The following is a 57,671-nucleotide window of genomic DNA, read 5'->3' as shown; positions in this document are numbered from 1 at the left end:
CGACCTGATGTGGGACGTCATCGCGGCCAAGGGCTTCGAGACGGACACCTACTTCGACAAGGCCGCGCGCGACATCCGCGGCCTGCCGAAGCTGGAGGGCACGGTGCACGTCAATCTCGCCCTGATCCTCAAGTTCATGGCGAACTACCTCTTCGCCCCCGCCGAGTACCCCGCCGTGCCCACCCGCCTCGACCCGGCCGACGACACGTTCCTGTTCCAGCAGGGGCCGGCCCGGGGCCTGGGCGCGATCCGCTTCCACGACTGGCGCACCGCGTACGACGCGCACGCCCACCTGCCGAACGTGGCCCGGTTCCGCGAGCAGGCGGACGGCCTGTGCGCGCTGCTCAGCACCCACGCGCCCAGCGAGGCCCAGCAGCAGGACCTGGACTTCCTGCTGGAGATCGGCCAGCTCTTCGCCCTGGTGGTCTACGGCCAGCTCGTGCTGGAGCAGGCCGAGCTGACCGGCCTCGACGCCGACGTACTGGACGAGATCTTCGACGTCCTGGTCCGCGACTTCTCCGCGCACGCCACCGAGCTGCACGGCAAGAGCTCGACCACCGACGAGCAGGCCGCCTGGGCACTCGCCCACGTGCGCCGCCCCGTCGCGGACGCCGGGCGCGCGGCCCGCGTCTGGTCCCAGGTGGAGGCGCTGTCCGGCGCGTACGAGATGCGGCCGTAGGACCGTCGGCCGAGGGGGCGCCCCGGGCGGCGCCCCCTCGGAGCCGGCCGGCACCGGTGGTGCTTTTCCGCCAGTGCGGCAGACTGGCCGTCGTGACCTCGACACCTTCGCTCGGTAAGGGCGCCAACGTCCCCGTCGCCGCCGGCGCCGTCCGCGCGGTACTGACCTGGGACGCGGGCCCCGGCGTGCCGGACGTCGACGCCTCCGCGCTGCTGCTCACGGAGGCGGGGCGGGTGCGTTCCGACGCCGACTTCGTCTTCTACAACCAGCCGGAACACCCCACGGGCGCGGTGCGCCACGTGGGCTCGGCGGCGTCCGGCGAGGACGTGATCGAGGTGGACCTGGGCCGGATCGGGCCCGGCGTCGAGCGCGTCCTGCTGGGCGCGTCCGCCGACGGCGGCACCTTCGGCCAGGTCCCCGGGCTGCGACTGCGGCTCCTCGACCGGTCGACCGACGCCGAGCTGGCGCGGTTCGACATGACGGCCACCACCGAGACCGCCTTCCTGGGCGGCGAGCTGTACCGGCGCGGGGACGGCTGGAAGTTCCGCGCGGTGGGGCAGGGGTACGCGTCGGGCCTCGCGGGCCTGGCGCAGGACTTCGGGATCAGCGTGGACGAGGAGCCGCCGGCCGCGACACCGGCGCCCATGCCCGTGCCCCCGCCCATGCCGGTACAGCCCCCGCCGGCGGGACCGGTCGCCCCGTCCCGGCCCGCCCGGCTCACCAAGGGCGAGGAGAACCTCCCCGTCGACATGCGCAAGCGGCTCTCGCTGCGCAAGCAGCAGGTCGCCGTCAGCCTGCGCAAGCACGGTGCGGAGGGCGTGGTCGCGCGGGTCGTCCTGGTCCTCGACGCCTCGGGATCGATGGCCGGGCTCTACTCGCGCGGCACCGTCCACAGCGTCGTGGAGCGGATGGCGGCGGTCGCCGCTCAGGTCGACGACGACGGGGAGATGCAGGCCTGGACGTTCGCCTCGCACCCGGCCCGGCTGCCCGATCTGACCGTCGGCGGCCTGCCCGGCTGGCTCGAACTGCATGTGCGGGTGGGCCAGATCAGTCTCTTCGGCCGGAAGAAGCCGCCGAAGGGACAGCGGCCCGGACAGGTCGACATGCGCGTGGTCGGCATCCAGAACGAGGAACAGAAGGTCATCGCCGAAGTCCGCGACTTCGTGCGCGCCAACCCGGCGCAGGCGCCGACCCTGGTGCTGTTCTTCTCCGACGGCGGTGTCTACCGCAACGCCGAGATCGAGACGGAGTTGCGCGCGGCCGTCGAGGAGCCGGTGTTCTGGCAGTTCGTCGGGCTGGGCCGGGCCAACTTCGGGGTGCTGGAGAAGTTCGACACCATGCCGGGGCGGAGGGTCGACAACGTCGGTTTCTTCGCCGTGGACGACATCGACAAGGTCTCGGACGAGGAGCTGTACGACCGTCTCCTGCAGGAGTTCCCGTCCTGGCTGAAGGCGGCCCGCAGCGCCGGAATCCTGGGCTAGTCCGCGGACGCGCAACGCAAGACGTCCGGGCCGGCCCGCGGTGGGCCGGCCCGGACGTCGGGCGATCGGATCAGACGAGGTCGAACCGGTCGAGGTTCATGACCTTGACCCACGCTGCGACGAAGTCCTTCACGAACTTCTCCTTCGCGTCGTCGCTCGCGTAGACCTCCGCGAGCGCCCGCAGCTCCGAGTTGGACCCGAAGACGAGGTCGGCCCGGCTGCCGGTCCACCTGACCTCGCCCGTGGAGGCGTCGCGACCCTCGAACGTGTGCGCGTCCTCGGACATGGCCTGCCACGTCGTGCCGAGGTCGAGCAGGTTGACGAAGAAGTCGTTGGTCAGCGTCCCGGGGGTGGTGGTGAGGACGCCGAGCGACGACTGCTGGTGGTTCGCGCCCAGGACGCGGAGACCACCGACGAGGACTGTCAGTTCGGGGGCGCTGACGGTCAGCAGGTTCGCCCGGTCGATCAGCAGGAACTCGGCCGGCAGCCGGTTGCCCTTCCCGAGGTAGTTGCGGAACCCGTCGGCGGCCGGCTCGAGCGCGCTGAACGACTCCACGTCGGTCTGCTCCTGCGACGCGTCGACGCGGCCCGGCGTGAAGGGGACCTCGACGTCGAAGCCGCCGTCCTTGGCGGCCTTCTCGACGGCCACGCCGCCGGCGAGCACGATCAGGTCGGCGAGCGAGATCGCCCTGCCGTCGGTCCGGTCGGCGTTGAAGGCCTGCTGCACGCCCTCCAGAGTGCGCAGCACCTGCGCGAGCTGGTCGGGCTCGTTGACCTCCCACCCGCTCTGCGGCTGCAGACGGACGCGGGCGCCGTTGGCGCCGCCGCGCTTGTCGCTGCCGCGGAAGGAAGCGGCCGACGCCCAGGCGGCGGAGACGAGCTGGGACACCGACAGGCCCGAGGCGAGGATCCGGCCCTTGAGGTCGGCGATGCCGGCGGCGTCGACGGGCTCGTGCGCGGCCTCGGGGAGCGGGTCCTGCCACAGCAGCGTCTCGGTCGGGACCTCCGGGCCGAGGTAGCGCACGACGGGGCCCATGTCGCGGTGGGTCAGCTTGAACCAGGCGCGGGCGAACGCGTCCGCGAACTCGGCCGGGTTCTCCAGGAAGCGGCGCGAGATCGGCTCGTAGGCCGGGTCGATCCGGAGCGCGAGGTCGGTCGTCAGCATCGTCGGCGCGTGGCTCTTCGCCGGGTCGTGCGCGTCCGGGACGGTGCCCGCGCCGGCGCCGTTCTTCGGCTTCCACTGGTGCGCGCCCGCGGGGCTCTTCGACAGCTCCCACTCGTTGCCGAACAGGATCTCGAAGAAGCTGTTGTTCCAGGTCGTCGGGGTGTCCGTCCAGGCGCCCTCAAGGCCGCTGGTGATCGTGTCGCCACCCTTGCCGGTGCCGAACGAGCTCTTCCAGCCGAGGCCCTGCTGCTCGAGCGGGGCGGCCTCGGGGTCGTCGCCGACGTTGTCCGCGGGGCCGGCGCCGTGGGTCTTGCCGAAGGTGTGGCCGCCCGCGATCAGGGCGACGGTCTCCTCGTCGTTCATCGCCATCCGCAGGAACGTCTCACGGATGTCGCGGGCCGCGGCGAGCGGGTCCGGGTTGCCGTTGGGGCCCTCGGGGTTGACGTAGATGAGGCCCATCTGGACCGCGCCGAGGGGGCTCTCCAGCTCGCGGTCGCCGGTGTAGCGCTCGTCGTCGAGCCAGGTGGTCTCGGGACCCCAGTAGACGTCCTCGTCGGGCTCCCAGACGTCCGCACGGCCGCCGCCGAAGCCGAAGGTCTCGAAGCCCATCGTCTCCAGGGCGACGTTGCCGGTGAGGACGATCAGGTCGGCCCACGAGAGGTTGCGGCCGTACTTCTTCTTCACCGGCCACAGCAGGCGGCGGGCCTTGTCGAGGTTGGCGTTGTCCGGCCAGCTGTTGAGGGGGGCGAAGCGCTGCTGCCCGGCCCCGGCGCCGCCGCGGCCGTCGCTGATGCGGTAGGTGCCGGCGCTGTGCCAGGCCATCCGGATCATGAACGGCCCGTAGTTGCCGTAGTCGGCCGGCCACCAGTCCTGCGAGGTGGTGAGCACCTGCGCGATGTCCTGCTTGACGGCGGCGAGGTCGACGCTCCGGAACGCCGCGGCGTAGTCGAAGTCCTCACCCAGCGGGTTGGCCACGGCCGGGTTCTTGGCGAGGATCTTCAGGTTGAGCCGTTCCGGCCACCACTGGCGGTTGCCGCCGCCCTGCGTCGGGTGCGCGGCGCGCTCGTGCGCGACGGGGCAGCCACCCGCGCCGCCCTCCGCCTTCGCGTCTACGACGATTGCATCATGGTTCTCAGACATGGAATTCCTTCCGGACCGGACGGATCACGTGGCTCAGGAACTGGCTCAGGAACTGGCTCGGGAACGGTGGGCGGTGGAACAAGCCGGGCACGGGCGTCGCCGCCCCGGAAGCATTGAGGAGCGCGCCGCGGGGGGCCGTCACCCGCGGGCCGGGCACCGCGCGGTTCCACGGCGGTGGTCCCGTCACGTTTCTGTCTCCTGCCGTACTGGAGTCTTCCTGTCCCTTGGCTATTGCCGGAACCGATCCTACGATGGACAGATTCCAAGTCAAGAAGCACGCCAGACGCATATCCAATCGGAGCCCGGGCATCCATCGGTAAACTTCGGGTACCCCACCGAACCTGAATAGGTGAACCGTATGAGTGACCTGCTGGAACGACTGCGTGGCCGTGGCTGGCGGATGACGTCCCAGCGACGTGTCGTCGCGGAGGTCCTCGACGGTGATCACGTGCACCTCACGGCCGACGAGGTGCACGCCCGCGCGGCACAGCGGCTGCCCGAGATCTCTCGCGCGACCGTCTACAACACCCTCGGCGAGATGGTGACCCTCGGTGAGGTCATAGAGGTGGCCACCGACGGCCGCGCCAAGCGCTACGACCCCAACGCCCACCACCCGCACCAGCACCTGGTGTGCTCCGCCTGCGGCACCATCCGCGATGTTCACCCGACCGGGGACCCGCTGGCCGCCCTTCCCGTACCGGAACGCTTCGGCTTCGCGGTCTCGGCGGTCGAGGTCACCTACCGCGGTCTGTGTCCGTCCTGCGTCTGAGCGGATCGGCGGCCGGTCCGGTGGCCGCACGCCCGCACCGGGGTCGCACGGCCACCGGGCCGGAACGCAAGGACTAGCGGCGGGCGACGTTCGGCGCGATGTCCTCGTAGAACGGGGCCGACGGCGTGGCCGTCGGGGACCGCTGCGCGGACGGGGCCTGGGCGGCCGGCGTCTTCGGCGCGGGGGCCTTGCCGCAGAAGGCCGCTTCGAGGGTGTTGCCCAGGATGGTGTTCACGTTGCCGTTGTTGGACGTGTTGGCCATCGAGGTGACGCTGCGGAGGCCGTCGCGGGTGGTGAAGACGTACGAGTAGTACCCCTGCACGGTGCCGGTGTGCCCGTAGACCGAGATGCCGCAGGACAGGACCCGCTGGCGCAGGCCGAGCCCGTAGAAGCGGGTCCCGGTGCCATCGCTCGGGGTCATCGTCAGCATCTCGGTGAGCATGCCCGCGCTCAGCAGCCGCCCGCCCATCAGGGCGGAGAAGAAGCGGTTCAGGTCACGGGGGTTCGAGACCATCGCGCCCGCGGACTGGGCCCACGAGAGCGTCTGCTCGGTGGAGTCGACCAGCGGGGCGCCCGCCTCGTCGGGCGTCAGGTAGCCGTTGATGTGGCCGCCGGGGATCGTGGCGCTCGGGTGCACGTAGACGGTGCTGGTCAGGTTCAGCGGGTCGATGATGCGCTGCTCGTACTCGGTGCGCACCGGTTGACCGGTGATCTTCTCGATCAGGGCGCCGACGACCACGAAGTTGGTGTTCGAGTACTGGTAGGCGGCGCCCGGCTCGGCCGTCGCCGGGTGGGCGAGCGAGAGCTTGACCAGCTCCTGGTACGTGAAGACCTTGTTCCGGACCGCCTCGAACCCGGGGACGGTGTCGGCGAACATGTCGTTCGTGTAGTCCCACAGGCCGCTGCGGTGGGTCAGCAGGTGCCGTACCGTGATCGTCCTGTCGGACAGCAGTCCGGGCAGGTACGTGTCGACCGACGTGTCCAGGGCGACCTTGCCCTCCTGGACGAGCTGCAGCAGCACCACCGTCGAGAACGACTTGGTGATGCTGCCGATACGGAAACGCGCATCGGTGTTCATCGCCTGCCCGTCGGAGCGGTCGGCCACCCCGGCGGTCTCCCGGTGGACGGTCTCTCCGCTGTCGCCGTCGATCCGGGTCATCACGCCCGGCGCGCCGCCGGCCATCACCTGCGTGAAGACCTGGTGCAGGGCATCGAGATCCGGCTGCGGCAGCCCGTCGCCGGGCGTATGCCGGGTGGCGTTCCCCGCCACGGTCTCCGTCGCCTGGGCCTGGGCCGCGAGGGCCGGGACCGAAGCGACGACGAGAGCCAGCACCGAAGCACTCATCACCGCGCGCTTGCCGAACTTGCCTTGCACCATGACGCTCCTTGTTCTCGAGGACGAAGACGCGGCCGACGACGCACGCGGCGCCGGACCACCGCCGGGCAGCGTCGCACCCGGCACCCCGTGCCCGGCGGGGGTCCGGGCAGGGGGGTGCCGGGTGACCGGCTGATCCGGTGATCATGGCAGTCACGGGAACGCCTCCCGTGGATGCCGCGCACCTTCTCGCCGTCGAAGAGCGTCCGGTGCCGCGTTTGGTTCCATGGTCGGTGATCTTGTGCGGCCGTTCGGGGGGCCGGCCGCTCCGGGACGGCGCGCGGGGCGTCAGTCGTCGAGGACGGCGAACTCGACCTCGCGCAGGCCGTCCTGATCCGCAATCACTTCGATCTCGGTGATCAGGCCGTCGGTGATGGTGAAGCCGAGAACCAGGAACAGCCGTCCGAGCGGGGCCATCGCGAGCCCCACCGCTCCGTTGACGAGTGCCGGCACGGTGGACCGGGCACGTTCCATGGCGGCCATCGCACCCGTGGCCACGGTCCGCCGACCGCTGATGACGATGGGCTCCGGGCTGGGCACGACGGACGTGTCGGCCCGCAGCACGACATCCGGGTGGAGGAGGACGACCAGGGCGTCGAAGTCGCCGCCGCGGGTGGCGGCCAGGAAGGCCTCGACGACCCGGCGTTGGCGGCTCAGATCGGCGTCGGGCACCGGGCTGCCGCCCTTGACCCGGCGGCGGGCCCGACGGGCGAGCTGCCGCGTCGCGGCGGGGGAGCGTTCGATCATCGGGGCGATCTCGTCGAAGGGCACGGAGAACATGTCGTGCAGGACGAACGCGAGCCGCTCGGGCGGCGTGAGCGTGTCCAGCACCACCAGCAGGGCCAGGCCGACGGAGTCGGCCATCATCGCCTCCTGCTCGGGGTCGGCGCCGTCCGCGCGGCCGAGCGCCGGGCCGTCGGGCTCCTGGAGCTCCAGGGGTTCCTCACGGCGGTGGTCGCGCGAGCGCAGCATGTTCAGGCATATGCGGGACACGACGGTGGTCAGCCACGCGGCGAGGTTCTGCACCTCGTCGACGTCGGTGCGATCGAGGCGCAACCAGGTCTCCTGCACGGCGTCATCGGCCTCGCTCACCGAGCCGAGCATCCGGTAGGCCACCGCTTGCAGACGAGTCCGCTCCTCCTCGAAACGCGCGATCAGCACAGCGTTCTCGTCCATCGGTCACATTCCTCCGGCGCCAGGGGTCATAGGAGTAGATCCACAGAACAGAGCCGAAGGTACCGGGAGGCCGACTCCCGGATCGACCGAACTTGGAGCAGCCATGACGTCAACCATCCTGGTCACCGGTGGTACGGGCACCCTGGGTAGCCATGTCGTTCCGCTGCTGCGGGCGGCCGGGCGCGACGTGCGGGTCCTCAGCCGGCAGGGCCGCGAGTCCGCGGACGGCGTCGAGTACGTGAGCGGCGATCTGCTCAAGGGCGAGGGGATCGAGGCCGCGGTCGCCGGCGTCGACGTCGTCCTGCACCTCGCCGGCGGGCCCAAGGGCGATGACGAGGCGACCCGGAACCTGATGGACGCGGCCTCGCGGGCCGGAGTGCGACACGTGGTCCACATCTCGGTGATCGGCACGGACAAGATGCCCTTGGGCTACTTCCGGGCCAAGTTGGGCGCGGAGCGGGCCGTCGCCGAGTCGGGCATTCCGTGGACGACGCTGCGGGCCGCCCAGTTCCACGACCTGGTCCTGACGGTGGTGGAGAAGATGGGCAAGCTGCCGGTGATACCGGTCCCGGGCGGACTGCGGTTCCAGCCGGTCGACGCGCGCGAGGTCGCGGCCCGGCTGGTAGAACTGACCCTCGGGGAGCCGGCCGGCCTGGTGCCCGACCTGGCGGGACCGAAGGTCTACGGAATGGCGGATCTGAGCCGCGGCTACCTGCGGGCGCGCGGCAGGCACCGCCTGCTGATGCCGGTGCGGATGCCCGGAAAGGCAGGCCGCGCGTACCGGGCCGCCGAGAACCTGTCGATCGACGGCGCCGTCGTCGGCAAGCGGACCTGGGAGGACTTCCTGGCGGAGCGGGTCGGCCAGGACGAGGCCTGAAAGCTGGTTCCAGGGTCTTCCGGGGCCGGTCCACGCCGTTGTTCCCACCGGCCTGCCGAAGGCGCCGCCAGGGGGCTCCCGCTTGCGCCATACGGGTGTCCCGATGCGCGGGGCGGGCCGGGCCCGCCCGGGCCGGTGGGCCCGGCGCGTGCCGGAGCGGTTGTGGCGGCGGGGCCGCGGGCACACCATGAAGGTCAAGGCGGAACTGTGCGATGCGATGGACGGAGCTGACGGGGTGGACTCCCGTGGACCCCTCGACGTCACTCGAGCAGCCACGGCCGTGCTGGACGCCCGCGGCAAGGTCCTCGGGTGGAGCCCGGCCGCCCAGGAGCTGCTCGGCTACGAGCCGCGCGACGTCCTCGGGCGGCCCGCTGACGACCTGCTGGCACGCCGCGCGGGCACCGGCGGGTACCCCGGCCCGCTGGGGGACCCCCCGAGCACCCGCAGCGTGGTCCTGCACCTGCGCCACCGCGACGGCGACACGCTGCGGATCGCCACGACGATGGTTCCGGTGTCCAGCGACGGGTCGGGGCCCGCGTGGATGCTCGTGGCCGCCGAGTCGGAGGAGCTGTCCCGGTGGGAGGCCCAGCAGGCCATGCTGCAGGGACTCGTCACCCGCTCGTCCGTGGGCCTGGCGATCTACAACGAGGACATGCGCGTCGTGTGGATCAACGCCGAGCTGCACCGCGAGATGGGGACCACGCAGTACATCGGAGCCTCCCCGGACGAGATGCTCCTGGGCGGTGAGATCCTCTCCGCGGAGTACCCGCCCACGCTGGAACAGGTCATGCGCAAGGTGCTCGCGAGCGGCGAGCCCGTCATCGATCTGCACTACGGCGGGCGCGCGCCCGTCGAGCCGGAGGAGGACCGCGTCTGGTCGTGCTCCTACTACCGGCTGCAGGACGATCAGGGCACCCTGCTGGGCGTGTGCGAGGAGTCGGTGGACATCACCGACCGCTACCGGGCCCAGCAGCGGCTGGCGCTGCTCGTGCGCGCCGGAGGGCGCATCGGCACGACCCTGGACATGAGCCGCACCGCGCGGGAGCTCGCCGACGTCGCCGTCCCGCAGTTCGCGGACACGATCACCGTCGACCTGCTGGAGGCGGTGCTGGAGGGGGACCAGTCCACGCCGGGGACCACCCCCGGGCGGCGTCTGGTCCGTATGTGGGGAACCGCGGGCGCGGAGCAGGGCCCGTCGGCCGCGGGGAATCCGCCCGGCGTCTCGGCGGGACAGGTGGTCGGCTACCCGCCGTCATCGGCCCAGGCACGCAGCCTGGTCCTGGGCCGGAAGGTCCTGCACGGCCCCGAGGACACCGAGGACGGCCTCCAGGGTGCTGGGACGGGCGACCCGGCGCGCGACGCCGGGGAGCCGCGGTTCCGTTCGTGCCTCGCCGTGCCGCTGCGCGCCGGAGGCAGTCCGATCGGGCTCGTCACGTTCTTCCGGGAGCGCCCCACCGACCTCTTCGACGAGGGCGAGGTGGACCTCGCCGACGAACTCGTCGCCCGCACCGCGGTCTGCTTCGACAACGCCCGCCGGTTCACCCGTGAACACCACGCCGCCCTCCGGCTGCAGCGGAGCCTGCTGCCCAAGAGCCTGCCGCCGCAGACGGCCGTCGAGCTGGCGTACCGCTACCTGCCCGCCGACAGCGGGGCGGGGGTCGGCGGCGACTGGTTCGACGTCATTCCCCTGTCGGGCACCCGTGTCGGCCTGGTGGTCGGCGACGTGGTCGGGCACGGCCTGGGGGCCGCCGCCACCATGGGACGGTTGCGCACGAGCGTCCGGGTCCTCGCCCAGCTGGACCTCGCCCCGGACGAACTCCTGACGCGTCTCGACCACCTGGTCGGCCAGTCCGCCAAGGAGTGGGCCATGGTCCGCGGTGAGGAGGGCGGAGGCCCCGAGGAGGACGACGCCCTGGGCGCGACGTGCCTGTACGCGGTGTACGACCCGGTGACCGGGCAGTGCAGCATGGCGCGCGCCGGCCACCCGTTGCCGGCCGTGGTCGACGCGGAGAGCGGCATCGTCAGCTATCCGGACCTTCCCGCGGGCCCGCCGCTGGGGCTGGGCGGCCTGCCCTTCGAGAGCACGGACCTGCAGCTGCCCGCGGGCAGCCTCATCGCGCTGTTCACGAACGGCCTCGTCCAGTCCTCCGAGCGTGACATCGACGCCGGGCTCGACCGGCTCGACGAGATCCTCGCCGACCACCGGCGTCCCCTGGAGGAGCTCGCCGACCGGGCCGTCTCGACGCTGCTCCCCGGGCCGTCGAACGATGACGCGGCCCTGCTCCTCGTCCGGACCCGCAGGCTCGACAGGTACCGGGTGGCCATGTGGGAGCTGACCCCCGATCCGGTGATGGTCGGCCGCGCCCGCGCCGCTGCCACCGGGCAGCTCGGCGAATGGGGGCTGGACGACGTGTCGTTCACCACCGAGCTGATTGTCAGCGAGCTGGTCACCAACGCCATCCGCTACGCCGACGGCCCCATCCAGCTGCGGCTCATCCGTGATCAGAGCCTCATCTGCGAGGTCTCCGACTCGGGACACACCTCGCCCCACATGCGCCACGCGGCGAGCGACGACGAAGGCGGTCGCGGCCTCTTCCTCATCGCGCAGATGACCGAGCACTGGGGAACGCGCTACACGCCCACCGGCAAGACGATCTGGGCCGAACAGGACCTGCCTCCCGCGGACAGCGCGTCACAGGCGGACCCGTAGTCCGCAGCCGCCGTCCTTCCGGGCTGCCCGTGGCCTCGGGGTCAGCGGGGCAGCGACGTCAGATGCGGGGGTCGGCGCAGCAGCCACCGCAGGAAGCCACGGCGCGGCGGCCTGGGCGGTCGCACCGTGAGGCTGCCGCTGCGGACCTTGCCCGTCACGTGGATCCGCAGCCGGATCGGCGTCCCGGGGTCCACCCGGGCCCGATGACGCACGCTGCCGCTGCTCACCGCCACCTCGTCGACGTCCACGAAGACGTCCGGCGGCACGATCAGGGTCACCGAACCGCTGCGCACCGACGCCTCGATCTCCAGGGTGGGCGAGGCTATGACGGCACTGGTGAAGTCGAGGACGACGGAGCCGCTGTCGGACTCGATCTCCATCTGGCGGGGCACCGCCCACGTGCCCTCACGCTTCGTGCTCGCGCTGTCGACCGCGATCCGCGACCTGTCCTTCGGGGCGGGAACGGGGGCGCCGACCCATCCCGGGCCTGCCGCCGGCAGATCGGTGAGCAGCACTTCGAGTTCGCCGTAGGTGCGGGCGGTCAGCGCCACCTCGAGCCGTTCGTCCAGCTCTTCCGCGGTCAGCCTGCCGTCTCCCGCGGCGACCCGCAGTCGCTCCACGACCTGGTCCCGGTCTTCGTGGGACGCGCGCAGTTCGCCGTGCTCGGGCACCAGTTCACCGGACATGCCCTCACTGTAGTGCGAGTTCGCGGTGGTGCGGCAGTTCGACGACCTCGGCTCCGTGTCCGCGGAGGAACAGCGCGACGGAGTCGGCCGTGTGGTCATCCAGGGAGAGCACCCAGAGGCCGGGTATGAGGACGGTGCCGACGACGCCCATCGCGACCCGGGCGAGCAGCAGGGTCAGCTGCGGCCGGGCGGCCCGGTGCGAGACGCCGTTGTCGAGGAATATCTCCGGGGCGTGGTGGCCGAGCCGGCGGGCGTGCTCTTCCAGGGCGCGCAGGTGGACCGGCATCCGCCACTGGTCGTAGGGGTAACAGCGCAGGTAGACGGCGGTCCCCGCCCGACCCCGGTACGTGTCCGCGGCGGACATGATCGCCTCCTTGTCACCCGAGCGCTGCTTCTCCGGATTCGCCGGGTCCGGCGTGGGGATCGGTCCCACACCTACTGCATATCCCCCATAGTGGACCGAATCGGTGGTCGTTGTCTATACCAATGGCGGTAATTCCGACACGGGCGCCACGGTGTTTCCGGCCCGAGCGGCGGGCGGTGCCCCTGGCGGTGTCGGCGCACGGCGGAGGCCCGCAATTGCAGACCCGCCGGCACGTTCGAGGCGTTTCGGCGGAACGTCATACTTTCGTGTGAGCCGATGCCGACCTCCGAATGGCCGACGGCTCCATGGGCATGACTGGGCCTGGACCAACCGGCGCACGACGATCGGAGGGACGGCCCAGTGACGCAGCCGTTTGACCTGCCTGAGTTCTACATGCCGTACCCGGCCCGGCTCAACCCGCACCTGGAAGCGGCCCGTGAGCAGTCCAGGGTGTGGGCCCGGGGCATGGGCATGTTGGAGGGTTCGGGGATCTGGGAGCAGAAGGACCTCGACGCCCACGACTACGCCCTGCTGTGCTCGTACACCCACCCGGACTGCGACGCGGACGTCCTGGCACTGGTCACCGACTGGTACGTGTGGGTGTTCTTCTTCGACGACCACTTCCTGGAGCTGTTCAAACGGACGCCGGACCGGGAGGGCGGCAAGGAGTACCTCGACCGGCTGCCGGCGTTCATGCCGATGGATCTGGCCGACGGCTTCCCGGAGCCGCGGAACCCGGTGGAGGCCGGGCTCGCCGACCTGTGGGCGCGCACCGTGCCGAGCATGTCGTACGGCTGGCGCGAGCGCTTCGCGGAGTCGACGCGCAACCTGCTCAACGAGTCCCTGTGGGAACTCTCCAACATCGACACGGGGCGGGTCGCCAACCCCGTCGAATACATCGAGATGCGGCGGAAGGTCGGCGGGGCGCCCTGGTCGGCGGGGATCATCGAGTACGCCGCGGCCGCGGAGCTGCCGCCCCCGGTCGCGGGGACCCGTCCGCTGCGCGTCCTCACCGACGCCTTCTCGGACGGCGTCCACCTGCGCAACGACCTCTTCTCGTACCAGCGGGAGGTGGAGGACGAGGGTGAACTCAGCAACGGCGTGCTGGTGTTGGAGAGGTTCCTGAGCTGCACGACGCAGGAGGCGGCCGATTCCGTCAACGACCTGCTCACCTCCCGGCTGCAGCAGTTCGAGAACACCGCGCTGACCGAAGTCCCCGCACTCTGCGTCGAGAAGGGCCTCGATCCCGCCCAGTGCGCGGCGGTCGCCGCGTACGTCAAGGGCCTGCAGGACTGGCAGTCCGGCGGCCACGAGTGGCATCTGCGCTCCAGCCGCTACATGAACGAGGGCGCGGTCACCGCTCCCGGCGCGCTGTTCGGCGGAGCCGTCGGCGCGTCCGTCCTGGACATCAGGACGCTCTTCGGCCGACCCGCCCGGGCCCGGCTGCGCAGCCACAGCAACGTGCCGCGCCGCGAGGTCGGCCCCTCCCGCCTGCCGGACTTCGACCTGCCGTTCCCCCTGACGATCAGCCCCCACCTCGATCACGCGCGCAAGGAATCCATCGCGTGGGCCGGCCGGATGGGTCTGCTCGCCGATATCTGGGACGAGGCCAAGCTCGCCGGCTACGACTTCGCCCTCTGCTCGGCCGGCCTCGACCCGGACGCCACGCGTGAGGAGCTGGAGCTCAGCGCGGAGTGGCTGACCTGGGGGACCTACGGCGACGACCTGTACCCGCTCGCCTTCGGCCGTACCCACGACCTCGTCGGTGCGAAGGTCTGCACCGAGCGCCTCAAGGCGTGCCTCACCGTGGACGACCCGGCCGCCGGAGCCGCCCTGGCCGTCACCCCGATGGAGCGCGGTCTCGCGGACCTGTGGGGCCGCACCACCGAGCCCATGGACCTGGACCAGCGCCTGGCCTTCCGGCGCACCATCGACGTCATGCTGGACAGCTGGCTGTGGGAACTCCACAACCAGCACCAGAACCGCATCCCCGACCCCATCGACTACATGGAGATGCGCCGGCTGACGTTCGGCTCCGACCTCACCATGGCCCTGTGCCGGATGCGGCACGGCAAGAAGCTGCCGCCGGGCATCTACGAGAGCGGGACGCTGCGCGCGATCGAGAACGCGGTCTCCGACTACGGGTTCCTGATCAACGACGTCTTCTCGTACCAGAAGGAGATCCAGTACGAGGGGGAGATCCACAACCTCATCCTCGTCGTCGAGAACTTCTTCGACTGCGACTACCCGACCGCACTGAACATCGTCGCGGATCTGATGGCGTCCCGGCTCGACCAGTTCCAGCACGCCATGGAGCACGAACTCCCCGTGCTCTACGACGACTTCGCGCTGGACGCCGAGGGCCGGGCGACCATGGACGCGTACATGAAGGAGCTGCAGGACTGGCTCGCGGGCATCCTCAACTGGCACCGGGGCGTACGCCGTTACTACGACGCCGACCTGCCCGGCGCCCTGCCCTACAGCGGCGTTCCGCACGCGCCCGTGCCCCGGACCGGCCTGCCGTCCGGGCCGCAGGCGCCGCCGTCCGTGCCGTCACCCGGGGAGCACCACTGGGCCGCACCGGGAGGGCTGGGCACCTCGGCCGTTCGCCTCTTCATCCCCTCGCCCACGGAGCGGTCCCACGACCGGGGCGCCCGCAGGGGGGCTGTCTGAGGCGTTGCCGCTGCCCATCTCAACCCCGTTCCGCGGCTGATCGTTCCCGCTCCGGCTGTGATGATCACCCCATCGCTCCCGCCTTCCGGACGCCCCGATCGCGACCCCATAATCCGATCCCGAACATCCATGGAGAGGAACCGCCCTTGCCCGCACGGACGATCACCGCCGACGCCGCAGGCATCTGGAAGCTCGGTGACCTGACGGTCAACCGGATCGGCCTGGGCGCCATGCGCCTGACCGGCAGCGCCGCCTTCGACCTCGGCACCCCCAGCGACCGCGACCGGTCGCTCACGGTGCTGCGGCGCGCGCTGGAACTCGGCGTGAACCACATCGACACCGCCGCGTTCTACTTCTCGTCGCTGCGCTCCGCCAACGAGCTGATCAACCGGGCGCTGGCCCCGTACCCGGACGATCTGGTCATCGTCACCAAGGTGGGTCCGAGCCGGGACGCCTCGGGGGAGTGGCTGCCCTGGCCCGCGCCGGAGGGGTTGCGCGGCCAGGTGGAGGAGAACCTGCGGCAGCTGGGGCGCGACCACCTCGACGTGGTGAACCTGCGGATGAACGCGCCGGGCCCGGTCGCCGAGCACTTCGGGGCCCTCGCCGACCTGCGCGACGCCGGTCTCATCCGTCACCTGGGCCTGTCGAACGTCACCGCCGAACATCTCGCCGAGGCCCAGGCCATCGCGCCGGTGGTCTGCGTGCAGAACCGCTACGGCCTCGACGCGCGACGTCCGGGAGCCGACGGACTCCTGCGGCTGTGCGGCGAGCAGGGGATCGCGTTCGTGCCGTTCTTCGCGATCGCCGGGGACGGGCGCGAGGCGGGCGCGACCGGCGCGGAGGACGCCCGGGTACGCGCCATCGCGGACGCGCACGACGTGTCGCCCGCGCAGGTCCGGCTCGCCTGGACACTGCAGCAGGGGCCGCATGTGCTGGCCATCCCGGGCACCGGCAATCCGGACCACCTCACCGCCAACGTGGCCGCCGGCGCGCTGCGACTGACCGAGGAGGAGCTGGCGCTCCTCGACGGGCCCGTCGTCGAGGTGTAGCGCAGACTTCCCGTCGGCGCCGGACGGGCTCGACGCCGGCCCCGCCCGCGTGGGCGGGCGGGGCCGGGCCTTTCGGGCTACGGGCCCGTGGCCGGCCGGCTCATCCGGCGGCCACCGAGCTGGGGGCCGGGGCGTAGCCGGTGGGCCGGGTGGTGAACGTCCCCCGGCCCTGCGTCCGGCTGCGCAGCCGGGTCGCGTAGCCGAACAGCTCGGCCAGCGGCACGGCCGCGGTGATCACCGCCGTGCCCGACCGCGCCGTCGAGCCGGAGACCCGGCCACGCCGTGCGGCCAGATCGCCGAGCACCCCGCCCACGGCGTCGTCGGGCACCGTGACCGTGACCTCGACCACCGGCTCGAGCAGCACCATCGCACTGGCGCGCAGGGCCTCCCGGAGCGCCAGCCGACCGGCCGTCCGGAACGCCATCTCCGAGGAGTCCTTGGAGTGGGTGGCTCCGTCGGTCAGGGTGACCCGCACCCCGGTGACCGGATGGCCGCCGAGGGGCCCTCGATCAGGGCATCCCGGCAACCCGCCTCCACCGCACGGACGTACTCCTGCGGAACCCGTCCACCGACGACCGCCGACCGGAACGCGAACTCCACCGCGCCACCGCCGGTGTCGGCGAGGCCGTCGGGGGCCTCCAGCGGTTCCACGTCGAGGACGACGTGGGCGAACTGGCCGGCGCCCCCGTCCTGCTTGACGTGCCGGTACAGCAGCCCGGTCACGCCGCGGGAGACCGTCTCGCGGTAGGCGACCTGCGGACGTCCGACACCGACGTCCAGACCGTGGGCGCGGCGGATCTTCTCCACCGCGACCTCCAGATGCAGCTCGCCCATGCCCGACAGCACCGTCTGGCCCGTCTCGGTGTCCGTCCTGACCACCAGGGAGGGGTCCTCCTCGACCAGCCGGACCAGCGCCGACACCAACCGGTCCGTGTCGGTGCTCCTGCGGGCCTCGACCGCCACGGAGACGACCGGATCGGCCGTCGTCGGCGGTTCGAGGACCAGCGGGGCCTCGGGCACGCACAGGGTGGCCCCGGCACGGGCGGCCTTCGGCCCGATCACCGCGACGATGTCTCCGGCGACGGCCTGGTCCATCTCCGCGTGCCGGTCGGCCTGCACCCGGAGGATGCGGCTGATCCGCTCGGAGCGCCGTGCGCCCACGTCCATCACCGTCTCTCCCTTCCGGATCGTTCCCGAATACACCCGCAGATAGGTCAGTCGCCCGGTGGACGTCGACGTCACCTTGAACACCAGCGCCGCGAACGGCGCCGACGGATCGGCGGCCCGCTCCTCCTCCGTACCGCGCACGGTGCCGCGCACCGCCGGAACGTCCAGCGGCGAGGGCAGATAGGCCCCCACGGCGTCGAGCAGCGGCTCGATCCCGCGGTCGCGGTAGGCGGCGCCGCACAGCACGACGACGCCCTCACCGGTACGGGTCAGGTCGCGCAGTGCCGCGGTGAGTGTCGGCGCGGAGATCGTCGCCTCGGCGCAGAACTCCTCCAGCGCGAGCGGGTGGAGCTCCGCGACCGCCTCCTCCAGCAACCGGCGGCGCCGGTGCGCCTCTTCGAGCAGGGCGTCCGGAACCGGACCCTCCACGAACGTGTCACCGTCGCCGTCCCAGGCCAGCGCCCGCATGCGCAGCAGATCCACCACTCCGGTGAACCCGTCCTCCTTCCCGATCGGCAGCTGGACCACCAGCGGAGCCGGATGCAGCCGCTCCCGGATCGACTCGACGGCCGCGTCGAGGTCGGCGCCGGTACGGTCCAGCTTGTTGACGAACGCGATCCGCGGCACGCCGTGCCGGTCGGCCTGGCGCCACACCGACTCGCTCTGCGGCTCGACGCCCGCGACGGCGTCGAACACCGCGACCGCGCCGTCGAGCACGCGCAGCGAGCGCTCCACCTCGTCGGAGAAGTCCACGTGGCCGGGCGTGTCGATCAGGTTGATCCGGTGCCCGTCCCACGTACAACTCACCGCGGCGGCGAAGATTGTGATGCCCCGGTCGCGCTCCTGGGAGTCGAAGTCGGTGACGGTCGTCCCGTCATGCACCTCGCCCCGCTTGTGGGTGGCGCCGGTGAAGTACAGGATCCGTTCGGTGACGGTGGTCTTCCCGGCGTCGACGTGGGCGAGGATGCCCAGGTTGCGGACGGCGGTCAGCGGATTGACGGGTTGACGGTGACGGTCGGTACGCACGGCCCATGGCCTTTCGGGGTGATCCTTGAAACGGGTCGGCGCGATTCCGGACGAACGCGAACAGCCTCTTGCGACGCGACGCGACACACCGCACCCGTAGAGCGGGAGTCGGTGTGCGGATCAGTACAGAGGTCAGGCGTTCGTCACGGACGTCCAGTGGCAGCCGCGCAGCCGGCACTGGGGGCACGAAGACACCAGGATCACCTCGTACCGCGACGGGGGAACGACGACAGCGGTGCGGTAACGCACGACCGGTCTCCCCTCACTCGTCACGGAGCGCGCCGCGATGACGATGACGTGGCAGCGCGCGATGAATCGTGAGTGTAGTGAATCAACGTGCGCCTGGGGAACCGGATTTCCGATCCGTCGGACCGTCCGCGCGATGCCCTACGAGCGAGCCAGCTCCCGCAGCGCCATACGCGCCGCCGGCGCCCGTCCCGTATGCGCCTCCCAGTACGGATGCGTCGACACCTGAACGGACAGCCGGTGCAGCCGGCGGCGCAGCGCCGTCGTTTGCGCGGCGGTACTGCTGGTGGTGCGATCGGCGAGCTGTCCGTACACGGCGTACCACTCGCGCTGAGCCTGCAGGAGGTCGTGGGGGAAGGAGTAGATCACCCCGTAATTCAAGCACGTGTTCGAATTGCGGCGCAGCTGCGACGCGGGTGATTCTTTCGGGAGGTTGTGACTGTGCAGCGGCATGGGTTTTCTCGATCCTCCACGGCGCGGCCGATGAGTTTGTGGCTCCCGGCCGGTCCAAGCTCGTGACACCCCAGGAAAGGACACCGCCATGTCGGAGCTTCTCGTCGACTTCATCACCTCCCTCGACGGTCACGCATCAGGAGAGGGATGGCCCGGGTTCTGGGGCCTCGAGGGCCCGGAGTACCTCGCATGGCTCGGCGAGCAGCCCGAGGTTACTTACCTGATGGGAGCCAACACCTATCGCCTGATGTCGGGCTTCGCCGCAGGCGAGGTGCCGACCAGCCAGGACGAGTTCAGGCCCGAGGAAGAGGCGTCCGTCGACGAGCTCACGCAAGCGTCCAAGGTGGTGTTCTCCTCCTCCCTCGAGGAGCCACTGACATGGGCCAACTCCACGCTCGTCCGCGACGACGCCGTCGAGACGGTCCGCGCCATGAAGTCGAGTGGCTCGGGGCTCCTCAGCACGATCGGCAGCCTCCGCCTGTGCCGGTCCCTGCTACGAGCGGGACTCGTCGACCGCTTCCGGGTCGTGATGTTCCCGGTGATCACCGGGGCCACCGGCGAAGAACGCATCTACGACGGCTATCCGGACGTTGCCCTCGAGATGATCGAGCACCGCACCTTCGACGGCCGCATCCAGCTGGTCGAGTACAAGCCCCGCGTGCTCGAGCACCCGCCGCTCGGCGTCCCTGCGTGACGTCGCCGCGTCCGCCGGTCCGAACGGCCGCCAGGCCGGCGCCGGCGGGCGCCAGGGCTCCCGCGGCTCCGTTCCCTTGCCGCGAACTCCTCGCCCTGTGGGGCCAGCCCCCGATCATCCGGACCACCATCGAGGGCGACCTCGGTCCCACTGCCTAGGCGGAAGCCGCCCAGTGTCGCCTAAAGTGGCGGATCATGAAGATCCTGATCGTGGGCGGCAGCGGCTTCCTGGGCCGTGAGGTGGCTCAGCAGGCATGGGCAGCCGGGCACACCGTGACAGCGACGTTCGCGACGCGTGCCGGCGACATCCCAGGAGTCCGCTGGCTGCCCATGGACCTGCGTCGCAGCGAGGAGATCACCTCGGTGCTCGCGGAGACCCGGCCGGACGTGGTCATCAACGCGGCGTACAGACAGACCGACTGGGCCACCACGGCCGACGGTGCGATCTGCCTGGCGATGGCTGCCACGCGGCACGGATCCCAGCTGGTGCAGGTGTCCAGTGACGCCGTCTTCTCCGGCGCCCGCGTCCGCTACGACGAGTCCGCCACGCCGGATCCCATCACCCCCTACGGGGCCGCGAAGGCCGCGGCCGAAACGGCGATCCGCCTGTTCGCCCCGGCCGCCGTTATCGCTCGTACCTCGCTGATCGTCGGCGACGGCGGCTCCGCGCATGAGGCGTTCGTCCACGATCTGGCCGCCGGGCGACGAAGCGGCGTGCTGTTCACCGACGACATCCGGTGCCCCGTTCATGTCGCCGACCTCGCCCGGGCCCTTCTTGAGCTGGCCGTATCCGATCACGCGGGCGTGTGCCACGTCGCAGGACCGGATGCGGTCAGCCGCCATGAGCTCGGTGTCCTGATCGCCGACCGCGACCAACTGGACGCTGCCCTGCTGACCACCGGCCGCCGCGCCGACTCCGGTCCCCCCGGGCCGCTGGACGTCCGCCTGGACAGCACGCGCACGCAGCGCACCTTGCGCACGCACCTGCGCGGCGCCCGCGAGTTCCTCCGTCGCGAACGCTGACGCGGCGTACGCCCGGCCGGCGCCGCGCGCCGTCTGCCACCCGCGGCCACCCGCCCTCGCCTGACCGTGGATAGCGACGGCACCTACGCGCGTTCAGCGGGACGGAGTGAAGTCGCGCTCCACGTAACCTCTTTCCGTGCCAGTCAATCGCCTGTATCGCGTCGCCGTTCTCGTGCTCCAGGGTGCGAAGCCGTTGGATGTCGGGATCCCCGCGCAGGTGTTCACGACCCGGGGGAGCATGCCGTACGAGGTGCGGGTGTGCGGGGCGGCGCCGGGGCTCGTGGCCGGTGGTGACGGGCTGTCCTACCACGTCGCACACGGCCTCGAGGCGTTGGAGTGGGCCGACATCGTCTTCGTTCCCGGCTATCGGTTGCCGGACCGCGACGAGCCGCCGCCGGCCGTCGTCGAGGCGCTGATCGGCGCGCACGATCGGGGCGCGCGGCTCGCCGCCATCTCGACGGGTGCCTTCGCGCTCGCCGCCACGGGCCTGCTCGACGGAAAGCGCGCCACGACGCACTGGCACTACACGCGGGCGCTGGTGGCGAAGCATCCCCTGGTGCGGGTCGACGAGAACGTGCTGTTCGTCGACGAGGGGAGCGTACTGACGTCGGCCGGCGCGGCCTCCGGCATCGACCTGTGCCTGCACATCCTGCGCGCGGACCTCGGGGTGGCCGCGTCGAATCATGCGGCCCGGCGCCTGGTCGCGGCTCCCTACCGCAGCGGCGGTCAGGCGCAGTACGTGCCGCGCAGCGTGCCCGAGCCGCTCGGCGAGCGGTTCGCGGCCACCCGCGAGTGGGCGCTGATCCGGCTCGGCGAGCCCGTCACCCTGGAAACGCTCGCCCGGCACGCGGCGGTGTCGCCGCGCACGTTCTCGCGGCGCTTCGTCGAGGACACGGGATACACACCGATGCAGTGGGTCATGCGGGCCCGCATCGACGTGGCCCGCGAACTGCTCGAACGTTCGGAGCGGAGCGTCGAGCAGATCGCCGCCGACGTCGGCCTCGGCACCGGTGCCAATCTGCGGCGGCACTTCCAGCGCATCCTGGGGACGACGCCGAGTGAGTACCGGCACACCTTCACCCGGGGCGAGTAGCCCGCCGCCGTGTGGCGCGATCCTTGCGAACCGTGGCGATCACGTCGCTGCCACCGGCCGACGCCGCGCGAGAACCTGGGGGTGAACCGAAGGGACACCACTCATGACTCGCATCGCCATCAACGGATTCGGCCGCATCGGGCGCAACGCGCTGCGCGTGCTGCTCGAGCGCGACAGCACCCTCGAGGTCGTCGCCGTCAACGACCTCACGGAGCCCGCCACCCTCGCGCGGCTGCTCGCCTTCGACACGACGGCCGGCCGGCTCGGCCGCCCGGTGACCGTCGACGGGGACACCCTCGTCGTCGACGGCCGTCGCATCAAGGTGCTCGCCGAGCGCGAACCGGCGAAGCTGCCGTGGGCGGAACTCGGCGTGGACATCGTGCTCGAGGCGACCGGCCGCTTCACGTCGGCCAAGGCCGCCCGTGCCCACCTCGACGCGGGCGCGAACAAGGTGCTCGTCAGCGCGCCGTCGGACGGCGCCGACGTCACGCTCGCGTTCGGCGTCAACACCGACGCGTACGACCCGGCCCTGCACACGATCATCTCGAACGCCTCGTGCACGACCAACGCGCTCGCGCCGCTGGCCGCGGTGCTCGACGAGCTCGCCGGCATCGAGCACGGCTTCATGACGACGGTGCACGCCTACACGCAGGAGCAGAACCTGCAGGACGGCCCGCACCGCGACGCCCGCCGGGCCCGCGCCGCCGCCGTCAACATCGTGCCGACCACGACGGGCGCCGCCAAGGCGATCGGCCTCGTGCTGCCGAACCTCGAGGGCAAGCTGTCGGGCGACTCGATCCGGGTGCCCGTTCCGGTGGGCTCGATCGTCGAACTCAACACGACGGTCGCCCGTGACGTGACGCGCGACGAGGTGCTGTCGGCCTACCGTGCCGCGGCGCAGGGGCCGCTCGCCGGCATCCTCGAGTACTCGGAGGACCCGCTGGTGTCGTCCGACATCACCGGCAACCCGGCCTCGTCGATCTTCGACTCGGCCCTCACCCGCGTCGACGGCCGGCACATCAAGGTGGCCGCGTGGTACGACAACGAGTGGGGCTTCTCGAACCGCGTGATCGACACGCTCGAGCTGCTCGCCGCCCGCTGACCGCACGCCGGGGTGGCACCGCGCCTCCCAGTGCTTCCCGTGAGCGCTCCGGCCCCTGCACCCAGACGGTTCACGGTGCGTCGCGCAGCCGCAGGAGGTACGTGGCGGTCAGCGCGACGGCGCGGTCCTCGTCCTGCGACAGTTCCGCGAGGGCACGTGACGCCGTCGGCCCCGGGACGTCCGCCAGCGCCTGGGTCAGCCGTCCGCGGGCGGGCGCTCCCGTGCCGGCGCGGGCGAGGCGGTCGACGAGCCCGGTCGCGATCCGGTCCGACGACTCGGGGCCGCTCGCCAGCACGCTCAGCGCGTCGGCAGCGTCGGTGTCGTTCCTGCCCTCCACGATCATGTCGATGAGTGTCGGGACCGCCTCGGCCACTCCGCGTGACCCGAGCGCCAGGGCCGCGTGTCCGCGGACCACGACGTCGGGGTCGGCGAGAGCGTCCCGCAGGTGCCCGGCGGCCTCGCCGCCGGGCAGCTCGACGAGGGACTGGACGGCGCGTTCGCGCACCGCGGCGTCCGGTGAGCGCAGGCCCTGCGCCAGCAGGGCCGCACCGCCGTCGCCCGATCGCGCCAGCGCCCAGCGAAGGGCGCCCGCGACGTTGGGCTCCGTCTCGCTCAGTGCCGCCTCGACCAGGGCGTCCACCGGCACCGGGATCTCGTCGACCGAGGACAGGGCCGCGCGGTTGCGCGCGTCGGCGCTCTTCGACCCCAGTGCCTGGAGGAGCGCGACGACCTGGAGGACGTCCTCCCAGCCGGCGGGTTCCGCGGCGTCGATCCGGCGCAGCCGCGTGAGCAGGTCGGTCTCGGCCGCGATGCGTTCGCGTGTCTGACGGACGAGGTCGCCGACGAGCGCCGAGGGGGTGAAGCCCGGGTCGTCGAGGGCGCGCCCGATCTCCCGCAGCGACAGCCCCAGCGACCGCAGGCTCTCGATGTGGAAGATCCGCCGGATGTCCTCGCCGGAGTACTCCCGGTAGCCGGAGCCCGTACGGCCCGACGGCCGCACCAGGCCGAGCGACTCGTAGTGCCGGAGCATGCGGGCGCTGACCCCGGACCGTCGCGCCACCTCACCGATCAACACGCCCTATAGTCCCTCGCGGCCGGACCCGCCGAGGGCCACGACGCGCTTGGCCTCCTCGATCGCGAAGTCGAATCCGGTGTCCGGCTCGCGCAACAGCCCCTGGGTGGCGAGCGCGTGGGCGCGCAGGGACGGGTCGGGGGACATCGTCGCGGCGTGCAGAGCCGGCTCAGCCACGTCACCCAGCGCGACCAGCGCCCGGCTGAGACTCAGCTGCGTCTCCCGCTCACCGCGCCCGAGCTGCGTCGCCAGCACCTCGGCCAGGACGGGCTCCTCCCCTTCCGGTACGAGCACGACCGCGGTCCGCCAGGCGCTCCGCGCCACCTCGTCGTCGGCGTCGGACAACAGCGCCCGGGTGATCGCCGGCCACACCTGCCGGTCCCCGATCTTCGACAGTGTGTGCAGCGCCTGGCTGCGTGCCTGCGCACGCTCCGAGCGGAGTTCGCGGACCAGCGCGGGGAGCGTCAGGGACACCGGGTGGCGGGTGAGCGCCCAGGTCAGCATGTCGCGCACGAGGAACTCCGGCTCGATCGCGCACCGCTCGACGAGCGGTTCGACGCAACGCGGGTCGGGCGTCGTGCCGATCGCCAGAGCGGCCCGCAGCCTCATGGACGGCCGGCCGTCCTCCAACGCGCGGAGCGCTCGCAGCGCGTCCGTGCCCTGTTCCGTGCCCGTGGTCGCCGCAGGCTGTTTCGTGGTCGTCATCGAGACCACCTCCTCGGCGAGCAGTGAAGACCCTGCCACCGTGTCAAGGTCAAGCGCGCCCTGGCCCGGCGTGCACAATCGGAGTGTTCGGTACGTTCGATCACCGCCCGGGGCGGGCGGTGCGCGGCCACTCTCTGAGGAGTCACGGATGAACAGCGCGGAGCTACTGGCGGACGCCTTCGGCCGAGTCCGGGAAACCGTCCACGGCGCCGTCGAAGGGCTCACGGCGGACGAACTGACCGCACGCCTGGACGGCGAGGCCAACTCGATCGCCTGGCTGGTGTGGCACCTGACGCGCGTTCAGGACGACCACGTCGCCGACCTGGCGGGCACCGAGCAGATCTGGACCGCGCAGGGCTGGTTCGACCGCTTCCAACTGCCCTTCGCCACCGGCGCCACCGGCTACGGCCAGCACAGCGACGACGTGGCCGCCGTCCGCGTGGACACCCCGGCGCTGCTCCTGGGGTACTACGACGCCGTGCACGAGCGCACCGTCGGTCACGTGCGAGGACTCGCCGATGCCGACCTCGACCGCGTCGTCGACGAGAACTGGACCCCGGCGGTCACGCAGGGAGTGCGCCTCCTGAGCATCATCTCCGACGACCTCCAGCACGCCGGCCAGGCCGCCTACATCCGCGGGGTGCTGCGCCGCCGCTGAAGCCGGCGGCCGCCGGGCCGCCGGCGACGGCGTTCAGCAGCGGTAGGCGGGGCCGGTCTGCTTGCTGAGGTTGTCGTTGGACATCCAGCCGACGGTCTTGGTGCCGTCGATGCGTACGTACGTCCAGGTGTGGCCGTAGGCGTTGAGGATGTAACAGTGGTAGAAGACCTTCGCCCCCGACTTGGCCACGGCTATCTCCGGGCAGACCGCGTACGGGCCGCTGAAGACGTGGTAAGTGCCGCGCGAGGTGCCGTAGGTGCCCGGGTGCGGGTCCTTGTGGGCCCATCCCGTGCAGCCCTTCGAGACGGCACTGGCCGACGTGGTCGGGGCAGCGGGGGAGGAGGGGCCGGCGCTGCCGGAAGCCGACGGGCTGCCGGTGCCATCGGGGCTCGGGGACGCCTTCGTGGGCTTGCCGGAGGGGGACGCGGCCTTGCCCGGGGTCTTCGAGCCGGCCTTCCTGCCGGCGCTTCCGGCGGCCTGCGTGCCGGCGCTGTCGGTCGGGGTCTCGGGGGTGGTGCTGGAGCCGACCGCCTGGTCCTGCGGCTCACTGCCACCCGCATCACCCGTTCCCACCAGGGCGTACGCCAGCCCGCCGCCAGCCAGCACGACGGCGGCGACCGCCGCCGCGATGGTGGCCCGGCCGCGGTTGCGGCGGCGCGAGGGGAGCGGTTCGGTGCGCCCGTCCCTGCCACCGGCGGGGGAGACCAGAGGGCCGGCCGCTCCGCCCAGGCCGGCGGACGGCCGGTACCCGGCGGCTCCGGGCGGCGTGGCCGCTCCCCGGCTCGGCGGCGCCGCTTCCGCGGCGGGCGCGGGCGGCCGGGCGGCGGGCGCAGCTGCCCGCTGCGGATCCGGCCGGAGGCGCCGGCCGGCGCAACGGGACGGCGCCGGCCACGGCCGCGGGCAGCGGCATGCTCGTGCCGCTCCCGGCCACCGCCTCCAGCATCCGGCGCGCCTGATCGGCCGCCGGGCGGTCCGCCGGGTCCTTGGCCATCAGGGCGAGGAGTACCGGCGCCAGTGGGCCGGACTGCCGGGGCTCCGGCAGCGGCTCCGAGACGATCGCGTTGAGCGTGGACCACACGGAGGTGCGGCGGAACGCCGACCCGCCCTCCACCGCCGCGTAGAGCGTCATGCCCAGGCCCCAGATGTCCGAGGCGGGGCCGAACTCCTGGCCCTTGGCGCGCTCCGGCGCCAGGAAGTCGAGCGAGCCGACGATGACCCCGTCCTGGGTCAGCTTGGTCATCGCGCCCTCGTCGGGGGCTTCCACGCTCGCGATGCCGAAGTCGGTGAGCACCACCCGCCCGCTGCGATCGAGGAGCACGTTGCCGGGCTTGACGTCACGGTGCAGCACCCCGACCCGGTGCGCGGCGTCGAGGGCGTCCATCACCTTGGCGCCGATCGCGGCGGCCTCGCGCGGGTCCATGGCCCCGTTCTCCGCCAGCACGTCGTCGAGTGACGGGCCCTCGATCAACTCCATGACGATGACGGGCAGACCCTGTTCCTCGGTCACGTCGTGGACGGTGATGACACCACTGTGGCGGACCCGGGCGGCGGCCCGCGCCTCACGCTGCATCCGGGCGCGCAGGTCGGCGAGTTCGGGGCCGGACGCGTCGTTGTAGGCGCGCAGGACCTTGACCGCGACCTCCCGGCCCAGCACCTCGTCCACCGCGCGGCAGACGACGCCCATGCCGCCCCGTCCCAGCTGCCCGGTCACCCGGTACCGCCCGGCTATGACCGTTCCGACCAGCTCTCCGCTGCCCGTGTCCCCCGTCGTCACCCTTGCTCCGTTCCATCCTGCCGCGTGTCGTCCGGCGGTCTTCCGCGTCCGCGCTGCGGCGGCCCCCAGCGTAGGGGGTGGGGCCGGGGGCGCAGGGTGCCGGGTCCGCCTGCCGGCCGCGAGGCGGCGCCGGTCATCGTCCGCTGTCATATAATAACAAGCCCTGTGGGCCCATGGCGTCGGCACCGGGGAAAACCCTCAACAAGCAGGCAGGCGGGCGCACTACGTCCGCGACGCGGCGTATCGGTCCTCGGCCGCCCGGCGCAGTTGTTCCATCTTCGGGGGCAGCAGGCGCCGGAGATCCTCGTACCGGGAGCGGCCCGCGCGGTAGGAGGTGATCAACCCGTTCTCCTCCAGCGGCATTCCGGCCGGCCGCAGTGTGGCCCGGCCCTCGTCGTCCAGGGTGCCCGTGTGGTTCATGCGGAGGCTGACCCACAGGCGGGTGGTGCCGTGCGCGTGGCTCATCAGGTCGGCGCGCAGCGGCAGCCACCGGTCGAGTGCGGCCCGGCTGAGATCCGACAGCGGCAGCCACTCGCTGTCGGGGACGGTGTTGGTGCCGTGCTGCGGTTGCCGCTGGACGTGGATGCCGGCGTGGTCGTCGGTGAGGTGCGTGACGCGCTGCACGGTCAGTTCGCCGGAGCGCGACCGGGTGTCGAGCAACAGGGCGAGTACGGCGGTGAGCCGGATACGGCCGGGGGAGAGGTGGCCGGCGAGGTCCTGGTCGAGTTGGCGCCGCAGCGCGGCGAGCCGGCCGAGCTCGGGGGTGGGCCGCAGGATCGGGGCGCCGCCTCCGAGGGGCAGTCGTGGCAGGCCCGCCGCTTTGCGGGCGAGGTTCAGGCAGTCGTAGCGGGCCTGGTTGGTCGGGCGGGAGGTCGGCGGGCGACGTCCGCCGACGAGCCGGTGGCGCAGGGTGCCGGACTCGGCCAGGCGCAGGTAGGTGGTGAGCGTCCCGGTCTCCAGGAGCCGTCGCACGTTGCGCCGGGCCGCCACCGGCAGCGCGTCCCGTGCCAGCGCAGCCGCGAGTTCCCGCCGGACCATGCCGAGCTGGCGTCGTCGGGCGTCTCCCAGGTCGGGCAGCGCGTCGAGCAGTGTGTCGAGTGCGGTGAGGGAGGGGTAGTCGGGCACCCGCCGATTGTCGCGCATGGGGGTGTCACGGCGCTGGCGCGTCGGACGGGAAACCCCTGCGGACGGCCGGGACGGACAGGGCGGGTGGGGCGTCGTGGATGGGGTCAGGAGCGGCGGATCACGATGTCGCCGACGCCGGTGCGGGCGCGTACCTCGACGGTCGAGCCGGCGTCGCCGGGGCCGTCGAAGGGGCCGAGGGAGTTGCGTACCGTGCCGAAGCGGGTGTTCACGTCCAGCCAGGCGGCCGTGGCCTCGCGGATTCCGACCTCCAGGTCGCCGGCGGCGGCTTGCAGCGTGACCTGGCCGCGCGTCACCTCGCCGATGCGGATGGCGCCCCTGGCGGATTTGGCGTCGACCGAGGCGTGCGCGGAGTCGACGGTGATGCGGCCGTTGGAGGAATTGATCCGCAGGTGGCCGGTGACGTCGCCGACGGCGGTCTCGCCGTTGCCGTTCTTGACCGTCACCGCGCCGGTGACCTGGCCGATGTCGACCCGGCCGGCTCCGACGACCTCGGCGTCGCCGGTCGCCCGGTCCAGGCGGATGTCGCCGCGGCCGGTGCGCAGGTTGGCGGTGGCCGCCTCGTCGATCCGGATGTCACCGAAGGAGGTCTTGAGCCGGCAGTTCCCGATGCGGCCCTCGCAGGTGAAGTCGGCCATGGGTGCGACGCCTTGGAGGTGTGAGCCGGCGGGCAGCTCGATGATGACGTCGATCGATCCGCTGCTGCCGAACAGGGAGCGTTTCTTGGACCCTTTGACGAGCAGGGTGTCGCCGGTGCAGACGACGTGGGTCAGCTGGGCCGCTCGTACGTCGAGTTCGGTGGCGCCGTCGCTCGGCAGGATCTCGACGACGGTGGTGGTGCGCCGGCCGGCGATGATGCGCGCGGTTCCGATGTCGAATTCCAGGGTGACGTTGATCGGTTCGGGCGTGTCGAATTCAGGCATGGCTGTCCCGTCCTCGTGGCTGCGGCGGGCGTAACCCGCCGGTCGGTGGGTCTCCCAGCGGTGGCTGAGGGAGGGTGGAGGAGTAGCGGTGGTCCGACGTTCCCGGGTCGGCGGGGTCGGGTCAGCGGACCCAGCCGGTGTAGCCCTGGGAGCCGCGGTGGCGGTTGCGGCCGGTGGGGCGGGCGGGCTCGCCGGGTTCCAGGGCGATGGCGACGGCGCGGACGAGCCAGGCGTTGACGGAGAGGCCCTCGCGTCCGGCGGCGTCCTCGACCCGGGTCTTGAGGTGGGCGGGGAGGCGGAAGTTGATGCGTGCGGTGCCGCCTTCGTCGCCGTCCGAGGGGGCGGGCGGTGCGGGCACCGGGCTCTCGGGTTCCTCGGTCTCCGGGTACGTCTCGTGGGTGGGTGCGGGGGTCACCACGAACTCGGGGTCGAGCCCGCGCAGCCGTACGTCGACAGAGCCGGGCGCCAGGTCGCGGGTGACCTCGTCCATGGCGGCGGACAGCGCGTTGAGCAGGGTCAGCCGGGTGGCCGACTCCAGCGGTGCGGTCAGCCGCTCGGCCAGGGCGCGGGCTTCGTCGCCGCCGGCCTGTGCGGCGACCGCGAGCTCGTGCCGGAGGTGGTCTACGTACGGCGTGAGGTCCATGGCGCCATCATGGCAGAGAAATGGCGCCACGGGGAGCCATTGTGGCGCCACAATGTGCCAAGCCGGCTTCTCCGCAGTTCGGAGGGGGTGCGTATGGGAAGCGTTAAAAGCCGGGCGCCGGCCGTATGGGAGGCGTCAACGAACGGTGCGCGGGCCCGTTCGGGGGCTTTGCTCGAAGAGTCAGAGATCCCGACTCTTCTAGGAGCACACGATGGCCGACATGGCCTTCGTCGTCACCACGATCGCGGTGTTCGCGTTGGTGGCTCTCATCGCCAAGGGGGTGGCAAAGCTGTGACCGCCGAAAACATCGTCGGCCTCGTTGTGGCCGTCGCCCTCCTGGGCTACCTCGTCCTCGCCCTTCTGTACCCGGAGAGGTTCTGAGTCCAGATATGAGCCCCGTCCTCGCCGGTGTGCTCCAGATGCTCGCGCTGATAGCCGCGCTCGCACTGGCATACCGTCCGCTCGGCGACTTCATGGCCGGCGTCTACTCCTCCGACAAGCACCTGCGTGTCGAGAAGTGGATCTACAAGGCCATCGGCGCCAACCCGTCCACCGAGATGCGCTGGCCCGCGTACCTGCGCGGTGTCCTCGCCTTCTCCGCGGCGGGTGTCCTCTTCCTCTACGTGATGCAGCGGATCCAGGGCAGCCTGCCCGGTTCGCTCGGCTTCTCCGCGATCGACCCGGACCAGGCGTTCAACACCGCCGCGTCCTTCGTGTCGAACACCAACTGGCAGTCGTACTACGGCGAGCAGGCCATGGGCCACGTCGTACAGACCGGCGGCCTCGCGGTGCAGAACTTCGTCTCGGCGGCCGTCGGCCTCGCCGTGGCGGTGGCCCTGGTACGCGGTTTCGCCCGCTCCCGCACCGGTGAGCTCGGCAATTTCTGGGCCGACCTGGTGCGCGGCACCGTACGCATCCTGCTCCCGATCGCGGTGATCGGTGCGATCGTGCTGGTCGCCTGCGGCGCGATCCAGAACTTCTCCGGTATCCACGGCGTCGGCCAGTTCACGGGCGGCTCGCAGCAGTGGAACGGCGGCGCGGTGGCTTCCCAGGAGGCCATCAAGGAACTGGGCACCAACGGTGGCGGCTACTTCAACGCCAACTCGTCGCACCCCTTCGAGAACCCGAACGGCATCTCGAACCTCTTCGAGATCTTCCTGATCCTCGTCATCCCCTTCGCGCTCACCCGCACCTTCGGCAAGATGGTCGGCAGCGTCAAGCAGGGCTACGCGATCCTCGCCACGATGGTGACGATCTGGATCGGCTTCACCGCGCTGATGATGTGGACCGAGTTCCACCACGGCGGCCCGGCCTTCAACATCGCCGGTGGTGCGATGGAGGGCAAGGAGACCCGGTTCGGTGTCGGCGGCTCGTCGATCTTCGCGGTGGCGACCACGCTGACCTCGACCGGCGCCGTGAACTCGTTCCACTCCTCGTTCACCGGCTTTGGCGGCGGTATCACCATGCTGGGCATGCAGCTCGGCGAGATCGCTCCCGGTGGTGTCGGCTCCGGCCTCTACGGCATGCTGATCATGGCCATCATCGCGGTGTTCATCGCGGGCCTGATGGTGGGGCGCACCCCCGAGTACCTGGGCAAGAAGATCGGCACCCGCGAGATCAAGTTCGCGGCCTGCTACATCCTCATCACCCCGGCACTGGCGCTGTGCTTCACCGCCGCGGCCATGGCGCTGCCGACCCCGATGACGTCGATGACGAACTCGGGCGCGCACGGCTTCTCCGAGATCCTGTACGCGTACACCTCGGGCGCCAACAACAACGGCTCGGCCTTCGCCGGGCTCAACGCCGACACCCAGTGGTTCAACACCACGATCGGGCTCGCGATGCTGCTCGGCCGGTTCCTGCCGATGGTGTTCGTGCTGGCGCTGGCCGGCTCGCTCGCCGAGCAGAAGCCGATCCCGGCCACCGCGGGCACCCTGGGTACCCACAAGCCGCTCTTCACCGGGCTGCTGGTCGGCACGATCATCATCGTCACTGGCCTGACCTACTTCCCCGCGCTGGCGCTGGGGCCGCTCGCCGAGGGGCTGGGGTCATGACCACTCGTCTGAAGCAAGAGGACTCGATGTCCACTGTCACCCCGACCCGTGCCCCGCACCAGGATGTGCCCACCGGTCACAAGCCCGACGGCGCACGCGTCGGCGGGGGCCTGTTCGACCCCAAGCAGCTGATCAAGTCCTTCCCGGACGCGGTCCGCAAGCTCGACCCGCGGGTGATGGTCAAGTCCCCCGTGATGTTCGTGGTCGAGATCGGCTCCGTGCTGAGCACGATCTTCGCGTTCACCAACCCGGGCGACTGGTTCGGCTGGGCCATCGCCGGCTGGCTCTGGCTCACCACGATCTTCGCCAACCTGGCGGAGGCGGTGGCCGAGGGCCGCGGAAAGGCGCAGGCCGACACCCTGCGCAAGGCGAAGACCGACACCGTCGCGCGGCGGCTCAACGGCGGCGTGGAGGAGAGCGTTCCCGGTGCCGAGCTGCGCATCGGTGACCTGGTGGTCTGCGAAGCCGGCGACGTCATCCCCGGTGACGGGGACGTCGTCGAGGGCGTCGCGAGCGTCGACGAGTCGGCCATCACCGGTGAGTCGGCGCCGGTCATCCGGGAGTCCGGCGGTGACCGCTGCGCGGTGACCGGTGGCACGAAGGTGCTCTCCGACCGTGTCGTCATCAAGATCACGACGAAGCCGGGCGAGACGTTCATCGACCGGATGATCGCGCTGGTGGAAGGCGCCTCGCGGCAGAAGACGCCGAACGAGATCGCGCTGAACATCCTGCTGGCGTCGCTCACCATCGTGTTCCTGCTGGCGGTCGTCACGCTCCAGCCGTTCGCGATCTACGCCGGCCAGAAGCAGTCGATGATCGTGCTGGTCGCGCTCCTGGTCTGCCTCATCCCGACGACCATCGGCGCGCTGCTGTCGGCGATCGGCATCGCGGGTATGGACCGGCTGGTGCAGCGCAACGTGCTGGCGATGTCGGGCCGGGCCGTCGAGGCCGCCGGCGACGTCTCCACGCTGCTGCTCGACAAGACCGGCACCATCACCCTCGGCAACCGCCAGGCATCGGAGTTCGTACCCGTCCAGGGCACCACGGACGCCGAGCTCGCCGACGCCGCTCAGCTCTCCTCGCTCTCCGACGAGACGCCGGAAGGCCGTTCCATCGTCGTGCTGGCGAAGGAGAAGTACGGGCTGCGCGAGCGGCAGCAGGGCGAACTGAAGGGCGCCGACTGGGTCGCGTTCACCGCCCAGACCCGCATGTCGGGTGTGGACGTGGACGGCCGCAAGGTCCGCAAGGGCGCGGCCGGTTCGGTCATCGCCTGGGTCACCGAGCGCGGCGGAGTCGTCGCCGAGGACGCCCGGACGCTCACCGACGCGATCTCCCAGGCCGGCGGTACACCGCTGTTGGTCGCCGTCGAGGACACCGAGGGCGCCCGCGTGCTGGGCGTCATCCACCTCAAGGACGTCGTCAAGGAGGGCATGCGGGAGCGGTTCGACGAGCTGCGCCGGATGGGCATCAAGACCATCATGATCACCGGCGACAACCCGCTGACCGCCAAGGCGATCGCCGAGGAAGCCGGGGTGGACGATTTCCTCGCGGAGGCGACTCCTGAGGACAAGATGGCGCTGATCAAGCGGGAGCAGGCGGGCGGCAAGCTCGTCGCGATGACCGGTGACGGCACCAACGACGCTCCCGCACTGGCACAGGCGGACGTGGGCGTGGCGATGAACACCGGTACCTCGGCCGCCAAGGAGGCCGGGAACATGGTGGATCTGGACTCCAACCCCACCAAGCTCATCGAGATCGTGGAGATCGGCAAGCAGTTGCTGATCACCCGTGGCGCGCTGACGACGTTCTCCATCGCCAACGACGTCGCGAAGTACTTCGCGATCATCCCCGCCATGTTCGCGGTCGCGTACCCCGGCCTGGACAAGCTCAACATCATGGGCCTGGACAGTCCGCAGTCGGCGATCCTGTCCGCCGTCATCTTCAACGCGCTGATCATCATCGCGCTGGTGCCCCTCGCCCTCCGGGGCGTGCGGTACAAGCCGATGGGCGCCGACAAGATGCTCCGCCGCAACCTGGCCGTCTACGGACTCGGCGGCCTGATCGCCCCGTTCATCGGCATCAAGATCATTGACCTGCTCATCTCCCTCATCCCTGGCATCGGGTGACGTCATGAACAACTCATTTGGAAACACCGTGCGGTTGTTCGGAGCCGGGGTGCGCGCGCTGCTCGTCCTGACTCTGGTCTGCGGCGTGCTCTACCCGCTCCTGATCACCGGCATAGCCCAGGGCCTGTTCCACAACAAGGCCAACGGCTCGGAGATCAAGGACGGCGGCAAGGTCGTCGGTTCCAGCCTCATCGGACAGACCTACAACCTGCCGCTGAAGAACGGCGAGGAGACCCCCGCGCCCGACCTGAAGTGGTTCCAGCCGCGGCCGTCCAACGGACTGGGCACCAACTCCGTCAACACCCAGTACTCGCTCATCCTCTCCGGGGCCACCAACCGCTCCGGCGACAACGAGGACCTGATCAAGTGGGTGACGGAGGCCAAGGCCGCCGTCGTCAAGGACAACTCCACGGCGGACTTCAAGGTCAAGCCCTCGGACGTGCCGGCCGACGCCGTCACCTCCTCCGGCTCCGGCCTCGACCCGCAGATCTCGCCCGAGTACGCCGAGCTCCAGGTCCACCGGGTCGCCGCGCTCAACAAGCTCGACGCCCAGCAGGTCGAGAAGCTGGTGGCGGACAACACCGACGGCCGGATCCTCGGCTTCATCGGTGAGCCGCGGGTGAACGTCCTGCAGCTCAACATCGCCCTCAAAGCGCTCATCGCGCATTGATCGCGTTACAGCTGGTGCGCGGCCGGAGGTCTGCGGTCCGAGAAGTCTCTCTCGGGCCGCAGACCCGGCCGCGTTCCGGCAGACACTCCCTCACGCACGACAGGAAGGCTGCACACCGATGACCCGGGTGCTGGTGGTGGAGGACGAACCACAACTCGTGCGGGCCCTTGAGATGAATCTGAAGGCACGCAAGTACGAGGTCGACACGGCACCCAACGGGGGAACCGCCCTGCGTCTCGCCGGCGCGCGTCCTCCGGACGCCGTCCTGTTGGATCTCGGCCTGCCCGACATGGACGGCATCGACGTGATCAGGGAACTGCGCGGCTCGTTCCGGGCACCGATTCTCGTGGTCTCGGCCCGCAGCACCTCCGACGAGAAGGTCCAGGCCCTCGACGCGGGCGCGGACGATTTCGTCACCAAGCCGTTCAGCATGGAAGAGCTGATGGCGCGGCTGCGGGCGGCGATCCGTTCGAAGGAGACCGTGGCGCGCTACGACGGTCCGGCACTCGTCGAGACCGCCGACTTCACCGTCGACCTGCTCGCCAAGAAGATCCGGCGCGCCGGGCGGGACCTGCGACTGACCCCCACGGAATGGCACCTGCTGGAGATCCTGATCCGCGAGCGGGGACGGCTCGTCAGCCAGCGGCAACTGCTCCAGGAGGTGTGGGGCCCCGGCCACGTCACCCGCACCAACTACCTCCGCGTCTACATGGCCCAGCTCAGACGCAAGCTCGAGACGGATTCGGCGCACCCCCGCCACCTCATCACTCTGGCCGGCATGGGCTACCGCTTTGAGATCTGACGACCCCCGACCACGGAGATCTGCATCATGACGCGCGGCAAGTTCCGCATTTACCTCGGTGGGGCGCCAGGGGTCGGCAAGACCTACGCCATGCTGTCCGAGGCACACCGGCGCGTGGAGCGAGGCACCGACTGTGTCGTGGCGTTCGTGGAGCACCATGAACGACCGCGTACCGAGGTGCTGCTGCACGGCCTCGAGCAGGTGCCGCGCCAGGATCTCCAGTACCGCGACGCCGTCTTCACGGAGATGGACGTCGACGCGGTGCTGGAGCGCCGCCCGGCCGTTGCGCTGGTCGACGAGCTCGCGCACACCAACGTGCCCGGCTCGCGCAACGCCAAGCGCTGGGAGGACGTCGAGGAACTGCTCGCTGCGGGAATCGACGTCGTCTCCACCGTCAACATCCAGCATCTGGAATCGCTCGGCGACGTGGTCGAGTCGATCACCGGCATCCGGCAGCGGGAGACCGTGCCCGACGAGGTGGTGCGGCGCGCCGACCAGATCGAGCTGGTCGACATGTCCCCCGAGGCGCTGCGCCGCCGGATGGCACACGGCAACATCTACAAGCCGGACAAGGTCGACGCGGCCCGGTCCAACTACTTCCGTCCCGGCAACCTCACCGCGCTGCGCGAACTGGCGTTGCTGTGGGTCGCCGACCGGGTCGACGAGTACCTCCAGCAGTACCGCGGTGAGCACAACATCCGCTCTCCCTGGCAGGCGCGGGAACGCATCGTGGTCGGTCTCACCGGCGGACCCGAGGGGCGCACCCTCATCCGCCGCGCCGCCCGGCTTGCCGAGAAGGGCGCCGGCGGCGAGGTACTCGCCGTCTACATCGCCAGAAGCGACGGCCTCAGCTCCGCCTCACCCAAGGAGCTCGCGGGCCAGCGGACGCTGGTCGAGGACCTCGGCGGTACCTTCCACCACGTCGTGGGCGACAACGTCACCCAGGCGCTGCTGGAGTTCGCACGAGGCGTCAACGCCTCCCAGATCGTGCTGGGTTCCAGCCGTCGCAAGGCCTGGCAGTACATCTTCGGGCCGGGCGTCGGCGCGACCGTCGCCCGCGATTCCGGCCCCGACCTGGACGTGCACATCGTCACGCACGACGAGGTCGCCAGGGGACGCGGGCTGCCCCTGCACCACGGCGCCACGCTCGGCCGCTCGCGCATCGTCGCCGGCTGGCTGGCCGGACTGCTGGGCCCCGCCCTGCTCTCGGTGCTCCTGACGAGCTCGGGGGCGGACCTCGGCCTCGCCAACGACATGCTGCTCTTCCTGTCGCTGACGGTGGCCGCGGCGCTGCTCGGCGGGCTGCTGCCGGCGCTCGCCTCCGCCGCCTTCGGCTCGCTCGTGCTGAACTACTACTTCACCCCGCCCCTGCACCGGTTCACGGTCTCCGACCCGCGGAACATCCTCGCCATCGTGATCTTCGTCGGGGTGGCGGTGTCGGTGGCCTCCGTCGTCGACCTCGCCGCCCGCCGGACCCAGCAGGCCGCCCGGCTGCGGGCCGAGTCGGAGATACTCTCCTTCCTCGCGGGCAGCGTGCTCCGTGGCGAGACGAGCCTGGACGCCCTGCTGGAGCGGGTCCGCGAGACGTTCACCATGGAGTCGGTGGCCCTGCTGGAACGCGAGAGCGACGTCGCGCCATGGACGTGCACCGGGAGTGCCGGACCGCGTGCCGTGCTGCGTCCCGAGGACGCGGACGTCGACATGCCGGTCGGCGACCGCCTGGCCCTCGCCCTGTCCGGACGGGTGCTGCCCGCCGAGGACCGCCGGGTGCTCGGTGCCTTCGCCGCCCAGGCCGCCGTCGTCCTGGACCGGCAGCGGCTGCAGAGCGAAGCCGCGCAGGCCCGCGAGTCGGCCGAGGGCAACCGCATCCGGACCTCCCTGCTCGCTGCTGTCAGCCATGACCTGCGCACCCCGCTGGCCGGCATCAAGGCGTCCGTGACGTCACTGCGCTCCGACGACGTCGCCTGGTCGGAGGCCGACCAGGCGGAACTGCTGGCCGGCATCGAGGACGGGGCGGACCGGCTCGGCCACCTCGTCGACAACCTCCTCGACATGTCCCGACTGCAGACCGACACCGTGACCCCGCTGATCCGCGAGATCTACCTCGACGAGGTGGTGCCGGTGGCGCTCGGCGGTGTTCCCGAGGGCAGCGTCGTCCTCGACATCCCGGAGGCCCTGCCGATGGTCGCCGTCGACCCGGGGCTGCTGGAGCGCGCGGTCGCCAACGTGGTCGAGAACGCCGTCAAGTACAGCCCCGGGGGCGAACCGGTGCTGGTCACAGCCAGCGCGATCGCCGACCGGGTGGAGGTACGCGTGGTCGACCGCGGCCCGGGTGTCCCGGACGAGGCCAAGAACCGGATCTTCGCCCCCTTCCAGCGCTACGGCGACGCCCCGAGAGGAGCAGGGGTCGGCCTCGGCCTCGCGGTCGCCCGCGGGTTCACCGAGGCGATGGGCGGCACCCTGAACGCCGAGGACACCCCGGGCGGCGGCTTCACGATGGTGCTCTCCGTGCCGTCCGCGGCCGACCACCCGCCCGTCCGCCCCGACCTCCCGGCCACGGACACGTCATGAGGCCATCACCGTGCCGGCCGTGGTGCGGGAGTGGGATGACGAAGCGGGCCGGGGTGTTCTCGACTCCGCCGAGACGCCGGGCGGCGGCTTCGGTTCTTGCGGCGGGCCTTCTTCCTACGGGCGCACTTGGACATGTACCGCCTCGGTTCGGGTGTCGGTGATTCAGCCGGTCCGGCCGACCAGATGGTCGGCGACCTTGCACAGCCGGCGGACGGTGCGGTCCTCCATCGCCACGGGAGCGGCGGGCGAGATCGCGGTGCGGTCGTAGTAGGCGCCGGGTACGAGCTCGGTCGCCGGGTCGCACAGCCGCACCACGCGGGCGGCGCCCTCGGCGGACGAGTCGCCCTCGTGCGCGTACAGCGGCAGCAGGGCCGTGTCGCAGATGCCCGGGTGCACGCTGACGGAGGTGCAGCCGGCGTCCGTGCCCGCGCCCGCCCTGGCGAAGATCGTCAGGGCGAGCTGGGACTGGGCGTAGGCAGCCAGCCGGGAGTAACGCCGGGAGCGGTTCAGGTCGTTCCAGGCGATGGACGCCGTGCGGTGCATCGACGACGACACGTGGACGACGCGGCTGCCGGGCCGGGCGGTCAGGGGCCCGGCCAGTTCGCGGGTGAGGAGGAACGCGGCGAGGAAGTTGACCTGGAAGGCGAGCTCGTTGCCGTCGGGGGTCATCGTGTGGCGCTCGGGGGCGGCGACCGCCGCGTTGTTCACCAGCACGTCCAGGACGGGATGCGTGTCGGCGACCTTGGCGGCCATCGCCCGCACCTCCTCCAGCCGGGAGAAGTCCGCGATGACGAGGTCCAGTCGGGACGCCGCGACGCCGGCGGCCACCAGCCGGGTGACGGCCTGCTGCCCGGCGGCGAGGTCCGGCGCGTGCACGATGACGGTGCTGCCCTGCTCGGCGAGCAGCCGGGCGGTCTCCCAGCCGATACCGGAGGTGGCGCCGGTGACCAGCGCGGTGGGGCGGACGGGTGAGGAGGGTGAAGACATGATCACTCCGGGATTGCGGGATTGCGGGATTGCGGGTTGTGGGACAGGGCTCAGGAGAGCGAGACGGCACAGAGGTGCCGGGGAAGTGCGCCACCGGGCTCGTCGAGCGATGGGCGGTGACGGGGGAAGTGCGTCAGCGCACCGGAGGTGAACAGGGCGCAGCACCCGGCGGCACCGTATGCGGTGGCCGGTCGTCATGGCGCAGGCAACTGTTCACGTCTCCATCCAAGGAGACGGCGGGGCCCGGACTCAAGGGGAACCGTGGAACCCTGACGGTCCCCTGACAGCGTTCCGGGGGGAGGCCGGGCGGGACCCTGCTGGGCCACCACCTTCCCTGTGCGGTACAGCGCACGCACCGGAACATGCGGCCGCCCCGGGCCGGTTGATCTCGCCGGTGGGCCCGGGGCAGTTCGTGGTGATCAGACGGTGGGTGGCCGGCGGTCAGCGCGTGTCGGCCCGCTTGGTGTCCGCGGTGGGGTCGTCGGCGGGCTCGGGGTGCTTCGCCCACGGGGTGAGGGCGGGTTCGCCGCGGCGGACGGCTCCGGGGGCGCGGCGGGACGGGCGGGGCGGGCGGAGCTCGGACGAACTGAGTTGCCAGGGCACGCTGATGACCATGACGCCGGGGAGGAACAGCAGCCGGCTCTTGAGCCACAGCGCGGACTGGTTGTGCAGCAGGTTCTCCCACCAGTGGCCGACGACGTACTCGGGGATGAAGACACTGATCACATCACGGGGGCTGGCGCGGTTGAGCGACCGTACGTACTCCACGACCGGGCGGGTCACTTCCCGGTAGGGCGACGCCAACGTCTTCAACGGCACCTCGATCCCGAAGGCGTCCCATTGGTCCTGGAGGCCCTTGGCCTCGTCGCGGTCGACCGAGACGGTGAGCGCTTCGAGGGTGTCCGGACGGCAGGCGCGGGCGTAGGCGAGAGCCCGCAGCGTCGGCTTGTGGACCTTCGAGACCAGCACGACGGCATGCACACGCGCCGGCAGCACCGTCTCGTCCGTCGGGTCGGTGACCGCCAGTTCGGCCGCGGTGTTGTCGTAGTGCCGCCGGATGCCGCGCATCATGAGCCACAACGCCACCGCGGCGATCACCGCCAGATAGGCGCCCTGCATGAACTTCGTGAGCAGCACGATGACCAGGACCAGGCCGGTGACGAACGCCCCGACGCCGTTGATCAGCCGTGCCGTCCGGTGCCGGCGGCGCTGGGCCGGGTTGGTCTCGTCGCGCAGGGCGCGGTTCCAGTGCCGGACCATGCCGGTCTGCGACAGCGTGAAGGAGGTGAAGACGCCCAGGATGTACAGGTGGATGAGGCTGGTGACCGAAGCGTCGAACACCCAGAGGAGGGCGCCGGCGACGACGGCCAGCGCGACGATGCCGTTGGAGAAGGCGAGCCGGTCGCCGCGGGTGTGCAGTTGCCTGGGCAGGTAGCGGTGCTGCGCCAGGATCGAGGAGAGCAGCGGGAAGCCGTTGAACGCGGTGTTGGCGGCCAGCACCAGGACCAGCGCGGTGGCGGCCTGGATGAAGAAGAAGCCGAAGCTGTGATCGCCACCGAAGATCGCGGCGGCCAGCTGGGCGATGACGGTGCGCTGCGGCGTGGTCGCACAGTCCCCGGCGAAGCCCGTGAGACGGCAGGTGTCCTCGGTGATGTGGACCTTCGCGATCATCGCGAGGGCGGTGATGCCGGAGAACATCACGACGGCGATCAGCCCCATCGCGGTCATCGTGGAGGCCGCGTTGCGGGACTTGGGCTTGCGGAACGCGGGCACCCCGTTCGAGATCGCCTCGACACCGGTGAGCGCGGTGCACCCGCTGGAGAACGCCCGCAGCCCCAGCATCAGCAGTGCCAGACCGGTCAGATTGCTGTCACCGGGGGCTGCCGTGACGCCGTACGCGGCGGACTCCGCCACCGGGGCGTCGCCCACCAGCCAGCGGAACAGCCCGGTGGCACACATGATCAGCACGCCCGCGACGAACAGATACGTGGGCGCCGCGAACGCCCGGCCGGACTCGCGCACGCCGCGCAGGTTCACGGCGGCCAGCAGGGCCACGAACCCCACCGCCATGGCAGTGCGGTAGTCGTTGAGCGAGGGCACCGCGGAGATGATGTTGTCGACGCCGGAGGCGACCGACACCGCGACGGTCATCACGTAGTCGACGAGCAGCGACGCGGCCACCACGAGCCCGGCGGACGGGCCGAGGTTGGCGGCGACCACCTCGTACGAACCGCCGCCGGACGGGTAGGCGTGCACGACCTGGCGGTAGGACAGCACCACGACGGCCATCAGCCCGACCACCGCCACCGCCACCCAGGTCGTCAGATGGAGAAAGGCCAGCCCGCCGAGGGTGAGCACCAGCAGGATCTCCTGCGTGGCGTACGCGACCGACGACAGCGGGTCCGACGCGAAGATCGGCAGCGCCAGCCGCTTGGGCAGCAGCGTCTCCTGCAACCCCTCACTCGGCAACGCCCGCCCGATGATGACCCGCTTGATTCCATCCACGATTCTCGCCACGCGGGGGAGCGTAGAGGCCGCTCGGCCGTCCGGATCGCGCTGAAGAGGGCGTCAAAGGGCCCTCGATCCGGCGCATCATGACGCCAACTACCGTGCGGAGCAGGGGAATAAGCGTTCCGGTGTGCGGTCGCCCGTTCGGGACGGCCCCGGCCGTCGGGCGCCAGTCTTAACGAAATCCATACGGTGCCGGCCGCTACTTCAGCAATCGGGACATCCGCCGGTCGGCCAGGGGCTTGCCGCCGGTCTGGCAGGTGGGGCAGTACTGCAGGGCGGAGTCGCTGAAGGACACCTCGCGGATGGTGTCGCCGCAGACCGGGCAGGCCTCGCCCGCGCGCCCGTGGATCCGCAGCCCGCTCCTCTTTTCGGCCTTCAGATGGCGCAGGTCGACCCCGTCGGACCGCTCGATGGCGGCGGCGAGCGTGGAGCCGATCGCCGCGTAGAGCAGGGCCACCTCGTCCTCGGAGAGGTTGGCCGCCAGTTTGAACGGGGACATCCTGGCGGTGTGCAGGATCTCGTCGGAGTAGGCGTTGCCGATGCCCGCGATCGTGCCCTGATCGCGCAGGACGCCCTTGATCTGGCGGCGGTCGCCGGTCAGCAGCCCGGTGAAGAGCTCCGGGGTGAAGTCCGCCGAGAGCGGGTCGGGCCCGAGACGGGCGATGCCGGGCACGTCCTGAGGATCACGCACCACGTAGACCGCGAGGTGCTTCTTGGTGCCGGCCTCGGTGACGTCGAACCCGGCGCCGTCGGGTTCGGAGAGCCGCACCCGCAGCGCCAGCGGGCCCTTGCCGGGGCGCGGCGGCTCCTGCGGCAGCGCGTCGTTCCAGCGCACCCAGCCGGCGCGGGCGAGGTGGATGACCAGGTGCAGTTCCCCGGCCCGCAGGTCGAGGAACTTCCCGTGCCGGGTCACGCTGTCGAAAACGCGGCCTTCGAGCGCGCCGGGCGGCGGGTCGTAGGTCTTGAGCGCGTTGACGGCGAGTGGGTACACCTTCGCGACGGTTCGGCCGACGAGGTGGTCGGCCAGGAAGTGGGTGAGGGACTCGACCTCCGGCAATTCGGGCATGTCCCCAGTCTGCCCCGGTACGGCCCGATCGGTCGGTTGCGGCGGCGCCCGGGGGTGCGTGGGCGACCCGGGCGCCGCCCGCGCGTGGGTTCGCGCGGGCGGCGGGGCCACCCGTGGGGGGGCTGAATCAGAGGCCGGCGGCGGCGCTCTGGATGGCGGAGGCGAAGGTGCTCACCTCGGTGTAGACGCCGGGGTAGCCGGCGCGTGCGCAGCCCTCGCCCCAGCTGACGATGCCGACCTGGACCCACTGGTTGTTGTTGTCCTTGCGGAACATCGGACCGCCGGAGTCGCCCTGGCAGGTGTCGATGCCGCCCTGGGGCAGTCCGGCGCAGATCTCCTCGCCGGGTATCAGGTCGCCGCCGTAGGAGCTGCTGCAGGACGCGTCGCTGACGAAGGGCACCTTGGCCTTGTACAGGTAGCGCTGCTGGCCGCCGCCCTCGCTGCGGGCGCCCCAGCCGGCGATGTCGAAGGTGCCGGAGTTGTACGCCGTCGTGCCGGCGATCGGCAGGGTCGGGAGGTTGATGGGCTTGGCGAGCTTGATCAGCGCCCAGTCCTTGCCGCTGCCGTTGTAGCCGGGGGCCTGCAGCACCCGGGTGGACTTGACCTTGACGGCGCTGCCGCTCTGGAGGTCGACGACGCCCGCGGTCGCGGTGATGGAGGTGTTCGCGCCGCTGCCGTTCACGCAGTGTGCGGCGGTCAGCACGATCTGCTGGGTGTACAGCGCGCCGCCGCAGCCCATGGAGAGCCGGACCATCCAGGGGAACTCGCCCTGCGCGGCGCGGGTGCCGCCGACGACGGACGGCCCGGGCTGCGGGGTGGGGGTGCTCGCCTGGGCGTCGAGGGGCTGGAGGCTGAAGACAGCGAGGGTGATCGCGCCGAGCGCCGCGTACTTTTTGAGTGGGTTCAGGCCCAGGGGCCTGAGGCCGAGCGGCTTCAGGAAGTTCTTCAACGGTCTTCCTCTCGTGTGGGGGGAAGGCACGCAACGGCAGGTCCATGACAACTCTGACTCCGGAAGACACCGCCGGTACTTCCGGTTCGGATGACGGATGCCGCAAGAGTGCCGGTGTGAGTGTGCTGGCGGAGCGATCCCTGCGGCAAGTGAGCCTTTTCGGCCAATCCGGGCCCGCTCGCCGACGGCGCCGGCGCCGGGGTGCCGCGGCCCGGGGCGGGGGTCGGTTTCGGACATCGGCGCTCACGAGATATCTTGATGTCGAGACGTTGTCGACGTGAAGCGGAGTACTGGTGACTGACTCGACCATCATCTATACGCACACTGACGAGGCCCCGGCCTTGGCGACGTATTCGCTCCTGCCGGTGATCCAGGCCTATGCCTCGACCGCGGGTGTCCGTGTGGAGACCCGCGACATTTCGCTCAGCGGCCGTATCATCGCCAGCTTCCCGGAGCGTCTCGCGGAGGGTCAGCGCGTCGATGACGCGCTCGCCGAGCTCGGTCAGCTCGCCAAGACCCCCGAAGCCAACATCGTCAAGCTGCCGAACATCTCGGCCTCGATCCCGCAGCTCAAGGCGGCCATCGCCGAGCTGCAGAAGATCGGCTACGCGCTGCCGGAGTACCCGGACGACCCCAAGACCGACGAGGACCGGGACGTCCGCGCCCGCTACGACAAGGTCAAGGGCAGCGCCGTCAACCCGGTGCTGCGCGAGGGCAACTCCGACCGCCGGGCGCCCACGTCCGTCAAGAACTACGCCAAGGCGCACCCGCACCGCATGGGCGCGTGGACGGCCGAGTCGAAGACCAACGTCGCGCACATGACCGCCGACGACTTCCGCTCCACCGAGAAGTCCGTGGTCATCGCCGAGGACAGCACGCTGCGCATCGAGCTGCTGGGCGACGACGGCACCACCACCGTGCTGCGCGCGTCGGTCCCGGTGCTCGCCGGCGAGGTCGTGGACGCGTCCGTGATGCGCGTGGCCGCGCTGCGGGAGTTCTTCACCGCGCAGGTCGCCCGTGCCAAGGCCGAGGGCGTGCTGTTCTCGGTGCACCTGAAGGCCACGATGATGAAGGTCTCCGACCCGATCATCTTCGGCCACGTCGTGCGGGCCTTCTTCCCCAAGACGTTCGCCGCGCACGGCCAGGCGCTCGCCGCGGCCGGCCTGAGCCCCAACGACGGGCTCGGCGGCATCCTCAAGGGCCTGGAGTCGCTGCCCGAGGGCGCGACGGTCAAGGCGTCCTTCGAGGCCGAGCTGGCCGAGGGCCCCGAGCTGGCCATGGTCGACTCCGACCGCGGCATCACCAACCTGCACGTGCCGAGCGACGTGATCGTCGACGCGTCGATGCCGGCCATGATCCGCACCTCGGGCCACATGTGGGGCCCGGACGGTTCGGAGGCCGACACCCTGGCCGTCATCCCCGACAGCAGCTACGCCGGCATCTACCAGGTCGTCATCGACGACTGCCGCGCGCACGGCGCCTTCGACCCGGCGACCATGGGCTCCGTCCCGAACGTCGGCCTGATGGCGCAGGCGGCCGAGGAGTACGGCAGCCACGACAAGACCTTCGAGATCCCCGCCACCGGCACCGTCCGGGTCGTCGACGCGGCCGGCAATGCCGTACTGGAGCAGCCGGTCGGTGCCGGCGACGTGTTCCGCATGTGCCAGACCAAGGACGTGCCGATCCGCGACTGGGTCAAGCTCGCGGTCAACCGGGCCCGTGCCACCGGCAACCCGACCGTGTTCTGGCTCGACGAGAGCCGTGCCCACGACGCCAACCTGATCGCGAAGGTGAAGGCGTACCTGCCCGAGCACGACACCGACGGGCTGCAGATCGAGATCCTGGCCCCGGAGCAGGCGATCGCGTTCTCCCTGGAGCGCATCCGCCGCGGCGAGGACACCATCTCGGTCACCGGCAATGTGCTGCGCGACTACCTGACGGACCTCTTCCCGATCCTGGAGCTCGGCACGAGCGCCAAGATGCTCTCCGTCGTCCCGCTGATCAACGGCGGCGGCCTGTTCGAGACGGGCGCCGGCGGCTCCGCCCCCAAGCACGTCCAGCAGCTGCTCAAGGAGAACTACCTGCGGTGGGACAGCCTGGGTGAGTTCCTCGCCCTGGCCGTCAGCTTCGAGCACCTCGCGCAGAGCACGGGCAACGCCCGCGCCCAGGTCCTGGCCGACACCCTCGACCGGGCGACCGGCACGTTCCTGAACGAGGACAAGTCGCCCAGCCGCAAGCTCGGCGGCATCGACAACCGCGGCAGCCACTTCTACCTGGCGCTGTACTGGGCGCAGGAGCTGGCCCGGCAGACCGACGACGCACAGCTGGCCGAGGCGTTCACCGCGCTGGCCACGACGCTGGCCGAGCAGGAGCGGACCATCGTCGACGAGCTGATCGCCGTCCAGGGCTCGCCGACCGACATCGGCAGCTACTACCGTCCCGACGACGCCAAGGCCTCGGCCGTGATGCGCCCGTCGAAGACGTTCAACGACGCCATCGCGACGCTCGGCTGACACCAGCCGCACCGCGGGGGCCCGCTGAGCCGGTCCCGTTGAGCAAGGCCCGTTGACCTGGGAGAACATCCCGGGTCGGCGGGCCTTCTCGTTTTCCCGGGCACCGGACGCCCCGAGCGGGGAGCCCTCGCCGCCCCGGCCCCGAAGGCGAATTCATGAACAGTCCGTTGACTCCGGGTAGTTGATCTCTTCACAGCCCCTATGCTCGACCTGCACAACTTGTGCACCCTCGCCCGCCGTTAGGGGACGACGCCGTGAGAGCCAGGATCCAACCCACCGCGCAGGTGGACGACACCGCGGAACTCGGCGACGGGACCACCGTCTGGGATCTGGCGCAGATCCGCGAGCAGGCCCGGCTCGGCCGCAGTTGCATCGTCGGCCGGGGCGCCTACGTCGGTCCCGGCGTGCGGATCGGCGACAACGTGAAGCTGCAGAACCACGCCCTGGTGTACGAGCCCGCCGTGCTCGGCGACGGGGTGTTCGTCGGCCCCGCCGTCGTGCTCACCAACGACTTCTACCCGCGCGCCGTGGATCCTTCGGGGAAGCAGAAGCGCGGCGGGGACTGGGAGCCCGTCGGAGTGGAGGTGCTGGAAGGCGCCTCGCTGGGCGCCCGTTCGGTGTGTGTCGCACCGGTGCGGGTCGGGCGCTGGGCCCTGGTCGCGGCCGGCGCCGTGGTCACCCGGGACGTGCCGGACTTCGCCCTGGTGGCGGGTGTGCCGGCGCGCCGCGTCGGCTGGGTCGGACGGGCCGGGGTCAAGCTGGTGGAGCGCACCGGTGAGCCGGGCGTCTGGGAGTGTCCCAGCACCGGAGTGCTGCACGACGAGAAGGAGGGCGCGCTCTTCGAGCGTGGCTGACGTGCCGCGGTGAGGTTGCGTACGCAATTCCTCAAAAGGCCGATCAGCGAACATCCGTAGGCATACCGTGTGTATGTACGCGCGAGCTGAGCACGCAACACGCGGTGCGCAGTGGGGGTTTGTACGTGGTGGGGGCACCTGTGGCAGTGGGGTCGAAGTGAGAACCGCTTCGACGGATGCTGCCTGTTCAGGCGCGCCCGATGCCGACCGGTGGTCGGATCGGGCGCAGGTAGTGCGGTGTTCGATCGGCGCACGGCATCGGTGGGGCGATGCCCGCGGGCCGACCCGGGCGGCGTCACGCACGGCCCTCTCCGCGGAGCGAGAACCGCAAGTCTGAACCAGGAGAGACCAGAGGGGGGGTAGGTGTGCCAGAGCCGCACCGCTCGGACATACGTGGTCCGCGCAGACGACTCGCCGTCGCACCCGATTCGCCGGGTGCGCGCGGCGGACACCGTCGGGAGGACCGACGGCCTGATCAACGGCACGACCCAGCAACTCGCACCGGACCGACCGCAGTACGCCCTGCCGGGCGCGGAAGCGGGGTGGGGGTGCGATGACCACGACACGACTCGACGCCCTCGCGGCCGCGGACCGGCCGCTGCACGCCCTCGCCGAACGCCTCCTCGCGGTGGCCGAGGCGGGACTGCCGGGGATGTACGTGCCCGGCGACGACACCTTCGTCTTCACCCGGGCGGGAACCGCCGCGCCCGACGGCTCCTGGCACCTGGAGCAGCGCGGGACGAGCACCCGGTACGCGGCGATCACCGCGCTGGGCGCCCAGTACCTGCCCGAGGCGCGGCAGCGCGCCGTCCTGGGCGGGCACAGCGCCGAGGAATACACCGGGCTGCTGGTCCAGCGACTGCCCGCGGTGCGCAACCTCGGCGACGCGGCGCTGATCGCCTGGGCCGCCGCCGAGACCGGCCATCCCAAACTGTCGGACGCGCTGGAGCGGGTCGCGGCACTCGACGAGGCCGGCCGCCCGCAGTACACGGTCGAGGCGGCCTGGGTGCTGTCGGCCCTGGCGGCCGCGCGCGGCACGGTGGATGTGGAGAAACGTCTCACCGCCGCCCGTGACCGGCTTCTGCGGGCCAGGATCGGCGACAGCCCGCTGTTCCCGCACGCCACCGGGCCCGGCCTGGTGCCGTGGTACCGGTCGCACGTGGCCTGCTTCGCGGACCAGACCTACCCGCTGCAGGCCCTGGCCCGCGCCCACGCCGGCGGCGGCGATCCGGAGGCGCTCGCCGCGTCCGAGGCGTGTGCCGCCCGCATCTGCGCCCTGCAGGGCGACGGCGGGCAGTGGTGGTGGCACTACGACGCGCGCCGGGCGGGAGTCGTCGAGGGCTATCCCGTCTACAGCGTCCACCAGCACGCGATGGCCCCGACCGCGCTGTTCGACCTCGCGGACGCGGGCGGCAGCGACTTCGCCGCGGCGATCCGCAGCGGGCTGCGCTGGATGACGGACGTACCGGAGCTGACCGGGCCGGCCGCGGCCCAAGCCGGTTCCGCCGCCGAGCCGTTGATCCTCGACGAGCTCGGGGTCACCTGGCGCAAGGTCTTCCGCGGCGACCCGAAGAAGGCCGTCCGCGCCGCCCGCGGGCTCACCACCCGCGTCGTTCCGAAGGCGCGGCTCACCCCACTGGACCGGGTGTTCCGCCCGGCCTCGGTGGACCGCGAATGCCGGCCGTACGAGTTCGGCTGGATGTTGCACGCCTGGCTCGGGGGAGCGCCCAGATGAAGCGGCAGACCTTGTTCGGCGTCCCACTGGACGCGATGACCATGGACGAAACCGTTCAGCGCTGCCTGGAGGCGGTGCGGAACGACGAACAGCTCGAGATCGGGATGGTGAACGCCGCGAAGCTGGTCAACATGCGGCGCGATCCCCGGCTCGCCCACGCGGTGGCCGGCTGCGACCTCGTCCTGGCCGACGGCCAGGCGGTCGTGTGGGCCGGCAAGCTGCTGCGGACCCCGCTGCCGGAACGGGTCGCGGGCATCGACCTGTTCATGCGCCTGCTGGCGGCGGCCGAGAAGGCGGACCTGTCCGTGTACTTCCTCGGCGCCAAGCAGGAGGTGCTGCAGCTGATGCTGGAGCAGGTCGGCGCGCGCTTCCCCGCCCTGCGGGTGGCCGGCAGCCGCAACGGGTACTTCGCCGACACCGAGCAGGAGGCCGTCGCCGACGCGATCGCCGACAGCGGCGCCCAACTGCTCTTCCTCGGCATGACATCGCCCAAGAAGGAGAACTTCACCGCCGGCTACGCCAAGCGCACCGACGCCCATGTCGTGCACGGCGTCGGCGGCTCCTTCGACATCCTGGCCGGCATCACCAAACGCGCCCCCGAACGCTGGCAGCGCATGGGCCTGGAATGGCTCTACCGCACGCTGCAGGAACCCCGACGGCTCGGCAGGCGCTACTTCACCACCAACGCCCTCTTCCTCGTCATGACGGCGCGGGAACTCATCCGCCGCACACCGGCAACCGGTTTCGCCAACAGGAGGTACTGATGCGCGTCGTCGTGGTGGGACAGGGGTATGTCGGGCTGCCATTGGCCGTCCGCGCCGCCGAGGTCGGTCACGAGGTGATCGGCTACGACGTGGCGACCCAGCGGGTCAAGAGCCTGGCGGCGGGGGAGTCCTACGTCGAGGACGTCTCCTCCGAGCGGCTGCGCGCCGTCACGGCCAGCGGTGCGTACCGGGCGAGCGAGTCGGCCCGGGACTGCGGCGGCTTCGACGTCGCGGTGGTGACCGTGCCGACGCCGCTGCACGAAGGGGTGCCGGACCTGCGCTACATCGAGGAGTCGGCCCGTACCCTGGCGCGCTACCTGCGCCCCGGTGCCACGGTGGTGCTGGAGTCGACCACGTACCCGGGCACCACTCAGGAGCTGTTCGCCCCGCTGTTGGAGGACGGTTCGGGACTGACCGCCGGAGCCGACTTCCATCTCGGCTACAGCCCGGAGCGCATCGACCCCGGCAACCCCGTCTGGGGTTTCCAGCAGACGCCGAAGGTCGTCTCGGGCGTCGACGCGGCGTCCTTGAAGGCGGTGCAGAGCTTCTACGACGAGCTGGTCGACACCACGGTGCCGGTCGGCTCGCCGAAGGAGGCCGAACTGGCCAAACTCCTGGAGAACACCTTCCGGCATGTGAACATCGCGCTGGTCAACGAGATCGCGATGTTCGCGCGCCACCTCGACATCGACGTCTGGCAGGCCATCGACGCGGCGTCCAGCAAGCCGTTCGGCTTCATGAAGTTCACGCCGGGCCCCGGCGTCGGCGGGCACTGCCTGCCGATCGACCCGTCCTACCTGTCCTGGCGGGTGCAGCGCGAGCTCGGCCAGAGCTTCCGCTTCGTCGAGCTGGCCAACGACATCAACAGCCACATGCCCGAGTACGTCACGCGCCGGATCATCGACGCGCTCAACACCAAGCGCCGCTCGGTGAACGGCTCGCGCGTCCTGCTGCTCGGGCTGGCCTACAAGAAGAACACCGGCGACGCCCGCGAATCGCCGGCGCTGCGCATCTCCCAACTGCTGCTCAACATGGGCGCCAAGGTCCGGGCGGCGGACCCGCACGTGGTGGAGAGCATGGCGGTCGACGCCCGCGTCACCCGGGTCGAACCCACCAAGAAGGAACTCGCGGCGGCGGACGTGGTCGTCCTGCTCACCGACCACGACTCCTTCGACTACAACCTCGTCACCGAGCACGCCTCGTTCATTCTCGACTGCCGCCGCAAACTCCCCGCCGGACCCACGATCGAGGTGCTCTGAACACGTGAGGATCATCTGCGTCGCCGGAGCGCGACCCAACTACATGAAGATCAAACCGGTGATGGACGCACTGGAGCGCCGGGGCGCCGAAGTGGTCCTGGTCCACACCGGGCAGCACTACGACGAGTCCATGAACGACGTGTTCTTCCGCGATCTCGGTATCCGGCCGCCCGACCGCTTCCTGGGCGTCGGCTCGGGCACCCACGCACAGCAGACCGGCCGGGTGATGGCGGCCTTCGAGCCGCTGCTCGACGAGGTGGCCCCGGACGCGGTGGTGGTGGTCGGCGACATCAACTCCACCCTCGCCTGCGCCCTGGTGACCGCGAAGGCCGGCCCGTTGCTGGCCCACGTCGAGGCCGGCCTGCGCAGTCGCGACTGGAGCATGCCGGAGGAGGTCAACCGCGTCGCCACCGACCGGGTCAGCGACTATCTGCTGGCCCCGTCGCCCGACGCCGCGGTGAACCTGCGCGCCGAGGGGTACCGGGACGACCAGATCCACGTCGTCGGCAACGTCATGATCGACACCCTGCTCGCCAACCTGGAGCGGGCCAGGGCGTCGGACGTGCTGGAGCGGTACGGACTGCACCGCGGCGAGTACGGCCTGGTCACCTTGCACCGGCCGGCCAACGTGGACGATCCGCAGGCGCTCACCGCGCTGCTCAAGGCGCTCGGTGAGATCGCCGACCGCTGTCCACTGCTGCTGCCCGTGCACCCGCGGGCGGCCGGCAAACTGGCCGAACTGGGGGTGCCCGGTGGGATCCGGCTCGTGCCGGCGGCCGGGTACCTCGACTTCATCGCCCTGCAGGACGCCGCCCGCATCGTGCTGACGGACTCGGGCGGCATCCAGGAGGAGACCACCGCGCTGGGCGTGCCGTGCGTGACGCTGCGGGACAACACGGAACGGCCGATCACCGTCGAGCAGGGCACCAACGTGCTGGCGGGCCGGGATCCGGAGCGGATCGTCGCCACGGTCAACCAGGTCCTCGACCACCCGCCCGCGGCCCGCTGCCCGGAGCTGTGGGACGGGCACGCCAGCGACCGCATCGCCGACGTCCTGCTGGAGGGGGGCACCGCGCGCAGCCGGCCCAGACCCACCGACCTGCGGGCCGGGGACGACCCGGGCAACTAGGTACGGTTCGCAAGGAGTCGGGCGGCCGCGGGGACGGCCGCCCGGAGGGGGCCGGAACCGGCCGCACCCGATCGGGAAGCGCCATATGCTCGATCACAGTCGGCACGGGGGCGGGCCGGCGAACGGAACGGATACGACAGTGTCGCGGCTGCCGCGGCGCGCGATACCCACCACGTGGGCCGCGAGGGGGAACCACCATGGATCTCGCAGAGATCTGCCGGGTCATGCGCAGGCGCTGGTACGTCCTGCTGCCCGGACTGCTGCTCACCGCGGCACTGACGGCCGGCGTGTACCTGGTGGTGCCGATCACGTACCAGTCGCAGAGCACCGTGGCCCTCCTCAACTCGCAGAAGGCCACGGTCGCCTTCGACGGCAACCCGTTCCTGAGCACCCAGACGTCACTCACCGGGATGGCGGACAGCCTCGCCCGCAACCTCAACTCCGACGCCTCGATCGCGGACCTCAAGGCGCGCGGGGTCACCGGGGTCTACCAGGCGATGATCGCCGACAACGCGCAGGGCCCGTTGATGTGGCTGACCGTGACCGGCACCGACCCGGACAGCGTCCTGGAGTCGGACAAGATCCTGACGGAGTACGCCGAGAGCCGGTTGCAGCAGTTCCAGACGGAGCAGTCCGTCGCACCGAACGCCATGATCCGCATGACGACGATCGTGCCGCCGCAGAACCCCGTGGCTCAGACCAAGACACGGCTGGAATACCTCATCATGGCGGGCGGGCTGGGGCTGGTGACGAGCCTGGTCGCCACGTTCTACGTCGAGGCCCGGCGTCGGCCGCGACCCGTTGCGCACCCCGCGGACGAGGAACTGCCGGCCGCCGAGGACACGCCGGACGAGCAGCCGCAGGCCGCCGCACAGCCGGCCGCCGCCCAGCCGGCGGGGGACCGGCCGGCCGGGGCCGAGCACCCGGAAGGGCCGGCGGCCCGACCGGCGCCCCGATGGTCCAAGCCGGTCGAGGAAACCGACTCCTCAACGACCGAGACAGAAGCGCACCGGTTTGTGTGACCCGCACATTCTGCGAGCCACTCGACAAGGAGTCGACCCATGGAAAGGGCACGCGTAACGGCCCCCACGGCCGGCGAATCGCCCGGTACGACCGGCACCCCCGCCACTTCGGTGGGCGCCGCCGGGACCGGAACGGACTCCTCCACCGCCCTCGAAACCACCCCTGACGCCGCAACCGAGCCCGCCCCGCCGTCACTGGGGCAGAAGGTCAGATCGGCCGCCCGGTGGAGCCTGGTCAACACCGTCGTCATGCGGCTGGGCAACTTCGTCACGGGCATCATCCTGGCGCGCTTCGTCCTGGGGCCGGCGGACTGGGGCGTGTACGGCATCGCCCAGACGGTGCTGCTGGTCCTGCTGTCCGCGAACGAACTGGGCGTCGGACTGGCCATCGTGCGCTGGGAGGGCGACGCCCGCCGCTTCGCACCGACCGTCCTGACCCTCAGCGCGATCTCCAGCTGTCTGCTGTACGCGGCGCTGTTCACGGCGGCCCCGACCGTCGCGCGGCTGCTGGGCTCGCCCGAAGCCTCGGGCGTCCTGCGGGTGATGTGCCTGTGCGTGGTCCTCGACGGACTGTCGCAGGTGCCCGCCGGCTTCCTCACCCGGGAGTTCGCCCAGGGCAAACGGATGGTCATCGACGCGCTCAACTTCGTGCTGAGCACCGGCGTGACCCTGCTGCTGGCCTTCGAGGGCTGGGGTGCGATGAGCTTCGCCTGGGGAGCGGTGGCGGGCAACGTCGCGGCCCTGGTCGGCTGCTGCGTGGCGGCGCCGGGCACGCTGCGGTTCGGCTGGAACCCCGAGCAGGCGCGGGCGCTGCTCCGGTTCGGGCTGCCGCTGGCGGGCGCCAGCATGCTGGCCCTCGGCGTGGTCAACGTGGACACGATGGTGGTCGGCTCCACCACCGACAAGGTGGCCCTGGGCTTCTACGTGCTCGCGTTCAACATGTCGGGCTGGCCGGTGCGGATCATCTCCGAGGCGGCACGCCGGGTCTCCTTCGCCGGGTTCTCCCGGCTCGCCGACTCACCCCAGGCGCTCGCCCAGGGGTTCAGCCGCGCGCTGGGCGTCCTGATCACCGGCACGGTCCCGCTGTGCGTGCTGCTGGGAGTCCTCGCGGGCCCGATCGTCACCCTCGTCTACGGGGACCAGTGGCTCCCCGCCGCCGGGGCACTGCCCTGGCTGATGGTGCTCGGGCTGGTGCGCATCGGCTGCGAGCTGGCGTACGACTGCCTGGTCGCCATCGGGCAGCGCCGTTCCCTGATCATGGTGCAGGGGCTGTGGCTCGTCGCGCTCATCCCGGTCCTGATCTTCGCCGGACGGGCCGACGGCATCGTCGGGGTCGCCCAGGGCCATGTCCTGGTCGCCGGCGGCCTCGTGGTGCCGGTGTTCCTCTTCGCGCTGCGCCGGGGCGGCATCAGCCTGGGGTCGGTCGCCCGCGCCTGCGCGTGGCCCTTCCTCGGCGGGGCCGTCATGGCCGGGGTCGTCCTCGGCCTGGAGCGGGGGTTCGGCGACAGCCGGCTCGCGCTCCTCGCCATCGGAACCGTCGCGCTGGGCGTCTACGTGCTGTGCGTGCTGCCCAGCCGCGACTTCCTGCGGGGCACCCGGCCCAGCGGCGGCAAGCACCGGAAGATCGCATGAGGTCACCCGTCATGAGGTCACGCGTCATGAAGTCGAGAGTCAGCAAGTCGAGAGAGAACGGCAGAACGATGCTTTCCAGGGCGACCGGCCCGGCACCATGGATCGACGAGAGACCACAAGGTGGGTCGTATGCTCAGACGAAAAGGCCATCTGCTGCGCTTATTACTGGCGGGTATCGTGCTCGCCGGCGCGTTCACCGTCTTTGTGGCGACGCGCTCCAGTAACGGCGAGCGCTCCGTCGCCGACTGCCCGGACACCGCGATGACATGCCCGGGGCAGAGCGCTCCCCCCGATGACGCGGTTCCGCCCACGAAGCCGGGCACGACCGTGCCCGGCGCCGGCAGCGGCACGCCCGTGCCGCTCCCGACGGTGCGGCCCCCCACCACCGGGAGCACGAGCGGCGGGACCGGGCAGCCCCCGGCGTCGGGGCCGTGCGCCTCGGCCGCCGCCTGCGGCTTCCCCGACGCGCGGACCACCGGTCCGCGCACCGCCATCGCGGCGCACAACACCGGGGCCATGACCGTCAAGACCGACGGCATGGTCATCAAGGGCTGGAACATCACCGGCTCGCTCGACGTCTACGCCAACAACGTCACGATCATCGACACCAAGATCACCTCGGACAACTGGTGGGGGATCAACCTGCGTCCCGGCTTCAGCGGGCTGCGGGTCCTGCACTCCGAGATCACCGCCGTACCGGGCAAGGGGCCCGACAACGGCGGCGTGGACTACGCCGTCTCCAACATGGGGGAGAGCTCCGTCGAGGTCGGCTGGAACGACATCTCGGTGTTCGGCAACGCCCTGTCGATGGGGCAGGGCAACCTCCACGACAACTACGTGCACGACATCGTCCCGTTCCGGAACCTGGGCGGTGAGTGGCAGCACACCGACGCGGTGATCAGCGGCGGCGGCAACAAGGGCCAGCTGATCATCCGGCACAACACCCTGCTCAACGCCACCAGCGCCGAGCAGGGCGCCTCCGCCAGCATCGGACTGTTCGCGGACACCGGCGTCGTGTCCAACACCGTTGTGGACGGCAACTGGATCGCCGGCGGCGCGTACGCCCTGTACGGGGGCAACAAGGGTGCCACCGGCATCAAGGTCACCAACAATGTCTTCTCGACGCAGTTCCACCCCAAGTGCGGCGTGTACGGTCCGGTCACCGCCTGGAACGCGGGCGGCGCCGGAAATGTGTGGAGCAACAACCGGATGTCGACCGGCGTGCCCGTCGCCGCCGGATCCCTCGTCTGACACCGCCATGAACACCGCCCGACCGGGACGTCAGCGCCCGCCCGTCCGAAAGAGGTCACGATGCGCCGTATCGCCCGGCTCCCCTGGGAGCTGCTCAAGTGGGCCTTCGGCTGGCTGGTGCTCTTCGAGACCAGGAACAAGGTCCTGCTGGCCCCCTCGGCGGTGCGGCTGCGCCGCTTCGAGAACGCCGAGACGGTGCGCCTGACGGCCGGCCCGGTGCGGCCGCCCGAGGCCCTGGTCGCGACGGTGATCGCCACCCACCGGCGCCCGGAGGCGCTGCTCGCGGCGGTGGCCTCCGCGCTCGGGCAGACTGTACGCGACCATGTCGTCATCGTGGTGGACGACGGCGCGGGGCTGCCGGAACTGCCCGCGGACCCCCGGCTGTTCGCGGTGTCGCTGGCACGGAACACGGCCACCGCCGGCGTGGTCCGCAACGTCGGGATCCGGCTGACCCGTTCGCGGTACGTCGCGTTCCTGGACGACGACAACCGGTGGGAGCCGGACCACCTGGAACAGGCGCTGGCGGTACTGGAGGCGCCGGGGGGACCCGACGGCGTCTACACGGCGCTGCGCCGGGTCCTGCCCGACGGGACCGACATGGACATCCTGTCGGTGCCCTTCGACCGCCGCAGGTCTGCCCGCGAGTCGTTCCTGGACACCAACGCCTTCGTGGCCCGCCGCACCGCCGCCCTGCACTTCAGCCGGATCCGCCGGACCCCGAAGGTGCTGCCGCGCGAGGACTGGGAGCTCGTCCGCCGGTACAGCAGACGCCACGAGGTGCGCCACGTCCCGTGCGCCACGGTCCGGTACCTGGTGAACCCGGCGAGCTTCTACACCGCGTGGGAGGGGTCGGCGCCGCCCGTCTAGGCGGGCGGCGCCGGGGGGCTCACGGCCCGGGAGTCGCGCGCAGGGCCGACGGGCTGAGCAGGGCGGCGGCCGCCGCGCGGCTCGCGGGCCTGCCCAGCGCGGCGCGGGAGGTCTCGCGCAGCAGGACCGCCGCCCGGAAGGCGGCGGTCGCCACCGGGCCGTGCCGGCGCCGGTAGAGGCGGACGCGGTTGAGGGTCAGCAGGGTCCACAGGCGCGGCGAGACCTGCGAGTCGCCGCCGAGGTGCAGGGCGCCGGCCGCGGGCTCCAACCGGGTCGCCCAGCCGCGGTCCCCGGCCCGCAGGCAGTACTCGGTCTCCTCGGAGTACAGGAAGAACGACTCGTCCCACGGGCCGCAGGCGTCCAGGCACTGCGCCGACAGCGCCATCAGGGCCCCGGTCGCCCAGTCGGCGCGGGTCGGGGCCGCGTACGCGGCGGGGTCGGTGACCAGTTCGCTCCAGCGCGGGAAGCGGCCGGCCCTGCGGTTGCCCACGACCGCCTCGCCCAGGGCCCGGCTCACGCTCGACTCGCGGCGCAGCGAGTGCAGGGGCGCACCGTCCTCCTCCTCGTACAGCAGCGGCACGCTGATCCCGACGCGGTCGCCGTCGGGCAGCCCGGTGTCCAGCGCGTCGACCAGCAGTTTGGCGCAGCCCTGCCGCATGCGGATGTCGGGGTTGCACACCAGCGCGGCCCGGAAGCCGCCCTCCCACCGGGCGGCGGCGCCCAGCGCCGCGTTGACGCCGGCGGCGTACCCGGCGTTGCGGCCGGTCTGCACGAGGGTGGCGTCGGGGGCGAGGGCGCGCAACAGGTCGACCGTGTCGTCGGACGAGTCGTTGTCGGCGACGACGAGCCGCCAGTCCAGGCCGGCCATGCCGTCGGGCAGCGACGCGATGAACTCCGGGAGCACCGCGGCGCTGTTCCAGGTGACGACCAGGACGGCGACAGGGCCCTCGGTCGCGTTCTTGGGGGGCATCAGGACTCCACGAGTTGGGATTCGGCCTCGCGCCGGGCGGGCGCTTCGGTCCGGGTCTCAGGTACGGGCGGGAG

General features: G+C 71.3%; 46 protein-coding genes and 1 pseudogene (1 of these 47 running past the window's edge). 28 read left to right on the top strand and 19 right to left on the bottom strand.

Annotated elements, in window-relative coordinates:
- Together O3X23_RS27310 and O3X23_RS27305 are read left to right on the top strand one after the other, a co-directional pair.
- On the top strand, nt 1–679 hold the final stretch of the coding sequence (locus O3X23_RS27310) for an acyl-CoA dehydrogenase (RefSeq protein ID WP_269274226.1). Its footprint begins 1,022 nt before the window's first position; only the last 679 of its 1,701 coding nucleotides appear in the window; the start codon falls outside the window, past its left edge; its stop codon occupies nt 677–679.
- Nucleotides 680–771: 92 nt separating this feature from the next.
- A complete protein-coding gene (locus O3X23_RS27305; protein WP_269274225.1) occupies nt 772–2,160 on the top strand; it encodes a VWA domain-containing protein in 1,389 nt (462 codons plus the stop codon).
- A gap of 70 nt (nt 2,161–2,230) precedes the next feature.
- Here the strand turns inward: O3X23_RS27305 and katG are convergent, their stop codons facing one another.
- Nucleotides 2,231–4,465, bottom strand: a complete 2,235-nt coding sequence (katG, locus tag O3X23_RS27300; RefSeq protein ID WP_269274224.1) for a catalase/peroxidase HPI — start codon at nt 4,463–4,465, stop codon at nt 2,231–2,233.
- A 358-nt stretch (nt 4,466–4,823) separates the two neighbouring features.
- Between katG and O3X23_RS27295 the strand changes: the two genes are divergently transcribed.
- Nucleotides 4,824–5,234, top strand: a complete 411-nt coding sequence (locus tag O3X23_RS27295) for a Fur family transcriptional regulator (RefSeq protein ID WP_269274223.1) — start codon at nt 4,824–4,826, stop codon at nt 5,232–5,234.
- Between the two features lie 73 nt (nt 5,235–5,307).
- Here the strand turns inward: O3X23_RS27295 and O3X23_RS27290 are convergent, their stop codons facing one another.
- Nucleotides 5,308–6,612 (bottom strand): serine hydrolase domain-containing protein, encoded by a 1,305-nt coding sequence (locus O3X23_RS27290; protein ID WP_269274222.1) that lies wholly within the window; start codon nt 6,610–6,612, stop codon nt 5,308–5,310.
- 285 nt (nt 6,613–6,897) lie between these two features.
- On the bottom strand, nt 6,898–7,785 hold the full coding sequence (locus O3X23_RS27285; protein WP_269274221.1) for a sigma-70 family RNA polymerase sigma factor: 888 nt from the start codon (nt 7,783–7,785) through the stop codon (nt 6,898–6,900).
- Nucleotides 7,786–7,888: 103 nt separating this feature from the next.
- Between O3X23_RS27285 and O3X23_RS27280 the strand changes: the two genes are divergently transcribed.
- Together O3X23_RS27280 and O3X23_RS27275 are read left to right on the top strand one after the other, a co-directional pair.
- Nucleotides 7,889–8,662: an SDR family oxidoreductase gene (locus O3X23_RS27280; RefSeq protein ID WP_269274220.1), complete on the top strand. Its 774-nt coding sequence runs from the start codon at nt 7,889–7,891 to the stop codon at nt 8,660–8,662.
- Between the two features lie 235 nt (nt 8,663–8,897).
- Nucleotides 8,898–11,372, top strand: coding sequence for a SpoIIE family protein phosphatase (locus O3X23_RS27275; protein WP_443047987.1), 2,475 nt, complete (start codon nt 8,898–8,900; stop codon nt 11,370–11,372).
- A 41-nt stretch (nt 11,373–11,413) separates the two neighbouring features.
- On the opposite strand, the gene O3X23_RS27270 is transcribed toward O3X23_RS27275, so the two are convergent.
- Both O3X23_RS27270 and O3X23_RS27265 read right to left on the bottom strand, forming a co-directional pair.
- Nucleotides 11,414–12,058: a DUF1707 SHOCT-like domain-containing protein gene (locus O3X23_RS27270; RefSeq protein ID WP_269274219.1), complete on the bottom strand. Its 645-nt coding sequence runs from the start codon at nt 12,056–12,058 to the stop codon at nt 11,414–11,416.
- 4 nt (nt 12,059–12,062) lie between these two features.
- On the bottom strand, nt 12,063–12,491 hold the full coding sequence (locus tag O3X23_RS27265) for a hypothetical protein (protein WP_269274218.1): 429 nt from the start codon (nt 12,489–12,491) through the stop codon (nt 12,063–12,065).
- A 291-nt stretch (nt 12,492–12,782) separates the two neighbouring features.
- Between O3X23_RS27265 and O3X23_RS27260 the strand changes: the two genes are divergently transcribed.
- Entirely contained in the window at nt 12,783–15,095 is a 2,313-nt protein-coding gene (locus tag O3X23_RS27260) for a terpene synthase family protein (protein WP_269274217.1), read from the top strand.
- 146 nt (nt 15,096–15,241) lie between these two features.
- Nucleotides 15,242–16,144 (top strand): oxidoreductase, encoded by a 903-nt coding sequence (locus O3X23_RS27255; protein ID WP_269274216.1) that lies wholly within the window; start codon nt 15,242–15,244, stop codon nt 16,142–16,144.
- 100 nt (nt 16,145–16,244) lie between these two features.
- Here O3X23_RS27255 and fusA read toward each other — a convergent pair.
- Together fusA and O3X23_RS27245 are read right to left on the bottom strand one after the other, a co-directional pair.
- Nucleotides 16,245–18,337, bottom strand: a pseudogene (gene fusA / locus O3X23_RS27250) (elongation factor G).
- 387 nt (nt 18,338–18,724) lie between these two features.
- Nucleotides 18,725–19,036, bottom strand: a complete 312-nt coding sequence (locus tag O3X23_RS27245) for a hypothetical protein (RefSeq protein ID WP_331283955.1) — start codon at nt 19,034–19,036, stop codon at nt 18,725–18,727.
- A gap of 88 nt (nt 19,037–19,124) precedes the next feature.
- Between O3X23_RS27245 and O3X23_RS27240 the strand changes: the two genes are divergently transcribed.
- The 4 genes from O3X23_RS27240 to gap all read left to right on the top strand — a co-directional run bounded on the left by O3X23_RS27240 (nt 19,125) and on the right by gap (nt 22,947).
- Nucleotides 19,125–19,730 carry a dihydrofolate reductase family protein gene (locus tag O3X23_RS27240; protein WP_269274215.1) on the top strand — a complete coding sequence of 202 codons (606 nt, stop codon included), beginning with the start codon at nt 19,125–19,127 and terminating at the stop codon, nt 19,728–19,730.
- A gap of 194 nt (nt 19,731–19,924) precedes the next feature.
- Nucleotides 19,925–20,752 carry an SDR family oxidoreductase gene (locus tag O3X23_RS27235; protein WP_269274214.1) on the top strand — a complete coding sequence of 276 codons (828 nt, stop codon included), beginning with the start codon at nt 19,925–19,927 and terminating at the stop codon, nt 20,750–20,752.
- Nucleotides 20,753–20,888: 136 nt separating this feature from the next.
- On the top strand, nt 20,889–21,845 hold the full coding sequence (locus O3X23_RS27230) for a GlxA family transcriptional regulator (protein WP_269274213.1): 957 nt from the start codon (nt 20,889–20,891) through the stop codon (nt 21,843–21,845).
- A 103-nt stretch (nt 21,846–21,948) separates the two neighbouring features.
- Nucleotides 21,949–22,947 carry a type I glyceraldehyde-3-phosphate dehydrogenase gene (gene gap / locus O3X23_RS27225; protein ID WP_269274212.1) on the top strand — a complete coding sequence of 333 codons (999 nt, stop codon included), beginning with the start codon at nt 21,949–21,951 and terminating at the stop codon, nt 22,945–22,947.
- Between the two features lie 70 nt (nt 22,948–23,017).
- Here gap and O3X23_RS27220 read toward each other — a convergent pair whose 3' ends face one another.
- Both O3X23_RS27220 and O3X23_RS27215 read right to left on the bottom strand, forming a co-directional pair.
- Nucleotides 23,018–24,022 carry a MerR family transcriptional regulator gene (locus O3X23_RS27220; protein ID WP_269274211.1) on the bottom strand — a complete coding sequence of 335 codons (1,005 nt, stop codon included), beginning with the start codon at nt 24,020–24,022 and terminating at the stop codon, nt 23,018–23,020.
- Between the two features lie 3 nt (nt 24,023–24,025).
- On the bottom strand, nt 24,026–24,724 hold the full coding sequence (locus O3X23_RS27215; RefSeq protein WP_269274210.1) for a HEAT repeat domain-containing protein: 699 nt from the start codon (nt 24,722–24,724) through the stop codon (nt 24,026–24,028).
- Nucleotides 24,725–24,872: 148 nt separating this feature from the next.
- Between O3X23_RS27215 and O3X23_RS27210 the strand changes: the two genes are divergently transcribed.
- Nucleotides 24,873–25,382, top strand: a complete 510-nt coding sequence (locus tag O3X23_RS27210) for a mycothiol transferase (RefSeq protein WP_269274209.1) — start codon at nt 24,873–24,875, stop codon at nt 25,380–25,382.
- 33 nt (nt 25,383–25,415) lie between these two features.
- On the opposite strand, the gene O3X23_RS27205 is transcribed toward O3X23_RS27210, so the two are convergent.
- The 5 genes from O3X23_RS27205 to O3X23_RS27185 form a co-directional block, all read right to left on the bottom strand.
- A complete protein-coding gene (locus tag O3X23_RS27205) occupies nt 25,416–25,955 on the bottom strand; it encodes a hypothetical protein (protein WP_269274208.1) in 540 nt (179 codons plus the stop codon).
- A complete protein-coding gene (locus O3X23_RS27200) occupies nt 25,942–27,156 on the bottom strand; it encodes a serine/threonine-protein kinase (protein WP_269274207.1) in 1,215 nt (404 codons plus the stop codon). Before O3X23_RS27200 ends, O3X23_RS27205 begins: the two co-directional genes overlap by 14 nt.
- Before the next feature lie 222 nt (nt 27,157–27,378).
- Nucleotides 27,379–28,281 (bottom strand): hypothetical protein, encoded by a 903-nt coding sequence (locus tag O3X23_RS27195; RefSeq protein ID WP_269274206.1) that lies wholly within the window; start codon nt 28,279–28,281, stop codon nt 27,379–27,381.
- A gap of 104 nt (nt 28,282–28,385) precedes the next feature.
- A complete protein-coding gene (locus O3X23_RS27190) occupies nt 28,386–29,222 on the bottom strand; it encodes a DUF4097 family beta strand repeat-containing protein (RefSeq protein WP_269274205.1) in 837 nt (278 codons plus the stop codon).
- 121 nt (nt 29,223–29,343) lie between these two features.
- Complete coding sequence (locus O3X23_RS27185) at nt 29,344–29,865, bottom strand: hypothetical protein (RefSeq protein WP_269274204.1); 522 nt, start codon at nt 29,863–29,865, stop codon at nt 29,344–29,346.
- A 291-nt stretch (nt 29,866–30,156) separates the two neighbouring features.
- Between O3X23_RS27185 and kdpF the strand changes: the two genes are divergently transcribed.
- The 6 genes from kdpF (at nt 30,157) to O3X23_RS27155 (ending at nt 38,088) form a co-directional block, all read left to right on the top strand.
- Entirely contained in the window at nt 30,157–30,246 is a 90-nt protein-coding gene (gene kdpF / locus O3X23_RS27180; protein WP_078075662.1) for a K(+)-transporting ATPase subunit F, read from the top strand.
- An 8-nt stretch (nt 30,247–30,254) separates the two neighbouring features.
- Entirely contained in the window at nt 30,255–31,919 is a 1,665-nt protein-coding gene (gene kdpA / locus O3X23_RS27175; protein WP_269274203.1) for a potassium-transporting ATPase subunit KdpA, read from the top strand.
- Nucleotides 31,916–34,045: a potassium-transporting ATPase subunit KdpB gene (gene kdpB / locus O3X23_RS27170; protein ID WP_269274202.1), complete on the top strand. Its 2,130-nt coding sequence runs from the start codon at nt 31,916–31,918 to the stop codon at nt 34,043–34,045. The genes kdpA and kdpB overlap by 4 nt, the downstream gene beginning before the upstream one ends.
- A gap of 4 nt (nt 34,046–34,049) precedes the next feature.
- Complete coding sequence (locus O3X23_RS27165) at nt 34,050–34,715, top strand: potassium-transporting ATPase subunit C (RefSeq protein ID WP_269274201.1); 666 nt, start codon at nt 34,050–34,052, stop codon at nt 34,713–34,715.
- Nucleotides 34,716–34,833: 118 nt separating this feature from the next.
- A complete protein-coding gene (locus tag O3X23_RS27160; RefSeq protein WP_269274200.1) occupies nt 34,834–35,517 on the top strand; it encodes a response regulator in 684 nt (227 codons plus the stop codon).
- A 27-nt stretch (nt 35,518–35,544) separates the two neighbouring features.
- Nucleotides 35,545–38,088 carry an ATP-binding protein gene (locus O3X23_RS27155; RefSeq protein ID WP_269274199.1) on the top strand — a complete coding sequence of 848 codons (2,544 nt, stop codon included), beginning with the start codon at nt 35,545–35,547 and terminating at the stop codon, nt 38,086–38,088.
- Between the two features lie 162 nt (nt 38,089–38,250).
- On the opposite strand, the gene O3X23_RS27145 is transcribed toward O3X23_RS27155, so the two are convergent.
- From O3X23_RS27145 to O3X23_RS27130, 4 genes are all read right to left on the bottom strand, one after another.
- The gene (locus O3X23_RS27145) at nt 38,251–39,075 is read right to left on the bottom strand and encodes an SDR family NAD(P)-dependent oxidoreductase (protein WP_269274198.1); all 825 of its coding nucleotides are present in this window, start codon (nt 39,073–39,075) and stop codon (nt 38,251–38,253) included.
- Nucleotides 39,076–39,516: 441 nt separating this feature from the next.
- Nucleotides 39,517–41,592, bottom strand: coding sequence for an APC family permease (locus tag O3X23_RS27140; RefSeq protein ID WP_269274197.1), 2,076 nt, complete (start codon nt 41,590–41,592; stop codon nt 39,517–39,519).
- Between the two features lie 193 nt (nt 41,593–41,785).
- Complete coding sequence (locus O3X23_RS27135; protein ID WP_269274196.1) at nt 41,786–42,652, bottom strand: Fpg/Nei family DNA glycosylase; 867 nt, start codon at nt 42,650–42,652, stop codon at nt 41,786–41,788.
- Nucleotides 42,653–42,779: 127 nt separating this feature from the next.
- The gene (locus O3X23_RS27130) at nt 42,780–43,565 is read right to left on the bottom strand and encodes a S1 family peptidase (RefSeq protein ID WP_443047988.1); all 786 of its coding nucleotides are present in this window, start codon (nt 43,563–43,565) and stop codon (nt 42,780–42,782) included.
- Nucleotides 43,566–43,894: 329 nt separating this feature from the next.
- On the opposite strand from O3X23_RS27130, the gene O3X23_RS27125 reads away from it, so the two are divergent.
- From O3X23_RS27125 to O3X23_RS27080, 10 genes are all read left to right on the top strand, one after another.
- Nucleotides 43,895–46,114, top strand: a complete 2,220-nt coding sequence (locus tag O3X23_RS27125) for an NADP-dependent isocitrate dehydrogenase (RefSeq protein WP_269274194.1) — start codon at nt 43,895–43,897, stop codon at nt 46,112–46,114.
- Nucleotides 46,115–46,368: 254 nt separating this feature from the next.
- The gene (locus O3X23_RS27120; RefSeq protein ID WP_269274193.1) at nt 46,369–46,968 is read left to right on the top strand and encodes an acyltransferase; all 600 of its coding nucleotides are present in this window, start codon (nt 46,369–46,371) and stop codon (nt 46,966–46,968) included.
- Nucleotides 46,969–47,521: 553 nt separating this feature from the next.
- Nucleotides 47,522–48,703 (top strand): hypothetical protein, encoded by a 1,182-nt coding sequence (locus tag O3X23_RS27115; protein WP_269274192.1) that lies wholly within the window; start codon nt 47,522–47,524, stop codon nt 48,701–48,703.
- The gene (locus O3X23_RS27110; RefSeq protein ID WP_269274191.1) at nt 48,700–49,467 is read left to right on the top strand and encodes a WecB/TagA/CpsF family glycosyltransferase; all 768 of its coding nucleotides are present in this window, start codon (nt 48,700–48,702) and stop codon (nt 49,465–49,467) included. Before O3X23_RS27115 ends, O3X23_RS27110 begins: the two co-directional genes overlap by 4 nt.
- The gene (locus tag O3X23_RS27105) at nt 49,467–50,726 is read left to right on the top strand and encodes a nucleotide sugar dehydrogenase (protein WP_269274190.1); all 1,260 of its coding nucleotides are present in this window, start codon (nt 49,467–49,469) and stop codon (nt 50,724–50,726) included. Before O3X23_RS27110 ends, O3X23_RS27105 begins: the two co-directional genes overlap by 1 nt.
- A 4-nt stretch (nt 50,727–50,730) precedes the next feature.
- Nucleotides 50,731–51,855: a non-hydrolyzing UDP-N-acetylglucosamine 2-epimerase gene (gene wecB / locus O3X23_RS27100; protein ID WP_269274189.1), complete on the top strand. Its 1,125-nt coding sequence runs from the start codon at nt 50,731–50,733 to the stop codon at nt 51,853–51,855.
- 197 nt (nt 51,856–52,052) lie between these two features.
- Nucleotides 52,053–52,877, top strand: coding sequence for a chain length determinant protein (locus O3X23_RS27095; protein ID WP_269274188.1), 825 nt, complete (start codon nt 52,053–52,055; stop codon nt 52,875–52,877).
- A 39-nt stretch (nt 52,878–52,916) separates the two neighbouring features.
- Nucleotides 52,917–54,509 carry a lipopolysaccharide biosynthesis protein gene (locus tag O3X23_RS27090; RefSeq protein ID WP_269274187.1) on the top strand — a complete coding sequence of 531 codons (1,593 nt, stop codon included), beginning with the start codon at nt 52,917–52,919 and terminating at the stop codon, nt 54,507–54,509.
- A gap of 129 nt (nt 54,510–54,638) precedes the next feature.
- Nucleotides 54,639–55,760, top strand: a complete 1,122-nt coding sequence (locus O3X23_RS27085) for a hypothetical protein (RefSeq protein WP_269274186.1) — start codon at nt 54,639–54,641, stop codon at nt 55,758–55,760.
- 60 nt (nt 55,761–55,820) lie between these two features.
- Nucleotides 55,821–56,627, top strand: coding sequence for a glycosyltransferase family 2 protein (locus tag O3X23_RS27080; protein ID WP_269274185.1), 807 nt, complete (start codon nt 55,821–55,823; stop codon nt 56,625–56,627).
- Nucleotides 56,628–56,646: 19 nt separating this feature from the next.
- On the opposite strand, the gene O3X23_RS27075 is transcribed toward O3X23_RS27080, so the two are convergent.
- On the bottom strand, nt 56,647–57,597 hold the full coding sequence (locus O3X23_RS27075; protein ID WP_269274184.1) for a glycosyltransferase: 951 nt from the start codon (nt 57,595–57,597) through the stop codon (nt 56,647–56,649).
- Between the last annotated feature and the right edge of the window lie 74 nt (nt 57,598–57,671).

The organism is Streptomyces sp. H39-S7, assembly GCF_027158205.1.
Taxonomy (GTDB): domain Bacteria; phylum Actinomycetota; class Actinomycetes; order Streptomycetales; family Streptomycetaceae; genus Actinacidiphila.
The sequence above is the reverse complement of the archived record's forward strand: the minus strand, read 5'-3'. Positions and strand labels throughout refer to the sequence as shown.

Bases quoted from the DNA above. Each gene is read 5' to 3' on its own strand.
- O3X23_RS27245 (WP_331283955.1), bottom strand. From the start codon at position 19,036: ATGCCGCTGCACAGTCACAACCTCCCGAAAGAATCACCCGCGTCGCAG.
- kdpA (WP_269274203.1), top strand. From the start codon at position 30,255: ATGAGCCCCGTCCTCGCCGGTGTGCTCCAGATGCTCGCGCTGATAGCC.
- O3X23_RS27280 (WP_269274220.1), top strand. From the start codon at position 7,889: ATGACGTCAACCATCCTGGTCACCGGTGGTACGGGCACCCTGGGTAGC.
- gap (WP_269274212.1), top strand. From the start codon at position 21,949: ATGACTCGCATCGCCATCAACGGATTCGGCCGCATCGGGCGCAACGCG.
- O3X23_RS27080 (WP_269274185.1), top strand. From the start codon at position 55,821: ATGCGCCGTATCGCCCGGCTCCCCTGGGAGCTGCTCAAGTGGGCCTTC.
- O3X23_RS27190 (WP_269274205.1), bottom strand. From the start codon at position 29,222: ATGCCTGAATTCGACACGCCCGAACCGATCAACGTCACCCTGGAATTC.
- O3X23_RS27235 (WP_269274214.1), top strand. From the start codon at position 19,925: ATGAAGATCCTGATCGTGGGCGGCAGCGGCTTCCTGGGCCGTGAGGTG.
- O3X23_RS27185 (WP_269274204.1), bottom strand. From the start codon at position 29,865: ATGGACCTCACGCCGTACGTAGACCACCTCCGGCACGAGCTCGCGGTC.
- O3X23_RS27290 (WP_269274222.1), bottom strand. From the start codon at position 6,612: ATGGTGCAAGGCAAGTTCGGCAAGCGCGCGGTGATGAGTGCTTCGGTG.
- O3X23_RS27240 (WP_269274215.1), top strand. From the start codon at position 19,125: ATGTCGGAGCTTCTCGTCGACTTCATCACCTCCCTCGACGGTCACGCA.
- kdpB (WP_269274202.1), top strand. From the start codon at position 31,916: ATGACCACTCGTCTGAAGCAAGAGGACTCGATGTCCACTGTCACCCCG.
- O3X23_RS27210 (WP_269274209.1), top strand. From the start codon at position 24,873: ATGAACAGCGCGGAGCTACTGGCGGACGCCTTCGGCCGAGTCCGGGAA.
- O3X23_RS27115 (WP_269274192.1), top strand. From the start codon at position 47,522: ATGACCACGACACGACTCGACGCCCTCGCGGCCGCGGACCGGCCGCTG.
- O3X23_RS27160 (WP_269274200.1), top strand. From the start codon at position 34,834: ATGACCCGGGTGCTGGTGGTGGAGGACGAACCACAACTCGTGCGGGCC.
- O3X23_RS27270 (WP_269274219.1), bottom strand. From the start codon at position 12,058: ATGTCCGGTGAACTGGTGCCCGAGCACGGCGAACTGCGCGCGTCCCAC.
- O3X23_RS27105 (WP_269274190.1), top strand. From the start codon at position 49,467: ATGCGCGTCGTCGTGGTGGGACAGGGGTATGTCGGGCTGCCATTGGCC.
- O3X23_RS27215 (WP_269274210.1), bottom strand. From the start codon at position 24,724: ATGACGACCACGAAACAGCCTGCGGCGACCACGGGCACGGAACAGGGC.
- O3X23_RS27295 (WP_269274223.1), top strand. From the start codon at position 4,824: ATGAGTGACCTGCTGGAACGACTGCGTGGCCGTGGCTGGCGGATGACG.
- katG (WP_269274224.1), bottom strand. From the start codon at position 4,465: ATGTCTGAGAACCATGATGCAATCGTCGTAGACGCGAAGGCGGAGGGC.
- O3X23_RS27155 (WP_269274199.1), top strand. From the start codon at position 35,545: ATGACGCGCGGCAAGTTCCGCATTTACCTCGGTGGGGCGCCAGGGGTC.
- O3X23_RS27145 (WP_269274198.1), bottom strand. From the start codon at position 39,075: ATGTCTTCACCCTCCTCACCCGTCCGCCCCACCGCGCTGGTCACCGGC.
- O3X23_RS27165 (WP_269274201.1), top strand. From the start codon at position 34,050: ATGAACAACTCATTTGGAAACACCGTGCGGTTGTTCGGAGCCGGGGTG.
- O3X23_RS27110 (WP_269274191.1), top strand. From the start codon at position 48,700: ATGAAGCGGCAGACCTTGTTCGGCGTCCCACTGGACGCGATGACCATG.
- O3X23_RS27090 (WP_269274187.1), top strand. From the start codon at position 52,917: ATGGAAAGGGCACGCGTAACGGCCCCCACGGCCGGCGAATCGCCCGGT.
- O3X23_RS27085 (WP_269274186.1), top strand. From the start codon at position 54,639: ATGCTCAGACGAAAAGGCCATCTGCTGCGCTTATTACTGGCGGGTATC.
- O3X23_RS27095 (WP_269274188.1), top strand. From the start codon at position 52,053: ATGGATCTCGCAGAGATCTGCCGGGTCATGCGCAGGCGCTGGTACGTC.
- O3X23_RS27285 (WP_269274221.1), bottom strand. From the start codon at position 7,785: ATGGACGAGAACGCTGTGCTGATCGCGCGTTTCGAGGAGGAGCGGACT.
- O3X23_RS27075 (WP_269274184.1), bottom strand. From the start codon at position 57,597: ATGCCCCCCAAGAACGCGACCGAGGGCCCTGTCGCCGTCCTGGTCGTC.
- O3X23_RS27135 (WP_269274196.1), bottom strand. From the start codon at position 42,652: ATGCCCGAATTGCCGGAGGTCGAGTCCCTCACCCACTTCCTGGCCGAC.